At 71.9% G+C, this 57,462-nt stretch carries 46 protein-coding genes (1 of these 46 running past the window's edge); 20 read left to right on the forward strand and 26 right to left on the reverse strand.

Features of this window, described 5'->3' with window-relative positions; genetic code table 11:
• Positions 1-128: 128 nt before the first annotated feature.
• Positions 129-1,064, reverse strand: coding sequence for a helix-turn-helix domain-containing protein (locus ACFXAZ_RS03035; protein ID WP_384584181.1), 936 nt, complete (start codon positions 1,062-1,064; stop codon positions 129-131).
• A 183-nt stretch (positions 1,065-1,247) separates the two neighbouring features.
• On the opposite strand from ACFXAZ_RS03035, the gene ACFXAZ_RS03040 reads away from it, so the two are divergent.
• Positions 1,248-2,288, forward strand: coding sequence for an NAD(P)-dependent alcohol dehydrogenase (locus ACFXAZ_RS03040; protein ID WP_384584183.1), 1,041 nt, complete (start codon positions 1,248-1,250; stop codon positions 2,286-2,288).
• A 59-nt stretch (positions 2,289-2,347) separates the two neighbouring features.
• Here ACFXAZ_RS03040 and ACFXAZ_RS03045 read toward each other — a convergent pair whose 3' ends face one another.
• From ACFXAZ_RS03045 to ACFXAZ_RS03055, 3 genes are all read right to left on the reverse strand, one after another.
• Complete coding sequence (locus ACFXAZ_RS03045; RefSeq protein ID WP_384584186.1) at positions 2,348-3,490, reverse strand: FecCD family ABC transporter permease; 1,143 nt, start codon at positions 3,488-3,490, stop codon at positions 2,348-2,350.
• Positions 3,487-4,434 (reverse strand): FecCD family ABC transporter permease, encoded by a 948-nt coding sequence (locus tag ACFXAZ_RS03050; protein ID WP_384584189.1) that lies wholly within the window; start codon positions 4,432-4,434, stop codon positions 3,487-3,489. Before ACFXAZ_RS03050 ends, ACFXAZ_RS03045 begins: the two co-directional genes overlap by 4 nt.
• 233 nt (positions 4,435-4,667) lie before the next feature.
• Positions 4,668-5,717, reverse strand: a complete 1,050-nt coding sequence (locus ACFXAZ_RS03055; protein WP_384584192.1) for an ABC transporter substrate-binding protein — start codon at positions 5,715-5,717, stop codon at positions 4,668-4,670.
• Positions 5,718-5,970: 253 nt separating this feature from the next.
• On the opposite strand from ACFXAZ_RS03055, the gene ACFXAZ_RS03060 reads away from it, so the two are divergent.
• The gene (locus tag ACFXAZ_RS03060; protein WP_384584195.1) at positions 5,971-6,354 is read left to right on the forward strand and encodes a VOC family protein; all 384 of its coding nucleotides are present in this window, start codon (positions 5,971-5,973) and stop codon (positions 6,352-6,354) included.
• A 21-nt stretch (positions 6,355-6,375) separates the two neighbouring features.
• Here ACFXAZ_RS03060 and ACFXAZ_RS03065 read toward each other — a convergent pair whose 3' ends face one another.
• From ACFXAZ_RS03065 to ACFXAZ_RS03080, 4 genes are all read right to left on the reverse strand, one after another.
• Positions 6,376-8,286, reverse strand: coding sequence for a sigma-70 family RNA polymerase sigma factor (locus ACFXAZ_RS03065; RefSeq protein ID WP_384584198.1), 1,911 nt, complete (start codon positions 8,284-8,286; stop codon positions 6,376-6,378).
• A 230-nt stretch (positions 8,287-8,516) separates the two neighbouring features.
• The gene (locus ACFXAZ_RS03070; protein WP_384584201.1) at positions 8,517-10,601 is read right to left on the reverse strand and encodes a restriction endonuclease; all 2,085 of its coding nucleotides are present in this window, start codon (positions 10,599-10,601) and stop codon (positions 8,517-8,519) included.
• A 429-nt stretch (positions 10,602-11,030) separates the two neighbouring features.
• A complete protein-coding gene (gene msrA / locus ACFXAZ_RS03075; RefSeq protein WP_384584204.1) occupies positions 11,031-11,699 on the reverse strand; it encodes a peptide-methionine (S)-S-oxide reductase MsrA in 669 nt (222 codons plus the stop codon).
• 914 nt (positions 11,700-12,613) lie between these two features.
• Positions 12,614-13,732, reverse strand: a complete 1,119-nt coding sequence (locus ACFXAZ_RS03080; RefSeq protein WP_384584207.1) for a hypothetical protein — start codon at positions 13,730-13,732, stop codon at positions 12,614-12,616.
• Between the two features lie 121 nt (positions 13,733-13,853).
• Between ACFXAZ_RS03080 and ACFXAZ_RS03085 the strand changes: the two genes are divergently transcribed.
• Complete coding sequence (locus tag ACFXAZ_RS03085) at positions 13,854-15,014, forward strand: cystathionine gamma-synthase (protein WP_384584210.1); 1,161 nt, start codon at positions 13,854-13,856, stop codon at positions 15,012-15,014.
• Between the two features lie 48 nt (positions 15,015-15,062).
• Here ACFXAZ_RS03085 and ACFXAZ_RS03090 read toward each other — a convergent pair whose 3' ends face one another.
• From ACFXAZ_RS03090 to ACFXAZ_RS03100, 3 genes are all read right to left on the reverse strand, one after another.
• The gene (locus ACFXAZ_RS03090; RefSeq protein WP_384584213.1) at positions 15,063-15,302 is read right to left on the reverse strand and encodes a hypothetical protein; all 240 of its coding nucleotides are present in this window, start codon (positions 15,300-15,302) and stop codon (positions 15,063-15,065) included.
• A gap of 10 nt (positions 15,303-15,312) precedes the next feature.
• Positions 15,313-15,828 carry a sigma factor-like helix-turn-helix DNA-binding protein gene (locus tag ACFXAZ_RS03095; RefSeq protein WP_384584216.1) on the reverse strand — a complete coding sequence of 172 codons (516 nt, stop codon included), beginning with the start codon at positions 15,826-15,828 and terminating at the stop codon, positions 15,313-15,315.
• 234 nt (positions 15,829-16,062) lie between these two features.
• Positions 16,063-16,569, reverse strand: coding sequence for a MarR family winged helix-turn-helix transcriptional regulator (locus ACFXAZ_RS03100; protein WP_384584525.1), 507 nt, complete (start codon positions 16,567-16,569; stop codon positions 16,063-16,065).
• A 161-nt stretch (positions 16,570-16,730) separates the two neighbouring features.
• Here ACFXAZ_RS03100 and ilvA point away from each other — a divergent pair, with 161 nt between their 5' ends.
• The 3 genes from ilvA (at position 16,731) to ACFXAZ_RS03115 (ending at position 20,021) form a co-directional block, all read left to right on the forward strand.
• Complete coding sequence (gene ilvA / locus ACFXAZ_RS03105; RefSeq protein ID WP_384584219.1) at positions 16,731-17,960, forward strand: threonine ammonia-lyase; 1,230 nt, start codon at positions 16,731-16,733, stop codon at positions 17,958-17,960.
• A gap of 193 nt (positions 17,961-18,153) precedes the next feature.
• Positions 18,154-19,179 (forward strand): ATP-binding cassette domain-containing protein, encoded by a 1,026-nt coding sequence (locus tag ACFXAZ_RS03110; RefSeq protein WP_384584222.1) that lies wholly within the window; start codon positions 18,154-18,156, stop codon positions 19,177-19,179.
• Positions 19,176-20,021 carry an ABC transporter permease gene (locus ACFXAZ_RS03115; protein WP_384584225.1) on the forward strand — a complete coding sequence of 282 codons (846 nt, stop codon included), beginning with the start codon at positions 19,176-19,178 and terminating at the stop codon, positions 20,019-20,021. The genes ACFXAZ_RS03110 and ACFXAZ_RS03115 overlap by 4 nt, the downstream gene beginning before the upstream one ends.
• A gap of 329 nt (positions 20,022-20,350) precedes the next feature.
• On the opposite strand, the gene ACFXAZ_RS03120 is transcribed toward ACFXAZ_RS03115, so the two are convergent.
• Complete coding sequence (locus ACFXAZ_RS03120; protein WP_384584227.1) at positions 20,351-20,785, reverse strand: MerR family transcriptional regulator; 435 nt, start codon at positions 20,783-20,785, stop codon at positions 20,351-20,353.
• Between the two features lie 59 nt (positions 20,786-20,844).
• Here ACFXAZ_RS03120 and ACFXAZ_RS03125 point away from each other — a divergent pair, with 59 nt between their 5' ends.
• The gene (locus ACFXAZ_RS03125; protein WP_384584230.1) at positions 20,845-21,792 is read left to right on the forward strand and encodes an NAD(P)-dependent oxidoreductase; all 948 of its coding nucleotides are present in this window, start codon (positions 20,845-20,847) and stop codon (positions 21,790-21,792) included.
• Positions 21,793-21,910: 118 nt separating this feature from the next.
• Here the strand turns inward: ACFXAZ_RS03125 and greA are convergent, their stop codons facing one another.
• Both greA and ACFXAZ_RS03135 read right to left on the reverse strand, forming a co-directional pair.
• Entirely contained in the window at positions 21,911-22,411 is a 501-nt protein-coding gene (gene greA / locus ACFXAZ_RS03130) for a transcription elongation factor GreA (protein ID WP_384584233.1), read from the reverse strand.
• Between the two features lie 219 nt (positions 22,412-22,630).
• Positions 22,631-23,029: a DUF4307 domain-containing protein gene (locus ACFXAZ_RS03135; protein WP_384584236.1), complete on the reverse strand. Its 399-nt coding sequence runs from the start codon at positions 23,027-23,029 to the stop codon at positions 22,631-22,633.
• 242 nt (positions 23,030-23,271) lie between these two features.
• Between ACFXAZ_RS03135 and mca the strand changes: the two genes are divergently transcribed.
• Both mca and ACFXAZ_RS03145 read left to right on the forward strand, forming a co-directional pair.
• Positions 23,272-24,132, forward strand: a complete 861-nt coding sequence (mca, locus tag ACFXAZ_RS03140; RefSeq protein ID WP_384584528.1) for a mycothiol conjugate amidase Mca — start codon at positions 23,272-23,274, stop codon at positions 24,130-24,132.
• Positions 24,125-24,439, forward strand: a complete 315-nt coding sequence (locus tag ACFXAZ_RS03145; protein WP_384584239.1) for a hypothetical protein — start codon at positions 24,125-24,127, stop codon at positions 24,437-24,439. The genes mca and ACFXAZ_RS03145 overlap by 8 nt, the downstream gene beginning before the upstream one ends.
• A 111-nt stretch (positions 24,440-24,550) precedes the next feature.
• Here ACFXAZ_RS03145 and ACFXAZ_RS03150 read toward each other — a convergent pair whose 3' ends face one another.
• Positions 24,551-27,751, reverse strand: a complete 3,201-nt coding sequence (locus ACFXAZ_RS03150) for a tetratricopeptide repeat protein (RefSeq protein ID WP_384584242.1) — start codon at positions 27,749-27,751, stop codon at positions 24,551-24,553.
• 743 nt (positions 27,752-28,494) lie between these two features.
• On the opposite strand from ACFXAZ_RS03150, the gene ACFXAZ_RS03155 reads away from it, so the two are divergent.
• The 5 genes from ACFXAZ_RS03155 (at position 28,495) to ACFXAZ_RS03175 (ending at position 37,544) form a co-directional block, all read left to right on the forward strand.
• Positions 28,495-30,525, forward strand: coding sequence for a thioredoxin domain-containing protein (locus tag ACFXAZ_RS03155; protein WP_384584245.1), 2,031 nt, complete (start codon positions 28,495-28,497; stop codon positions 30,523-30,525).
• Positions 30,526-30,863: 338 nt separating this feature from the next.
• On the forward strand, positions 30,864-32,159 hold the full coding sequence (locus tag ACFXAZ_RS03160) for a glycosyltransferase (protein WP_384584247.1): 1,296 nt from the start codon (positions 30,864-30,866) through the stop codon (positions 32,157-32,159).
• The gene (locus ACFXAZ_RS03165) at positions 32,156-33,808 is read left to right on the forward strand and encodes an ArnT family glycosyltransferase (protein ID WP_384584250.1); all 1,653 of its coding nucleotides are present in this window, start codon (positions 32,156-32,158) and stop codon (positions 33,806-33,808) included. Before ACFXAZ_RS03160 ends, ACFXAZ_RS03165 begins: the two co-directional genes overlap by 4 nt.
• Positions 33,805-35,124, forward strand: a complete 1,320-nt coding sequence (locus tag ACFXAZ_RS03170) for a glycosyltransferase (RefSeq protein WP_384584253.1) — start codon at positions 33,805-33,807, stop codon at positions 35,122-35,124. Before ACFXAZ_RS03165 ends, ACFXAZ_RS03170 begins: the two co-directional genes overlap by 4 nt.
• Positions 35,121-37,544, forward strand: coding sequence for a galactose oxidase-like domain-containing protein (locus tag ACFXAZ_RS03175; RefSeq protein ID WP_384584256.1), 2,424 nt, complete (start codon positions 35,121-35,123; stop codon positions 37,542-37,544). Before ACFXAZ_RS03170 ends, ACFXAZ_RS03175 begins: the two co-directional genes overlap by 4 nt.
• Before the next feature lie 214 nt (positions 37,545-37,758).
• Here ACFXAZ_RS03175 and ACFXAZ_RS03180 read toward each other — a convergent pair whose 3' ends face one another.
• A complete protein-coding gene (locus ACFXAZ_RS03180) occupies positions 37,759-38,406 on the reverse strand; it encodes a TetR/AcrR family transcriptional regulator (protein WP_384584259.1) in 648 nt (215 codons plus the stop codon).
• Positions 38,407-38,479: 73 nt separating this feature from the next.
• Entirely contained in the window at positions 38,480-39,193 is a 714-nt protein-coding gene (locus ACFXAZ_RS03185; protein ID WP_384584262.1) for a hemolysin III family protein, read from the reverse strand.
• 336 nt (positions 39,194-39,529) lie between these two features.
• Here ACFXAZ_RS03185 and ACFXAZ_RS03190 point away from each other — a divergent pair, with 336 nt between their 5' ends.
• Positions 39,530-41,353 (forward strand): phosphoenolpyruvate carboxykinase (GTP), encoded by a 1,824-nt coding sequence (locus ACFXAZ_RS03190; protein ID WP_384584265.1) that lies wholly within the window; start codon positions 39,530-39,532, stop codon positions 41,351-41,353.
• A gap of 293 nt (positions 41,354-41,646) precedes the next feature.
• Here the strand turns inward: ACFXAZ_RS03190 and ACFXAZ_RS03195 are convergent, their stop codons facing one another.
• The 8 genes from ACFXAZ_RS03195 to ACFXAZ_RS03230 form a co-directional block, all read right to left on the reverse strand.
• Positions 41,647-42,261 (reverse strand): hypothetical protein, encoded by a 615-nt coding sequence (locus ACFXAZ_RS03195; protein ID WP_384584268.1) that lies wholly within the window; start codon positions 42,259-42,261, stop codon positions 41,647-41,649.
• Positions 42,248-43,825, reverse strand: coding sequence for a substrate-binding domain-containing protein (locus ACFXAZ_RS03200; RefSeq protein ID WP_384584271.1), 1,578 nt, complete (start codon positions 43,823-43,825; stop codon positions 42,248-42,250). The genes ACFXAZ_RS03195 and ACFXAZ_RS03200 overlap by 14 nt, the downstream gene beginning before the upstream one ends.
• A gap of 20 nt (positions 43,826-43,845) precedes the next feature.
• Positions 43,846-45,072: a toxic anion resistance protein gene (locus ACFXAZ_RS03205; protein WP_384584274.1), complete on the reverse strand. Its 1,227-nt coding sequence runs from the start codon at positions 45,070-45,072 to the stop codon at positions 43,846-43,848.
• A 14-nt stretch (positions 45,073-45,086) separates the two neighbouring features.
• The gene (locus ACFXAZ_RS03210; RefSeq protein ID WP_384584277.1) at positions 45,087-46,160 is read right to left on the reverse strand and encodes a hypothetical protein; all 1,074 of its coding nucleotides are present in this window, start codon (positions 46,158-46,160) and stop codon (positions 45,087-45,089) included.
• Positions 46,161-46,409: 249 nt separating this feature from the next.
• Positions 46,410-46,820: a hypothetical protein gene (locus ACFXAZ_RS03215; protein ID WP_384584279.1), complete on the reverse strand. Its 411-nt coding sequence runs from the start codon at positions 46,818-46,820 to the stop codon at positions 46,410-46,412.
• Between the two features lie 99 nt (positions 46,821-46,919).
• Complete coding sequence (locus tag ACFXAZ_RS03220; RefSeq protein WP_384584282.1) at positions 46,920-48,131, reverse strand: pyridoxal phosphate-dependent aminotransferase; 1,212 nt, start codon at positions 48,129-48,131, stop codon at positions 46,920-46,922.
• Positions 48,132-48,260: 129 nt separating this feature from the next.
• Positions 48,261-49,871 (reverse strand): amidohydrolase family protein, encoded by a 1,611-nt coding sequence (locus tag ACFXAZ_RS03225; RefSeq protein WP_384584285.1) that lies wholly within the window; start codon positions 49,869-49,871, stop codon positions 48,261-48,263.
• A 12-nt stretch (positions 49,872-49,883) separates the two neighbouring features.
• The gene (locus ACFXAZ_RS03230) at positions 49,884-51,182 is read right to left on the reverse strand and encodes an amino acid deaminase (RefSeq protein ID WP_384584287.1); all 1,299 of its coding nucleotides are present in this window, start codon (positions 51,180-51,182) and stop codon (positions 49,884-49,886) included.
• Positions 51,183-51,459: 277 nt separating this feature from the next.
• Between ACFXAZ_RS03230 and ACFXAZ_RS03235 the strand changes: the two genes are divergently transcribed.
• The 4 genes from ACFXAZ_RS03235 (at position 51,460) to ACFXAZ_RS03250 (ending at position 54,498) form a co-directional block, all read left to right on the forward strand.
• Positions 51,460-52,509, forward strand: coding sequence for a sugar kinase (locus ACFXAZ_RS03235; RefSeq protein WP_384584290.1), 1,050 nt, complete (start codon positions 51,460-51,462; stop codon positions 52,507-52,509).
• Positions 52,506-53,255, forward strand: a complete 750-nt coding sequence (locus ACFXAZ_RS03240) for an IclR family transcriptional regulator (protein WP_384584293.1) — start codon at positions 52,506-52,508, stop codon at positions 53,253-53,255. Before ACFXAZ_RS03235 ends, ACFXAZ_RS03240 begins: the two co-directional genes overlap by 4 nt.
• 45 nt (positions 53,256-53,300) lie before the next feature.
• The gene (locus ACFXAZ_RS03245; RefSeq protein WP_384584296.1) at positions 53,301-53,711 is read left to right on the forward strand and encodes a RidA family protein; all 411 of its coding nucleotides are present in this window, start codon (positions 53,301-53,303) and stop codon (positions 53,709-53,711) included.
• Between the two features lie 85 nt (positions 53,712-53,796).
• On the forward strand, positions 53,797-54,498 hold the full coding sequence (locus tag ACFXAZ_RS03250) for a hypothetical protein (RefSeq protein ID WP_384584299.1): 702 nt from the start codon (positions 53,797-53,799) through the stop codon (positions 54,496-54,498).
• Between the two features lie 45 nt (positions 54,499-54,543).
• On the opposite strand, the gene ACFXAZ_RS03255 is transcribed toward ACFXAZ_RS03250, so the two are convergent.
• Positions 54,544-55,911 (reverse strand): M14 family metallopeptidase, encoded by a 1,368-nt coding sequence (locus tag ACFXAZ_RS03255; protein WP_384584302.1) that lies wholly within the window; start codon positions 55,909-55,911, stop codon positions 54,544-54,546.
• A gap of 366 nt (positions 55,912-56,277) precedes the next feature.
• Between ACFXAZ_RS03255 and ACFXAZ_RS03260 the strand changes: the two genes are divergently transcribed.
• Positions 56,278-57,462: the 5' portion of an ATP-binding protein gene (locus tag ACFXAZ_RS03260; protein ID WP_384584305.1), read on the forward strand. It continues 1,350 nt past the right edge of the window; 1,185 of the gene's 2,535 nt are visible here — the first part of the coding sequence; the start codon lies at positions 56,278-56,280; the stop codon falls past the right edge of the window.

Below are 57,462 nucleotides of genomic sequence, written 5' to 3' on the forward strand. Positions count from 1 at the left end.
TGTACTCCCGTACGGACATGGCCACCGCACACGCCCCGGCCGACCCCCCGGCCCCGGGCGCGCCCCCCCCGCCCCGCGCGGGGGGGGGTCCCCCCCCCGCCGCCCCCGGTGGGGGTTGTACAGGGTGCTCAGACAGCCGCCCTGGTGGCGTCCGCGCCCCAGCTGGCCAGCAGGCGCAGGGCCTCCGCCGACGCGGTACCGGGCTCGGCGTGATACGTGCTCAGGCACTGCTCGCCGTCCCCGGCCGGGTGGAACGACTCGTAGCGCAGCTCCAGCTCGCCCACCAGCGGATGACGCAGCAGCTTGATCCCGTGGGTCTTCTCCCGCACGTCATGGGGGGCCCACAGCCGCCGGAAGTCCTCGCTCTTCACCGACAGCTCGCCCACCAGCGCCGACAGCCGCTGATCGTCGGGATAGCAGCCCGCGTCCATCCGCAGCAGACAGACGATGTCGATCGCCTTCTGCTCCCAGTCGACGAACAGCTCGCGGTACTCGGGGCGCAGAAAGACCAGCCGCGCCCAGTTGCGCTCCCGCTCCGGCAGCTTGCCCCAGTCACCGAACAGCGCCGCCGCCATCGGGTTCCACGCCAGGATGTCGGAGCGGCGCCCGGTGATGTACGCCGGGACGCTGTCGAACGTGTCGAGCAGTTGCCGCAGTGCCATCCGCACCTGCTGGGCGCCGCGCCCGGCCGGCTTCTTCTTGTGCCCCTTGGGCTTGGCCAGATGCGTCAGATGCGCCTGCTCGGCATCGCTCAGCCGCAGCGCCCGCGCGATGGCGTTCAGCACCTCCGCCGACACATTGCGGCCGTTGCCCTGTTCCAGCCGGGTGTAGTACGCCACCGAGACCCCGGCCAGCTGCGCCAGCTCCTCGCGGCGCAGCCCCGGCACCCTGCGGTGGCGCCCGAAGTCCGGCAGCCCCACGTCCTCCGGCTTGAGCCGGGCCCGCCGGGTGCGCAGGAACTCGCTCAGCTCGGCCCTCCGGTCCAGGCCCGCACCGGAGGCGGGCCGATCCCCGGCCGCTCCGCCCGGTCCCGCCCTTCCGCCCGATATGGCAGGTCTGTCCATGGAGTCCATCCCTCAAGTATTGCCGGTCGTACGCCCACCAGCCTGTCCCGGCCAGTAGTAGGCACAGCAAACGTACGCAAGGCTGTGGCCTGGGTAAACAGGAGAGCCGGGCGCAGTCTGGGGTGAGTGTCCGGCGGAAGTCGGCCGGACACGCTCCGTCTTTCCCCTGAGGAGAACCCGGGCATGACCACCGTTGCCGCATACGCCGTCCCCGCCGCGAAGGCTCCCCTGGAGCGCACCACGATCGAACGCCGGGCGGTCGGAGAACACGACATCCTGATCGACATCGCCTTCTCCGGAATCTGTCATTCCGACATCCACCAGGCCCATGAGGGCTGGGGTGAGGCCATCTTCCCGATGGTCCCCGGCCATGAGATCGCGGGCATCGTCGCCGAGGTCGGCCCCGGCGTCACCCGCTACGCCGTCGGCGACCGGGTGGGCGTCGGCTGCCTGGTCGACTCCTGCCGCACCTGCGAGAACTGCAAGGCCGGTCTGGAGCAGTACTGCACCAACGGAAATGTGGGGACGTACAACAGCATCGGCAAGGACGGCGAGCCGACGTACGGCGGCTACGCGCAGACGATCGTCGTCGACGAGAACTACGTCCTGCGGATTCCCGAGGGCATCGGCCTGGACGAGGCGGCGCCGCTGCTGTGCGCGGGCGTCACCACGTACTCCCCGCTGCGGCACTGGAACGCCGGCCCCGGCAAGAAGGTCGCCGTGGTCGGCCTGGGCGGTCTCGGGCACATGGCCGTCAAGCTCGCCCACGCGCTCGGCGCCGAGGTCACCGTGCTGTCGCAGTCCCTGCGCAAGCGGGAGGACGGGCTGAAGCTGGGCGCCGACCACTACCACGCCACCAGCGACCCCAAGACCTTCGAGGAGCTGGCGGGCACCTTCGATCTGATCCTCTCGACCGTCTCCGCGCCCCTCGACTTCGCCGCGTATCTGCGGCTGCTGCGCACCGATGGCGCGCTGGTCAACGTCGGCGCCCCCGAGGAGCCGATCTCGCTCAGCCTGTTCTCGGTGATGGACGGCCGCAAGACGCTGGCCGGGTCGGGCATCGGCGGTATCCCCGAGACCCAGGAGATGCTCGACTTCTGCGCCGCGCACGGGCTGGGCGCCGAGATCGAGGTGATCCGCGCGGACCAGATCAACGAGGCGTACGAGCGGGTGCTGGCCAGCGATGTCCGCTACCGGTTCGTGATCGACGTGTCGACGATCTGAGGGGTCCAGGGGTCCAGGGGTCCAGGGGTCCAGGGATCTGAGGGTGCCCGGGGCGCCGGTCATCTCGTGGTCCGGCGGCCCAGCAGCCACAGCAGGTACGGGCCGCCGACCAGTGAGGTGAGGGCGCCGACGGGGATCTCCAGCGGCGGCAGCAGCGTCCGGGCGGCGAGGTCGGCGGCCACCAGGACGACCGCGCCCGTCAGCGCCGAGCACAGCAGTGGCAGCTGGGGCGTGCGGGTGAGGCGGCGGGCCAGCTGGGGCGCGGTCAGGGCGACGAAGCCGATGGGTCCGGCCGCGCCGGTCGCGGTCGCGGCGAGGACCACACCGAGCACGGTCAGGGCGAGCCGGGTCCGGTTCACCCGTACGCCGATCGCGGCGGCCGTCTCCGGGTCCAGCCCCAGCGGGCGGGCGGCCCGGCTCGCCCACACCAGGGCGGGCAGGGCGGCGATCAGTACGGCGGCGAGGGGCCCCGCCTGTTCCCAGCCGCGCCCGTTCAGGCTCCCGGTCAGCCAGAGTTTGACCTGCTCGGCGGCCTCCAGCTCGCTGTCGGTCAGATACAGCTGCACGACCGCCGACAGCGCGACCCCGATCCCGACGCCGGTCAGCACGAACCGGCTCGGCTGCATCCCGCCCCGCCAGGCCAGCACATAGACCAGCGCGGCAGCCGCGAGCCCTCCGGCGACCGAAACCACCGGCAGCGCCCCCGGCGACGCGACCGCCCCGGTGGCCAGCGCCAGCACCGTCGCCGCCGCGGCCCCGTGCCCCACGCCGATCACATCGGGACTGGCGAGCGGATTGCGGGTCACGGTCTGGATCAGCGCCCCGGCCGCGCCGAGCGCCCCGCCGACCAGGGCGCCCAGCACGATCCGGGGGACACGCAGCTCCCCGACGACCAGTTCGTGTTCCGGCCGCTCGCCGCGCAGGGTCCCCCAGACGTCGAGGGGGGAGACGTACGACTGCCCCAGACACGCCGCCGCGACCATCACCAGGAACAGCACCACCAGCAGCGACAGCGCGATCAGCGCCGAGCGGCGGTGCAGGAGGAGGGAGACCCGGGGGTGGGGGCGCAGGGCGGTCCAGCCGGCCAGGAGAGGGCTCCTTCGTGTCGTACCGGCACGGGGTGGGGTCGTACGGTCGTCCCCGCCGTCCCGAGACGGGTCCCCGGCGCCGGGTGGGCGCCGTACGGTCGGCCGGGCGTTCATGACACGGCTCCCCGGCGTCGTACCAGCACCACCAGCACCGGCACTCCCACCAGCGCTGTCATCACCCCGGCCGGGACCTCCGCCGGGGCCCGGACCACCCGGCCGGCGACATCCGCCGCCACCAGCAGCCCCGCGCCCAGCAGCGCCGACAGGGGCAGTACGGCGCGGTGGCCGCCGCGCACGATCCGGCGGGCGAGATGCGGGACGGCGAGCCCGACGAACGCCACCGGCCCGGCGGCGGCCACCGCGGCGGCGGTCAGCAGGGTCGCGCCCAGCGCGGCGGTGGCCCGTACGACGGTCACCCGGTGTCCCAGGGCCGCCGCCGTCTCGTCGCCGAGCGCCAGCGCGTCCAGGCCCCGGGCGCAGGTCAGTACCAGCACCGCCCCGGTCAGCAGGAACGGCAGCATCGACACCACGGTCCCGGCGTCCCGGCCGCTGAGCGAGCCGACCTGCCAGAACCGGAACTGATCCAGCGTGGCCGAGCTGGAGGTGAGGACGACCGTGGTGCCACCCGCGGCCATCGCGGACAGCGCGGTCCCGGCCAGCGCCAGCTTCACCGGCGTCGCGCCCCCGCGTCCGCGCACCGCGATCCCGTACACCAGAGCGGCGGCGGCGACGGCCCCGGCGAAGGCGTACCAGACGTATCCGCCGAAGCCGCTCGCCAGGCCGAGGCCGAGGGCCAGGACGACCCCGGCGGCGGCGCCCTGCGACAGCCCGAGGATGCCGGGGTCGGCGAGCGGGTTGCGGGTGACCCCCTGGAGCGCGGCCCCGGCCAGCCCGAGCGCGGCCCCGGCGGTCAGCCCGACCTCGGTCCGCGGTACCCGCAGCGACCGTACGACCAGGGCGTCCGGCGAGTCACCGCCGTGCAGCAGCGCGTCCAGCACCGCGCCGGGCGGCACCGGCCGGGTGCCGACGGCGAGGCTGAGCACGGCTACGGCGGCCACGGCGAGGAGGGCCGCGGGCCAGACGAGCGCGCGTACGGCGGCCGGGGGCCGTTCGGGGCCGCCGGGCCCGCGGGTGAGGAGCGGGCGCCGCTTCGGGCGGACGGGGCTGTGCGCGGGGGACGGGCCCCGTGCCGGCCGACGGAGCCCGGGTGCGGGGGACGGGCTACGTCTCGGGCGGTGGAGCCCGGGTGCGGGGGACCGGCGTGCGGACGGCCGCCGGTGTGGCCCGTCCGTCACTTCCCGAGCTGCTCGGCGAGCTGTCCGATGACCAGCCGCGCGGCCGTGGGACCGGCGTTGAGGTACCAGGGGTCGTCGTCCACCTGGACCGCCTGCCCGGCCGCGACGGCGTTCATCGACTGCCACAGCGGCCCGGCGACGACGCTCGCCGCGTCGGTCTCCTCGGCGTCGCCCTGCACCGAGTAGAAGATCCAGTCCCCGTCGGCGACATCGATGGACTCGGCGCCGATGTCCTCCGAGATGGCGTTGAACCGCTGCGACTCGGGCCGGGTCAGCCCCATGTCCACGGCGATCGAGCCGGTGAAGGAGGAGACGCCGAACATCCGGGTGCGGTCGGGCGTGAACCGGACCATGGACACCGTCGGGTCGCCCTCGATCGCCGTGCCCCGCTCGGTGGCGTCCGCGACGATCCCGTCCAGCAGCTCCTGCGCCGCCTGTCCCTTGCCCACGGCCTCGCCGACCAGCAGCAGGTACCGCTTCCAGTTGATGCCCTGGCCCGCGGTGACCACGGTCGGGGCGATCTTCGACAGCTGGGGGTACAGCTCGCCGAGCGAGTCGTTGGCGAGGATCAGATCCGGCTCGGCGGCGGCCAGCGTCTCCAGGTTGGGCGCCGAGCGGGTGCCCGCGTCGGTCATGGCGTCGAGCCGCTCCTTGTACTGCGGGAAGGCGTCGGCGAGATAGTCGGGGACCAGTCCCGCGTTGTCGGCGCGGGTGGTCGCCGTCGGGACCAGGCCGAGGGTGAGCAGATCGTCGAGCTGGCCGGTGCTCAGCACGGCGATCCGGGTCGGCTCGGCGTCGATGGTCGTACTGCCCTGGAAGTGCTCGACCGTGCGCGGGAACTCCCCGTCCGTGCCGGTGTCGGCCCCCATCCCGTCGGCCAGCGCGCTCGGCGCGGCGGACGGGCCCTCGGAGGCCCCGGCGACGAGGTTGCGGTCGCTGTCGCCGCTTCCCGCGTCGGCCTCTTCACCGCTGGAGGAGGAACAACCGGCGAGCAATCCGCCGACCACGGCCGCCGCGAGGGCAGCCTTCAATCCAATAGCGCGCACGACAGGCTCCGGTCGGATGCTCCGACTCGAAACGTTCGAGTACTGAGCTGCGAGTACGGAGCTTCGAGTACCAAGTTTCGAGTATTTAGTAAGGGGAGCCTTACCTTAGCGTGGCTGTCTGTGAGGTGGTGCGGCCGTTGCCGCGGACGCGCCCCGGGGCGCGGGGGCGTGGGCCGGATGCGCCCTGGGCAGGGCGCACCGATCAGGGGGATCCTGGAACCAGGCTCGCGACCGCCCTGAGGAGGCTCACGGCATGACCGTCCAGCTCAACCACACCATCGTCGCCGCCCACGACAAACACGCCTCGGCCCGCTTCCTCGCCGACCTGCTCGGCCTCCAAGTGGGCCCGGAATTCGGCCCGTTCGTGCCCGTCGAGATCCCGGGCGGGGTGACCCTCGACTACGCGGACACCAGCGGCACCATCACCGCCCAGCACTACGCCTTCCTGGTCTCCGAGGACGACTTCGACACCATCTTCGGCCGCATCCGGCAGGCGGGGGTCACGTACTGGGCCGACCCCTACCACTCCCGCGAGGGTGAGATCAATCACCTGGACGGGGGCCGGGGCGCCTACTTCGACGATCCGAACGGCCACGTCCTGGAGATCCTCACGCGGCCCTATGGGAGCGGGGGCTGAGGTGCGGGTGGGCGGTCCGGCTCACAGCTGCGTACCGAACACCTGCGTCCACCACGGGCCGCCCGACCCCTCGTACACCCCCAGACCCGTCTCCTCCACCGAGCAGTTGAGGATGTTGGCGCGATGGCCGGGGCTGTCCATCCAGCCCTGCATCACCTGCGCCGGGGTCCGCTGCCCGAGCGCGATGTTCTCGGCGTAGGTGCTCCAGCGGTAGCCCGCCGCGGTGATGCGGTCGCCGGGGTCGGCGCCGTCCGGGTTGGTGTGGTCGAAGAAGTCCCGCGCGGCCATGTCGGCGGAGTGCCGCTGCGCGGCGGTGTCCAGGGCCGCGTTCTGCCGGACCGGCGAGCAACCGGCCTCGGCCCGCTCGGCGTTCACCAGCTCCAGCACCTGGCCCGCGAACGTCGTCGGCGGCTCCTGCGGGGGCGGCGGGGGAGGCGTGGGCCGTACGGATGTCCTGCTGGGTGCGGGTTCGGGGGCGGGCCGCGTGGTGCTCGCCGACGGGCTCGGCTTCCTGGTGGGGGACGGCGAGGCGGACGGCGAGGGGGAGCGGGACGCGGACGGGCTCGGTGACGGCGAGGCGGAGGCGGGCGCGGAGGAGCGGTCCGGGGTGGCGCGGCTCGCGGTGGCGTCGGCGTTCTCCCGGACGGCCGATGACGGTACGTCCGCCCCGTCGTCCGGCGTCAGCAGCGCGATGGTCCCGCCGCCCGCGATCAGCGCGGCGACCGCGGCCACGACGACCCGACGGCGACGCCTGCGGCGCAGGGTGTGGCGCTGCTGGAGACGGCCGGGGGACTGGCCGCCGTGGTTCGAGGCGAGGGTGAGGGGGGCTGTATCTGGCGGCCAGTTGGTGGTGGGGGCGAGCGGGTCCGGCGGTGCGTTCGTGAGGGCGCCGAGCGGGTCCGGGGGGCCGGTCGGGGTGGTGCCGAGGGGGTCTGGCGGCCAGTTGGTGTTGGCGCCGAGCGGGTCCGGCGGTGCGTTCGTGCCGGCGGTGAGGGGGTCCGGCGGCCAGGCGGTGTTGGCGGTGAGGGGGTCCGGCGGGCCGGTTGGGGTGGCGGTGAGCGCATCCGGCGGCCAACTCGTCGTCGCGGCGGTGGCCAGATCCGGCCCGCCGATCGCCGTGGCGGCCAGTCCGGTGCCGATCGGCACCAGCGCGAGCCCGACCAGCAGGCCCTCGGCGGGGGCCAGCCCCTGGCCCAGCCCGCCGCACACCGTGCAGTCCCGGGTGTGCCGTACCAGCCGCTTGCGCCACAGCGCCGACGGCACCCCGTCCCAGTGGGCGACCGCGTCGTCCAGCAGCACACAACGGGGCACGGTGGCCAGCGCCCGCACCACCACCCGCGACGACTCCAGCTGCGCCTTCATCCGCTGCACCCGTACCGCGGTGTGCCGCGGGGACAGTTCCAGCGCGGCGGCGACCTCCGCCCGGCTCAGCCGCCCGGCCGCCTCCAGCCACCACAGCGACAGCAGCGCCCGGTCGTCGTCGTCCAGCCAGCGGCTCGCCTCGGCGACCTCCCGCCGCTGCCCGGCGAGTCCGAGCCGCAGGATCGCCAGGTCCACGAAGTCGGCGCCGGGGTCCGGGACGTCGTACGCCTCGTACGTCTCGTGCAGCGAGTCCTGGACGACGGGCGCGGTCCGATGGGCGTGCACATGGCCACGTATTCGATTCATCGTGATGGCGACCAGCCAGGACCGGAAGCGGTCCGGCTCGCGCAGCGAACCGAGCGAGTTCAGCGCCCGGATCATCGTCTCCTGGACGACGTCATCGACATCGGCGTGGCCGTTCAGGGCCCGCCCCACGATGTTGTAGACGAGCGGCAGATACTGGGCGATCAGCTCCTGCCGGGCCCGCTGATCGCCCTGCTGCGCCGCCCTGACCAGCGCCGCGGCACCGGCTCCCGCCCCGTCTCCCGCCCTGCCCTCGTCCCTGCCCACGCTCTCTCCTCCGGTCGACTCCGTGCTCGGTGTGCTCGGCGTGCTCGGCTGTCCCTTTCGACACACGGGAGACCTGGCGCGGGCGGCGGCGATAACAGAAATCTGAGTACGGGAGCGTAGGGGTGTTCGAGCGAGGGCGCGGGACGAAACGGACGTGACGGTGCCCATGGCGGGCCGGGCCGGATGTCTGCTACGGGGGGAGCCACCGGGGCATCCGAGGGCGCAGGGGGCTACTCGACCTGGATGCCGTAGTCCCCGATGAGCTGCTCAAGCCCGCCCGCGTACCCCTTCCCGCCGACGACGAAGTCCCAGTCGCCGTTGGCCCGCCGCCGGAAGGAACCGAGCACCAGGGCGGTCTCCCCGGCCCGGCCGTCGGACACCTCCAGCACACCCAGCTCGCCCCCGGACGGGTCCAGCAGCCGGATCCGGGCATCGGTGAAACCGGACAGATCGGCCTCCGGATTCACCTCCGGATCCACGGCGGCCACCAGCACCAGCCGGTCGGAGCCCGTCGGCAGCGTGTCGAAGCCGACCCGGAGCGCGGCCTTGTCCGGCGGCGCGGCGGGGGTCGCGCGGACCGAGCCGTCGGGGGTGCGGGGGTTGTTGAAGAAGACGAAGTGATCGTCGCCGAGCACCCGTTCGCCGTGGCAGACGAGCGCGCACACGTCCAGCGCGACCGTGCCGGACCAGGACATGCCGAGCGTGTTGTGCCCGGTGCCGGGGTCGTCGGGGGGCGGGGGAGCCGCTGACGGGGCCGGGGCCGGGGCGGGGGTGCGGCCGTTGTCGCCGAGCCGCCCGCGCAGCCCGTGGCGGTGCAGCAGATCGACGAGCTGGGCGCCGCCGACCAGTTCCAGCGGCTTGCCGTGCGCGAAGGCGTACGAGCCGGGGCCGAAGCCCGACGTGGTCACCAGGACACCCTTGTTGGCACCGGCGTCCTGGACCGTGCCGTACAGATCGCGTACGGCGGTGGGCGGCACGGTGGCGCGGTAGCGCTTGACCTGGACGACGATCTTCCCGCCCCGGATCGGCGCCGGATCCACCGCGTCGACGTCCACACCCCCGTCGTTCGACCGCGCGGTGGTCACCGCCCGCATCCCCATCGCCCGGAACAACTCGGCCACCAGCCCCTCGAACGCCACCGGGTCCATGGCGTACAGATCGGGTTCGTCGCCCAGGTCGGGTGCCTGGTCGTCATGGGTGACGACCCCGCCGCCCACATCGTCGGGCCGCCGCCCCGGCCGTACCGCCGTCAACTGGTCCGGGCGGGCGGCGAGCTGGCCGCGCAGCGCCTCGGTCAGACAGCTCACCGGGTCGACCTGGTCCAGCCGCAGCCCGGCGAAGAGCGCGCGGGGCGCCATGACGGTCGCGAGCACGATCCGCGCCCGGCGCCCGGTGGCGGGGTCGATCTCATCGACGAAGCCGTTGAGGGCGACGGACTCCAGAGCGCCGTACGCGTCGGCGCGGTACAGCTCACGCAGCGTCAGCAGCACGCACTGCGCCAGCACTTCCCGGTACAGCGTGCGCCGGCGGGTCACCGGGAGAGCCGTCTCCCTGTCCCGGTCCTCACCGACGACGTACCGCACGGACTTCGCCTCGGGCACCACGGCGTACGGCGGCAGCTCCCACTCCAGGACCAGTTGGCGCACGGCCGGGTCGTAGGCGGCGGAGATCTGCCGGGGGAAGTCGACGGGCCAGGCGGTGGAGGCGTACAGCGCGCCGGTGAAGTACTCCACGACCGCCTCCGGCTCCCGGCGCCGGACCCCCTCGGTCACCTCACCCACCCCGTCGTTGTGCCGCCGCACCTCGGCCCGCCGGTCCTCGGCCCAGCGCTCGTACTCGCGCTGCCGTTCCCCGAGTTGCCGCTGGCGCTGCGCCTCGGCGGCCTGGGCCGTGTGCCAGTCGTGCTCGAACCGCGCCCGCGCCTCGGCCTGCGCCCGCTCCCGCTGGTGCGCGGTCCAGCCGCCCTGTGCCGGATAGTGCGCCGGGTCCGGCATGGGTATCGGCCAGGCGAGCGCCCCGGGGTCGAACGGCGGCACGTCCAGCCCCCGCAGCATCGCGGACACCTCGAACGCGGGCGCCTGACAGCCGGTCACCAGCACCTGCCGCAGGGCCTCGACGCGCGCCTCCAGCTCTTCGGTACGCCGCCGCGCCTCGGCATGCCGCTGCTCCTTGTACTCCCGGACCGCTTGGTTGTGCCGCCGCTGCGCCAACTGCACCTCGGCCCGCTGCCGTTGTGCCTCGGCCGCCGCCAGCCGCTGCTGCTGCCGCTGCATCTCCGCCCACACCCCGACCAGCCCGGCAGACCGCCGACTCATCCGCTCCCGCCCTCCCACCCCACCGATGAACTCTCTCCCCCTGATCTTGGCGCAGTGTGCCGTCCTTTGGGGCGGGGGCGGGGCGCATCGTTGCCCTTGGGGGAGCTGACCGGCTGGGAGGGCCGGACTGCGGGTGGTGCCGGGTGGTGCCGGGTGGTCTACGAGGAGGCGGACGCGGTTCTGTTCGCGGGTGCCCGGTCGCCGGATCCGCGACCACTCTGCCCAACTCGGCGGCGTCCTACGAGGGGCCCGGCGGACTCGACCGAGTACCAAGTGTCCTGGTACCGCCGCCCGGCGGCGACGTGAAGGCGTCGCGCGCCCGGGGGTGCCCCCGCCCGTCCACGCCTTCGCGTCCACGCGCCTTCTCGTCCGGCTTGTCCGGTTCTCGTTTGGGGCCCGTTCCGCTCGGCGGCCGTTGGCGCTGTGCGGTCACCCACCGGCCTTGGCCACGCCGATCGGGCAGGACACCCCGGTGCCGCCGATGCCGCAGTATCCGGCCGGGTTCTTGTCCAGGTACTGCTGGTGGTACCCCTCCGCCGGATAGAACGTGCGGTCCTGCGCCGGGAGGATCTCCGTGGTGATCGTGCCGTAGCCGGAGGCGGTGAGGACCTTCTGGTAGGCCGCGCGGGAGGAATCGGCGGTGGCGGCCTGCGCGGGGGAGTGGGTGTAGATCGCGGAGCGGTACTGGGTCCCGACGTCGTTGCCCTGGCGGAAGCCCTGGGTGGGGTCGTGGGACTCCCAGAACGTCTTCAGGAGCGACTCGTACGAGATCACCTTCGGGTCGAAGACGACGCGGACCGCCTCCGTGTGACCGGTCAGGCCCGAGCAGACCTCCTCATAGGTCGGGTTCTCGGTGGACCCGCCCTGGTAGCCGACCAGGGTCGTGTACACGCCCGCCGGGAGCTGCCAGAACTTGCGCTCGGCGCCCCAGAAACAACCCAGGCCGAAGTCGGCGACCTCCAGGCCATCGGGGTAGGGGCCGCTGAGCGGGGTGCCGAGGACGGTGTGGCGGTCGGGAACGCTGAAGGCCGGCTCCGGGCGTCCCCGCAGCGCCTGCTCGGGGGAGGGCAGCTGGGGCGTACGGCTGTGCAGGAACATCGCGGTCTCCAATCAGTGGTCAGTGGCGTCAACGTATGGCGGACCCCCGGAATTCCGGTCCGGACGGCGGTCGATGCCGCGCGGCCGGGCGTCGGGAGCGGGGCTGGGCGGCCGGACCGGGGTCGGCCGGGCGGAGCAGGGCTGGGCGGCCGGGGCGGGGCTGCGAGGCCGGCGGTGCGGAACGGTCACGGGGGACGGGGACGCGGGGCCGCCGGGAACAGGGCCGCAGGCGTCAGCGGCGCAAGTGGCGCACGGCGCCCGGCCTCAGCGCCGCCGGGGGCGGTGATGCGAGGCTGCCAGGCGCAGGGGTAGCGGGGCCACCGGGGCCAGTGACGCAGGACCGCACGGAACAGGGCCGGAGACGTCAGTGGTGCACGGCGCTCGGCCTCTGGCGCCGCCGGGGTCAACGGCGCAGGCACCTCCGCCGCAGGGGCCGCCCGGAGGCTGCGGCACAGCCCCTGGGCCTCGGTGCCGCAGTGTCGCCGGGCCGCCCGGGGTCGTGGCGTGGGGCACCGGGGAGAGGGCCGCCGGGCCGCTGGGGTCAACGGCCCACGCTCCCCGGCCGCAGGGCCATCCGGGGCGGCGGCACAGCCCCCGGCCTCGGTGCCGCAACCTCCCCGGGCTGCCCGGGGTCGTAGCGCCGGGGCCCCAGGGACAGAGCCGCCGGGCCACCAGGGTCAGCGGCGCGCAGGCACCTCCGCCGCAGGGCCGCCCGGGGCAGCGGGTACAGCCCCCGGTCTCGGTGCCCCAGTGCCGCCGGGCCGCCCGGGGTCGTGGCGTAGGGCCACCAGGGAGAGGGCCGCCGAGGTCAGCGGCGTGCAGGCCCCTGCGCCACAGGGCCGCCGAGGTCAGTGGCGTACAGGCCCCCTCCGCCACAGGGGCCGCCCGGGGCGGCGGCGCAGCCACCCCGGCTCTCAGTGCCGCAGCGTCGCCGGGCTGCCCCCGTTCGCCTCGTAGCCCGCCACCGCCAGGGCGCGGTACACCGCGAACTCCGCCGCCGGGTCCGGGGACAGGGTCCAGGGGAGGGCGCCCACATGGCCGTCGGCGTGCGTCAGCTGGCCCATGGCCTCCGCCCAGCGCTCGGAGCGGACCAGGAAGAAGATCAGGAGGTGGCGTACATGCGCGAGCATCGGGTCGTCCGCGCGGGCCGAGTGCACCGCGTGCAGGGCGCCGTGCACCGCCTTGGTGACCACCTGGCTCTGGTAGAAGCCCGCCACCAGATTGACCTCGGGCAGATGCTCGAACACCGCGAACAGGGGCATCGCCGCCAGCAGCGAGCCTCTCGGCGCCCGCGCCGCCGCCGCTTCCGCGAACGAGTACGCCAGCTCCCGCGAGCCGTGCCACTTCTCGCACCAGTAGTGCAGCGCCGCCAGATGCGCCCCCATGTGGTTCGGCGCCCGGTCCAGGATCTTCAGCCAGAGCTGCTCGAACTCCGCACGCGGATAGCCGAGGCCCCGCGCGACCGACAACTCCACGATGTACGGGACCGGATCCCCCGGGGCGAGCAACGCGGCCTCGCCGCACGCCGCCCTGGCCTCCTCCATGATGATCCGGAAGTCGTCCGTGCCCGGCGTCGCCGTCCGCCACGCCTGCTGCACCAGGAACTCCGCGTGCACGGCAGCGCCGCCCGCGTCCTTCGGCTGCTCGGCGCGCCACACCCGCAGCCACTGCCCGCCGGGCGTCTCGCCCACACCCCCCGGCCGCTGCTGAAGCTCCAGCGACGCCGCGCCCGCGAACGCCTGCACCCGCTGCCAGCGCAGCTCACCCCCCGCGCCCGTGCCCGCGAGCAACTGCGCCGCCGCGCGGTGGTCCTGCGTGCGCTGCACCAGGTCCAGGACGTCCAGCAGATCCTGGTCCGGGCCGGGCATCCGGATGTCCAGCTCCTCCTGCCGTACGAAGCCGTAGTTCGCGGGGTCGGCCGCGTCCGGGTGGCCGGGCGGGACCTGCTCGATGCCGCGCCGCCTGCGCAGGACGAGCGGACCCAGCACGAAGCCCAGCATGAGCAGCGCCATCAGGACCCAGAGAATCTCCATGCCTCAAGCGAACCAGACCGCGCCGACAATTGGCCAACCTGGTCCCCCGCCTGTGGATAACTCTCCGTTCACCGGCCGTCACGCCGACACCCGCCCTGCGGGCGGACTACGCTCGGGGCCCATGAGCGACAGGCACATCAGTCAGCACTTCGAGACGCTCGCGATCCACGCGGGCAACACCGCCGATCCCCTGACCGGGGCGGTCGTCCCGCCGATCTACCAGGTGTCCACCTACAAGCAGGACGGCGTCGGCGGCCTGCGCGGCGGCTACGAGTACAGCCGCAGCGCCAACCCCACCAGGACCGCCCTGGAGGAGAACCTCGCGGCCCTGGAGGGCGGTCGCCGGGGCCTCGCCTTCGCGTCCGGACTGGCGGCCGAGGACTGCCTGCTGCGTACGCTGCTCAGCCCCGGTGACCACGTGGTCATCCCGAACGACGCCTACGGCGGCACGTTCCGCCTGTTCGCCAAGGTCGTCGCCCGCTGGGGCGTGGAATGGTCGGTCGCCGACACCAGCGACCCCGCCGCCGTGCGCGCCGCGATCACCCCGAAGACCAAGGCCGTCTGGGTGGAGACCCCCTCCAACCCGCTGCTCGGCATCACCGACATCGCGGCCGTCGCCCAGATCGCCCGCGACGCCGGTGCCCGCCTGGTCGTGGACAACACCTTCGCCACGCCCTATCTCCAGCAGCCGCTGTCGCTCGGCGCCGATGTCGTCGTGCACTCCCTGACCAAGTACATGGGCGGCCACTCGGACGTCGTCGGCGGCGCCCTGGTCGTCGGCGACGAGACACTCGGCGACGAACTGGCCTTCCACCAGAACGCCATGGGCGCGGTCGCCGGGCCGTTCGACTCCTGGCTGGTGCTGCGCGGCGCCAAGACGCTGCCCGTGCGCATGGACCGGCACAGCGAGAACGCCGTGAAGATCGCCGACATGCTCACCCGGCACGCGCGCGTGACGCGCGTGCTGTACCCGGGCCTGCCCGACCACCCCGGTCACGAGACCGCCGCCAAGCAGATGCGGTCCTTCGGCGGCATGGTCTCCTTCCAGGTCGAGGGCGGCGAGGAGGCGGCCGTGCGGGTCTGCGACCGGGCCAAGGTCTTCACGCTGGGCGAGTCCCTCGGCGGTGTCGAGTCCCTGATCGAGCACCCGGGCCGGATGACCCACGCCTCCGTCGCGGGCTCGGCCCTGGAGGTTCCCGCCGACCTGGTCCGGCTCTCCGTAGGCATCGAGAACGTGGACGATCTGCTGGGGGACCTCCAGCAGGCCCTCGCCCGACCCTGACCGATCCCGGCCGCGCGGGCACGTGTTACCTGCGGTGAAGTTCCCGTCTCACCAGGGTGGAGTCGTCTGCGACGGTGGCTCCACCCACGGGCGGGCGGTCAGCGCCCATACGGCGAGGGCCACGGACGCGCCCAGGATCAGCAGCCACATCAGGCGCAGCGCGATCCGCCGGCGGTGCCGTATGCGGCTGCCCCGGCGGACGGCCTCCCGGTGCAGCTCCGGCGGCACCGGGGGCGGGCTCCGTCGCAGGATCCGGCGGGCGGCGGCCTCGCGGTCGGCCCGGCTCATCGCGTGCCCCTCATGAGGCCGCCGCCTTGGGCACCCGCGGCGCGGTGACCGGCTGTGCGGGCCGCCGGGGCGGGTGCAGCAGGGTCGCCGTGGCCCGGTCGCAGAGGGCGCGGACCCGTTCGACGGGCAGACCCAGCAGGGCGGCGGTCTGCTGCTCGGGAACCCCCTCGTAGAGCCGCAGGACAAGAATCAGCCGCTCTCGCGGGGCGAGCCCGGCCAGGGTGCTGTGCGGATGCGGACGGGCCCTGCCGAACGCCCCGTACCGATGCCAGGCGGCGTGCGCGAAGCGGCCCGCGAGGTACTCGCGGGCCCGGCTGTAGGGATCCTCGCCGTGCAGGCGGTCCCAGGACGCGTACGTATGGGCGAGGGCGAGGGTGAGCAGGTGCCGCGCGCGTGGGTTGTCGCGGGGGAGTTCCGCGGTGAGCAGGGTGGCGGTGTGCAGCAGCCGGCCGGAGGCGCCCGCCACGAACGCCTCGAACTCCCGGTCCCGGCGCCCGCCGTGCACCGCCGTACGCCGTTCTCGCACCGCGCCTCCCCCTGAGGCCGATCGGCGGGACGGCCCAGGAAGCCGTCTGCCTTTCGCACTCATCTGAGGCCCGCCACGCCCCGCCGGTCAAGAACCGTGCACGGTCCGGTGCGGCCGAGTGCGCCGGAGTACGGCGGTGCGGCGAGGGCGCGTACCGCGCGCGGGTGGGCCGCCGGGCTCGACGGGAGGCCGGACGGGGAAGGGACCGCCCGGCCGGAGCGGGCGGCGGGTCGCTCAGGTGCCGTTCGGCGATTCGGCCACCGGTTCGCCCTGGGCCGACATCCGGGAGGACAGCGCGCGGTTGAAACGGGTGAGGAGTGTGCAGAACGCCTCGCGCTCTTCCGGCGCCCAGTCCTCGGTCAGCTCGGCCATGAGCCGGCGCCGCGAGGAGCGCACCTCCTCCAGCCGGGAGAGCCCGCGCGGGGAGAGCTGGAGCACCACCGCGCGGCCGTCCTCGGGGTGCGAGGTCCGCTTGACCAGCCCGGTGTCGACCAGCGGGGCCACCTGCCGGGTGACCGTGGAGGAGTCGATGCCCATGCTGGAGGCGAGCGCCTTGACGCCCATCGGGCCCTCGTTGTCGAGGCGGTTGAGCAGCAGATACGCGGCGCGGTCCATGGAGTTGCGCACCTGACCGACTCCGCCGAGCCGGGTCTGTTCGGCCCGGCGTGCGAACACCGCGACCTCGTGCTGCAACGTGTCGAGGAGACCGGTGTCACCGACGGTCGTCATGTCCATCGACATGTCAGGTGTTGTGGGCATGGCCGGAGGCTCACTTCATGCTGGGTGCAAGGTTGGGGGACAGGGTACGCGGCTGGAGGGTGGGCCGTACCGACGCTGCAAAAACCGGTCTCGGTGCTTGGTCACACCCGCGCGCGCCGCCTGTGAACTGCGAGACTTGAGCCATGAACCACCGCAGGACCACCCCTCTCGCACCGGTCACGCTCGACGATGTACGCGGCGCGCAGAAGATGCTGACGGGTGTGGCGCGGATGACCGCCATGGAGGGCAGCCGCTATCTGACCCAGCTGATCGGCTCCCCGGTGCACCTCAAGTGCGAGAACCTCCAGCGGACCGGTTCGTTCAAGCTGCGCGGCGCCTATGTGCGGATCGCCGGGCTGCTGCCGGAGGAGCGGGCGGCCGGGGTGGTCGCGGCGAGCGCCGGCAATCACGCGCAGGGCGTGGCCCTGGCGTCCTCCTTGCTCGGGGTGCGGGCGACGGTCTTCATGCCGCAGGGCGCCCCGCTGCCCAAGATCAGCGCGACCCGGGAGTACGGCGCCGAGGTGCGGCTGCACGGTCAGGTCGTCGACGAGACACTGGCCGGCGCGCAGGAGTACGCCCGGACGACGGGCGCGGTGTTCATCCACCCCTTCGACCACCCCGACATCATCGCCGGACAGGGCACGGTCGGGCTGGAGATCCTGGAGCAGTGCCCGGAGGTCCGCACGATCGTCGTCGGGATGGGCGGCGGCGGGCTCGCGGCGGGGATCGCGGTCGCGGTCAAGGCGCTGCGGCCGGACGTACGGATCATCGGGGTGCAGGCGGAGGGCGCGGCGGCGTATCCGCCGTCGCTGGCGGCCGGGCGTCCGGTCGCGATCGGGCAGCCGGCGACGATGGCCGACGGCATCAAGGTCGGGCGGCCGGGCGATGTGCCGTTCGCGATCTGCGCGGAACTGGTGGACGAGGTCCGTACGGTCTCCGAGGACGCGCTGTCGGCCGCGCTGCTGCTGTGCCTGGAGCGGGCGAAGCTGGTCGTGGAGCCGGCCGGGGCGAGCCCGGTCGCCGCGCTGCTGAGCGACACCGGCGGGATCGGCGGGCCGGTGGTCGCGGTGCTGTCCGGCGGCAACGTCGATCCGCTGCTGATGCAGCGGGTGCTGCGGCACGGGATGGCCGCGCAGGGCCGCTACCTGGCCGTTCGGCTCCGGCTGACCGACCGTCCCGGCGCCCTCGCCTCGCTCCTCGGGGCGTTGTCAGTGGTGGACGCTAACGTCCTCGATGTGAGTCACGTACGGACCGACCCGCGGCTCGGGCTCACGGAGGCGGAGGTGGAGCTGCACCTGGAGACCAAGGGACCGGCGCACTGCGCCGAGGTCGGCAGGACCCTGCGCGAAGCGGGGTACACGGTCATCGACTGAGCCGCTCGGGCGGAGAAAGCCCAGGTCAGCGCCGTCTCATCACCCGTCCAGGGGAATCGCGGAAAACTCCGTTGTGAGACGCGATACATCGCGTTATGGTGTGTCGCGTGGCACCGATCTCGCCATCTGCCGGGCGGACAGGACCGCCCGTATTGACGTTTCTCGAATCAACCATGACCCTGTGGAGACTCATATGCCAGGCGCCATCTATGCCGAAGGTCTGGTCAAGACCTTCGGCGACGTAAAGGCACTGGACGGCGTCGACCTCGATGTCCCGGAAGGCACCGTCCTGGGCCTGCTCGGGCCGAACGGCGCGGGAAAGACCACCACCGTACGCTGTCTGACCACCCTGCTGCGTCCCGACAGCGGCCGGGCCGTCGTCGCCGGGATCGACGTCCTCAAGCGGCCCAATGACGTCCGGCGCTCCATCGGCCTGTCCGGCCAGTTCGCGGCGGTCGACGAATATCTGACCGGCCGGGAGAACCTCCAGATGGTCGGCCAGCTCTATCAGATGAAGGCCAAGGCCGCGAAGGTCCGTGCCGCCGAGCTGCTCGACCAGTTCAATCTCTCGGACGCGGCCGACCGGCCCGCCAAGACCTACTCCGGCGGTATGCGCCGCCGGCTCGACCTGGCGGCGGCCCTCGTGGTCCGCCCCCCGGTGATGTTCATGGACGAGCCGACCACCGGCCTCGACCCCCGCAACCGCCAGCAACTGTGGGAGGTCATCAAGCAGTTGGTCTCCGGCGGTACGACACTCCTGCTCACCACCCAGTATCTGGAGGAGGCCGACCACCTCGCCCATGACATCGCGGTGGTCGACCACGGCCGGGTGATCGCCCGGGGCACCTCCGACCAGCTCAAGGCCCGCACCGGCGGCGAGCGCGTCGAGGTCGTCGTGCACGAGCGGGACGACATCACCACCGCCTCCGAGGTGCTGCGCGGCTTCGGCAAGGGCGAGACCACGGTCGAGCAGCACACCCGCAAGCTCACGGTCCCCGTCACGGGCGGCGCCAAGCTGCTCGCCGAGATCATCCGCGATCTCGACACCCGGGGCATCGAGATCGACGACATCGGCCTGCGCCGCCCGACTCTGGACGACGTCTTCCTCTCCCTGACCGGCCACGTGGCCGAGGAGAACGACCCGGGCAACGGCGCTGCGGACGCGGAGCAGGGCGACGGCAAGGCACGCAAGCAGAAGAAAGAGGAGGCCGCGAAGTGAGCGCCGTCAAGGACGCGGTGGCCATCGCACCGCCCACGAACCCGGTGGTCCAGTCCGTGCGGGACTCACTGGTCGTCGCCAGGCGGAACCTGATCAGAATGTCCCGTATTCCGGAAATGATAATTTTCGGACTCTTTCAGCCCATTATGTTTGTGGTGCTGTTCAGTTATGTCTTCGGCGGCTCCATGGACATCGGGGGCACCACCGACCCCGCCGTCTACCGGGAGTTCCTGATGGCGGGCATCTTCGCGCAGACCGTCACCTTCGCGACGGCGGGCGCGGGCGCGGGCATCGCCGACGACATGCACAAGGGCCTGATCGACCGCTTCCGCTCGCTGCCGATGGCCCGTGGCGCGGTCCTCACCGGGCGGACCCTGGCCGACCTGGTGCAGACGGCGCTCACGCTGTTCGTGCTCGCGATCGTCGCCCTGCTGGTCGGCTGGCGCACCCACACCAGCCTCGGCGAGGTGCTCGGCGCGTTCGGCCTGCTGCTCCTGCTGGGTTACGCGTTCACCTGGGTCGGCGCGCTGATCGGCCTGTCCGTGCGCACCCCCGAGGCGGCCACCTCCGGCGGCCTGGTCTGGCTGTTCCCGGTCACCTTCGTGTCCAACGCGTTCGTGGACAGCAGCCGGATGACCCCCTGGCTCCAGCACGTGGCCGACTGGAACCCCTTCAGCGCGACGGTCCAGGCCTGCCGGGAGCTCTTCGGCAACCCCGGGGTCTCCCCGTCGGACGCCTGGCCCATGCAGCACCCGGTCTGGGCGTCGCTGATCTGGTCCGTCCTGATCATCGTGGTGTTCCGGACCCTGGCGGTGCGCAAGTACCGCAGCGCGGGCGGTTGACCGGACCGCGCAGGCGAGGTGGGGCACCCTGCGGAAGGGCCAGGACCGGATCGCCGGGTCCTGGCCCTTCGCGCGTGTCCGCGCCGCATCTCCATTCGCCCCGGCCTGCCGCCTGTCGGCCGCCGCCGGTCTGGTCACGGACCTACGGACCCGCGACATCGGCGTAGTGATGAGGCACCACGGACCCGACCGCGTGCGGCTCCGCCCTCTTCACGGAGGGGGGCGGGAGACGGAGGGGCGGGAGATACCGGGAGATACAGGGGGCGGCAGGTCGCAACGCCCACCCCGACGCTCAGGGTCCGCCCGCCCTTCAGGACTTGCCCCGCATCTCAGAGCCCGCCCCGCCCCCCGGCGCCCGATCCGGCGCCGACCGTCTCACACGCGTCCGGGACGTCCTCGCCCCCGCCCGTTTCCGTCGCCGTCGCCGCGATGACGGCGTCCAGGGTGTCCCGTGCGGTCAGCAGGTCGGCGACGGCCTCGTTGATGCGGTCGCGTTCCCGGTGCAGGTCGGGCAGCATGCCGGAACAGACCGGCGCCAGGATCTTCCCGTCGTCGACCATGCACGGCATCAGTTCGGCGATCGTGGCGGTGCCCAGACCGGCAGCGAGCAGCATCCGGATGCCCCGGACGGTGGCCACGTCCTCTTCCGCGAACTCGCGATATCCGCTGGGCCGCCGCGTCGGCCTGAGCAGCCCCTGCTCCTCGTAGTAGCGCAGCAGACGCTGGCTGACCCCGGTCCTCCGGGAGAACTCCCCCATACGCATGTGATGACCACCACGTTCAGTTGACTCTCACATCGATGTGAGACCGCAGTCTATTCGGCATGACGAACCAGCGATCAGCAAGCCCGCAGCACGCATCCGCATCCGCATCCGCATCCGCATCCGCACCCGTCACCGTCATCGGCCTAGGTCCCATGGGCCTCGCCCTCGCCGAGACGCTTCTGGAACACGGCCACCCCACGACCGTCTGGAACCGCACCCCGCAGAAGGCCGACACCCTCGTCTCCCGGGGCGCCCACCGCGCGGCGACCGTCGCCGAAGCCGTGTCCGCGAGCCCCGTCACGATCCTGTGTCTCAAGGACTACGAGACCATGTACCCCCTTCTCGACCCCGTCGGTGACGCCCTGAGGGGCCGCGCACTGGTCAACCTCAACTCCGGCACCCCGACCGAGGCACACGCCGCCGTCGCCTGGGCGGCCGACCGGGGCGTCGGCTATCTGGACGGCGCGATCATGGTGCCGCCGCCGCTCGTCGGACACCCCGGGTCCGTCTTCCTCTACAGCGGCCCGCAGGACGTCTTCGACCAGCACCGGGTGACGCTGGCGAGCATGGGCGACCCCCGCTACCTCGGCGCCGACCCCGGCCTGGCGGTCCTGTACAACGCGGCCCTGCTCGGCATGATGTACGCGACGATGAACGGCTTTCTGCACGCCACGGCCCTGGTCGGGTCGGCGGGCGTACCGGCGGTCACGTTCGCCGATCTCGCGCTCAAGTGGTTCATGCCCTCGGTGGTGGACCCCATCCTCACCGGGCGGGCCCCCGACCTGGACCAGGGCACCTACCCCGGCGACGCGGGCACCATGGAGATGAACCTCAACGCGCTCACGCACATCACCCGCACCAGCGTGGAACAGGGCGTCCACTCCGACCAGCCGAGGCTGATGCAGGCGATCGCCGAGCAGGCGATCACCGACGGCCACAGCGGCGAGAACTACCTGGCCGTGTTCGAGGTCTTCAAGAAGGCGGCACAGGTGGCACAGGTGCCGTGACGGCGGGCCCGGACCGCCCCGGCCACGACAAGGCCCCCCGGCCACGACGAGGCCCCCCGGCTACGACAAGGCCCCCGGCGTCCCGCAGGATGCCGAGGGCCCAGGGCGATGCGTTACGTCAGGCGCTGTACGGGACCGCCTTCAGGATGCGTACGGACGCCTTCCTGCCGTTGGGCAGCTCGTACTCCGCGTCCTCGCCGACCTTGTGGCCGATCACGCCGCTGCCCAGCGGCGACTGCGGCGAGTAGGTCTCGATCTCGGAACTGGCGTATTCGCGGGACGCGAGCAGGAAGCTCAGGGTGTCGTCCTCGTCGCCGTCGAAGGCGATGGTGACGACCATCCCGGGTGCCACGGTGCCGTCCGTCGAGGCCGGTGCCTCGCCGACCTGGGCGTTCTCCAGCAGCTGAGTCAGCTGGCGCACGCGCAGCTCCTGCTTGCCCTGCTCCTCCTTGGCCGCGTGGTACCCGCCGTTCTCGCGCAGGTCGCCCTCCTCACGCGCGGCGGCGATCTTGGCGGCGATCTCCGTGCGCGCACGACCAGTAAGGTAGTCAAGCTCTTCCCTGAGCTTGTTGTACGCCTCCTGGGTCAGCCAGGTGACGTTCTCGCTGGTCTGGGTCACAGGGTGCTCCTCGTCGGTACTGGGAATACAAAGCATCGCCCTACCCAGAAGGATGTTCCTTCATGAGTGGGCGAAACCACGAGCCTAACAATTCAAGAGCGGGAGGGGGAGGACATAAGTCACCAATATCCCGTCAACGCAGGTCAGCGAAGAGGTATTGCTCGCGGCGCCGGTCGGCGCCGGTCGGAGTCCGCCCGAGCCAGTCGGAGACAGCCCGCGTCAGTCGGCGTGACAGCCGAGCAGCTCGGCCGACGTGGCGGCGGCCGTCGTCCGCAGCGTGACCACCTCGTCGAGGCTGGTGGCGTCGCCGTCGAAGCGGAAGTCGGCGCGGCCGACCTCGGCGCCGTCCTCCGACTGGGAGCGGACCGTGCAGTAACCGGTGGCGCCCGCGTCCTTCTCCACCTTCAGCCGGACCTGCACCGCGTCCTCGCCCAGCTCGAAGCTGATCATCTCGCCACTGATCTTGTTCTGGCCGACGTAGTAGTAGGCGAAGTAGCCGAGCACGGCGAGCAGCACGGCGCCGAGGGAGGCGCCGACGATCTTCAGGGTGCGGTCCGCGCGCTCGTCCGAGGCCCGGCCGTAGCGGCCCTTGGGCGGTCGCGTGCTCACCGTACTCATGATCGTCCTCTCGCCCACGGGCGGGACCGGCCCGAAGTCGAGTCCGGACGCTGTCCCAAAAGGGGCCCCGGAGTCGGACTCCGGAATTATTGGCCCTCCGATTCGGTCACTATAGAAGCCGCCCGCCCGACACCGGACCCCCGCCCCCGCCCGACGTGACGGGCCGGCAACCGTCCGTCGCGCCCGGTCCCCCCGGGCGCCTGTTGACTGAGGAATGAGTCTTGACTGACCAGCTGCGACTGATGGCCGTGCACGCGCATCCCGACGACGAGTCGAGCAAGGGCGCGGCGACCATGGCGAAGTACGTGTCCGAGGGGGTGGACGTGCTGGTCGTGACCTGCACGGGCGGTGAGCGCGGCTCCATCCTCAACCCCAAGCTCCAGGGCGACACCTATATCGAGGAGCACATCCACGAGGTGCGCAAGCGGGAGATGGACGAGGCCCGCGAGATCCTCGGGGTGAAGCAGGAATGGCTGGGGTTCGTGGACTCAGGGCTCCCCGAGGGCGACCCGCTGCCGCCGCTCCCCGACGGCTGCTTCGCGCTGGAGGACGTCGAACACGCGGCCGGTGAGCTGGTGCGCAAGATCCGCTCCTTCCGGCCGCAGGTGATCACCACGTACGACGAGAACGGCGGGTATCCGCACCCCGACCACATCATGACCCACAAGATCTCGATGGTGGCGTTCGAGGCGGCGGCGGACACCGAGCGCTTCCCGGAGGCGGAGTACGGACCGGCGTACCGGCCGCGCAAGCTGTACTACAACCAGGGCTTCAACCGGCCGCGCACCGAGGCGCTGCACAAGGCGCTGCTGGACCGGGGCATGGAGTCACCGTACGGGGACTGGCTGAAGCGGTGGGACGAGTTCGGGCAGAAGGAGCGCACGCTCACCACGCATGTGCCGTGCGCCGACTTCTTCGAGATCCGCGACAAGGCGCTGATCGCGCACGCCACGCAGATCGACCCCGACGGGGGCTGGTTCCGGGTGCCGCTGGAGCTTCAGAAGGAGGTCTGGCCGACGGAGGAGTACGAGCTGGCGAAGTCCCTCGTCGAGACCTCCCTCCCCGAGGACGACCTCTTCGCGGGCATCCGGGACAATGCCTGACATGAGCGCAAGCGCAAGCCTGGCAATGACGCACTTCGTCACCTTCGCGGCCAACGAGGTCGACGAGGACAAGGTGACCCCCGGCGTCCTCGGCTTCATCGTCTTCGCGGTGATGGCCGTGGCCATCTGGGGCCTGATGAAGTCGATGAACCGCCGATTGGGCAAGGTCGACTTCGAGGAACCGGCGCAGGACCCGGCGGAGGACCCGTCGGGCGCCCCGGCCGACGGCGACGGTTCCCCCGCGAAGACGGCGAAGAAGGCGAAGACGGCCGGTGCCACGCAGGCGGGCGGCGACGGCAGAGCGTAGACACCGGGCCCCGGGAACACCGGGGACACTGGGGAACCGGCGCGGCGGATACGCACCCCCGCCGCCCACCCCCACCCCCACCCCCACCCCCACCCCCACCCCCGCCCACCTTCAGGACTCCACGGCCACCCCCACCCCCATGACCTCCCGCGCATGGCGGCTCGGGACCATGCCCAGGCGCCAGGCCTGCCAGCCGGTCTCCAGGGTGATGCCGCGTTCCAGGAGGAGCTGGTAGGTGTCGAGGTAGGAGTCGAGCTTCGGGTCGCGGGCGGCATGGTGGGTGCGGGAGAGCTGGGTCAGTTCCTCCTGCGCGACGGCGGTGCCGACCTCCACGCCGCCCGGGGCCGCGTAGGGCAGCAGGGTGCAGCGCAGGAAGCGGGCCCAGTCCTCGCCGCGCCGGTCGCCGTACGAGGCGAACAGACCGACCGCCTCCTCGCACAGGGCCAGGGCCTGGGGGGTACGGGCATTGCCGGCGTCGACCACGGCCAGTTCCAGGCAGGTCCACGCCTCCCCGTGGGCGACGCCGATGCGCTGGAAGTCGGCGCGGGCGTCGACCAGGAGCTGGCGGGCGAAGCCGGAGTTGCGCAGGGAACCGGTCTGGGCGGCCCGCTGGTCACGGGTGACCCGGGCCGAGTGGTGGCGGGCGCAGGCGAGCCCGTAGACGTCCCGCATCCGGGAGAACATCGTCCGGGAGCGTTCGAGATCGCGGACCGCCTGATCGCGGTCGCCGTTCTCCTCCAAGGCCTGGCCCAGGTAGTACAGGGTCCACGCCTCACCGCGGGCGTCCTCGTTCTCGCGGTGCCGGGCGGCAGCCGCCCGTAGTTCGTCGACGGCCGGGGACGCGTCACCGGCGACCAGCCGGGCGCGGGCCAGCTGGGTCAGGGCCCAGGCCGTGCCGCGTGCGTCGCGGGTACGTTCGTACAGCTCCAGGGCGGATTGCAGGGCGGTCTCGGCGCGGGGTACGTCGCCGAGCCGGACGTACAGCTGGCCGAGCTGGTAGTGCGCCCAGGCCTCGCCGTGCACGGACTCGCCCGCGCGGTGCAGGGCCAGGGAGCGGGTGAGCAGGTCGAGGGCCTCGGCGAGATGGGCGCGGTCGCGTTCGACGGCGGCCAGCGCGTGCATGGTCCAGGCGCGGTCGGTGGCCAGTTGCGGGGCCGCCTGGAGGTCGAGCGCCTCGCGCAGCTTGGCCGCCGCCTCCACCAGATTGCCCTGGTGGTGCAGGGTGATGCCGAGCGAGCACAGGGCGCGGGCCGCCCCCGCGTCGTGATGCGCCTCCATGTAGAGGTCCACGACCGAGGTGAGGGTGGTGCGGGCCTTGTCCAGTTCGCCGAGCTGGCGGGCCGCGATGCCGGTGCGCCACTGCACCGAGCGGATCAGCAGGCCCTGGTCCACGGCCTGCGCCAGCTCGTTGATCTCGCCGAGCCGGTACAGGTCGCCGCGCAGCAGGCAGTAGTCGCACAGCGCGCCCAGCAGATTGAGCACCGCGCCCTGGTCGACGCCCTCGGCGTGCCGCAGCGCGGCCGTGATGAAGCTGGACTCGTCGTCCAGCCAGCGCAGCGCCTCGTCCAGCGAGGTGAAGCCGTGCGGGCCGAAGCGGTCCGAGCGGGTGGACATGTTGCCGTCGACCAGGCGCAGTACGGAGTCGGCGAGTTCGGCGTAGTTGACGATCAGCCGTTCCTGCGCGGCCGTGCGCTCCACCGCCTCCTCCTCGTCCAGGAGGCGGGCCTGGGCGAAGGCACGGACCACGTCGTGCAGCCGGTAGCGGTCGCCGCGCACCTGGTCGATGAGGCCCGCGCGGGCCAGCGCCGTCAGCCGGCGGCCCGCCTCCGCCTGGTCGGTGGCCAGCAGGGAGGCCGCCGCGGCGGCGCCCAGTGAGGCCCGCCCGGCCAGCGCGAGTCGGCGCAGCAGCCGCCGGGCCGGTTCGGGCTGGTCGGTGTAGCGCAGCCACAGGGCGCGTTCGACCGGGTCGACGGGTCCGTACGCCTCCAGGTCGGCGGCGAGCCGGCGGGGGGTGCGCGGGCCGAGCGAGGAACCGGCGACGCGCAGCGCGAGCGGCAGCCCGCCGCACAGCTCGGTGATCCGGTCGCCGGACTCGGCGTCGTAGGGCCCCGAGCTGTCCTGCGCCGCGGCGCCGAGCAGTTCCTCCGCCCCGGCCGCCTCCAGGGGCCGTACGGGCACGTGGTGCACGGACGCCTGGAGGCCGGGTGGCAGGGTGAGCGGCTCGCGCGCGGTGACCAGGACCAGGCTGTCGGAGCGCTCGGGGACCAGGGTGCGGATCTGCTCGGGGTCGACGGCGTCGTCGAGGACGATCGCGACCGGGACGCCGGTCAGATGCTGGTGGTACAGCTCGCTGAGCCGTCTGACCTGCTGGTCGGCCGACGAGCGTTCCCGGAAGAGCAGTTGCTCGCGCGGGGCGCCGAGCCGGTTGAGCAGATGCAGCAGGGCGTCGCGGGTGGACAGCGGCGGCTCGTCCGCGGTGTCGCCGCGCAGGTCGACCACGCAGGCGCCGCGGAACTGGTCCCTGAGGTCCTGCGCGGCCCGTACCGCGAGGGTCGTACGACCGCTGCCGGGCGGTCCGTGCAGCACGACCACCGTCGGGCGGGTCTGGGTGCTGGCCCGGCCCGCCTGGACCCACTGCCGGATCCGCCCCATCTCCTGGCGCCGCCCCGCGAACGGCCCGGTGGCCTCGGGAAGTTGACCGAAGGACTGTTCGAGCACGCTCCGCCCGCGCGCCGCCCCGCTCTTGTCGGCGCCGCGCAGCTGGGGTCCGCTCTTCTTGGGCCCGGTGGAGGCGGCCAGCACCCGCTGCTGGTCCAGGAACGGGCGGATGCCGCGCACCTCCAGCGCGGTCAGCCACTGGAGCCGCAGCTGTTCGGCGCCGCCGGGCTGCCCCTCGGCGCCGGCCCGGTGGTGCGCGGCCGGCAGATGCGCGCCGGCCACCTTCACCACCGTCGCGGCGGCGCCGACGACCCCGACGGCCACCCCCGCGCCGACGGCCGTGCCCGTCGTCGTGCCCAGCACCAGGTCGGCCACCACGGCGGCGACCGCGCCGACGCCCGCCACCAGCAGCGGGGTGCCGCCGCCGTCGCGGGCGTAGCGCTGGCCGAACGTCAGCCGCGCGGCGGCCGACTCGTCCAGCGCCCGGGTGTACGCCGCGTACTCCTCGGCGGCGTTCTGCGCCATCGCGTCGAGCGCGCCGCGTGCCCGTGACATCAGCACTTTCGGGTCCGTACGGCCCCCGGAGCGCCGTACCTCTTCCTCCACAGCCCGAGCCAACAGCCTCTCGGCGTCGGCCCGCTGACTGTCCCGCATGTCCCGTCCCCCTCCGACAGCACCACCTATGGGTGGTCAAGTGTGCTGCCCCGGGCGGGCCGGGGCGAGGGGGCGGACGGGGTCCGCACGGGTGTGGAGGGGGTGTGAAGTCGGTGGGGTGGGGGATGGGCGGTGCGCGGCGGTCGCCTGGAGGTCCGGGAGGCCGCCCGATGCGTGACGCGGGTCGGCCGGTGCGGCTGAGTGTCGGGCGCGCCGGGGCTCGGGCCGCCGACCGGCCGTCGGGCTCGCGCGCGCGGGTGGGCGGTACGGAAGCCCTGCGCGGGGTCAGGCTCTTGCGCGTGGGCGTGCGGGCGGTACCCGCCGGCCCGGCGGGGAGTCGGCTTCCGTCCTCCGCGAGGTGGTTGACCGGCGGAGCGGCGGCGACTTGGGCCGGGTGCGTCCCCTGCGGCCGTCGAGGAGCGTTCCCGGCGGCGGGGCGTCGGCGCGGGCCGGTCGCGGGCACCGGACGGCTGACCTGCCGGACGGCTGACCCGCGGGTCGGCCGCCTCGGCGCGCTGTCGACCCGTCGTGCTGCGGGTCGGCGGATTCGCTGGTCGGCCGGTTCGCCGCGCTGTCGAACTGTCGTGCCGCGGGTCGGCCGACTCGCCGCAGCGCCGACCCGCCATGCTGCCGGACGGCCGACTCGCCGGTGTGCCGACCGTCGGATGCCGGAACTCCCCGAGCGAGGCAGCACCCGTGCCGGTCCCCCCGGTGGCGACGGGCATTGTGAGAGGCTGAGTCGTATGAATCGGCTGGCCGGTGTGACCTCGCCTTATCTGCTTCAGCACGCTGACAATCCGGTCGACTGGTGGCCCTGGGAACCGGATGCCTTCGAGGAAGCACGGCGTCGCGACGTACCCGTTCTCCTGTCGGTCGGGTACTCGGCGTGCCACTGGTGTCATGTGATGGCCCACGAGTCCTTCGAGGATCAGGCCACCGCCGATTTCCTCAACGCGCACTTCGTCAGTGTGAAAGTGGACCGTGAGGAACGGCCCGATGTGGACGCCGTCTATATGGAGGCCGTGCAGGCGGCCACCGGGCAGGGTGGCTGGCCGATGACGGTGTTTCTGACGCCGGACGCCGAGCCGTTCTACTTCGGTACGTACTTCCCGCCCGCTCCGCGGCACGGCATGCCCGGCTTCCGGCAGGTCCTCGAAGGGGTGCGGCAGGCGTGGGAGCAGCGGCGGGAGGAGGTCGGCGAGGTCGCCGGGAAGATCGTCCGGGATCTCGCCGGACGGGAGATCTCCTACGGGGACGGCCAGGCGCCCGGCGAGCAGGAGCTGGCGCAGGCGCTGCTCGGGCTGACCCGGGAGTACGACCCGCAACGCGGCGGGTTCGGCGGGGCGCCGAAGTTCCCGCCGTCCATGGTGATCGAGTTCCTGCTGCGCCACCACGCCCGCACCGGCGCCGAGGGTGCCTTGCAGATGGCCGCCGACACCTGTGAGCGGATGGCCCGGGGCGGGATCTACGACCAGCTCGGGGGCGGGTTCGCCCGGTACTCCGTCGACCGCGACTGGATCGTGCCGCACTTCGAGAAGATGCTGTACGACAACGCGCTGCTGTGCCGGGTGTACGCGCATCTGTGGCGGGCCACCGGCTCCGAACTGGCCCGGCGGGTCGCCCTGGAGACCGCCGATTTCCTGGTCGGCGAGCTGCGCACCGCCGAGGGCGGCTTCGCCTCCGCCCTGGACGCCGACAGCGACGACGGCACCGGACGGCACACCGAGGGCGCGTACTACGTGTGGACGCCTCAGCAGTTGCGCGAGGCGCTGGGTGAGGAGGACGCGGCGCTGGCGGCGCAGTACTTCGGGGTGACCGAGGAGGGCACCTTCGAGGAGGGCGCCTCGGTGCTCCAGCTTCCGCAGCAGGAGGGCGTGTTCGACGCCGGGCGGATCGCCGGGATCCGGGAACGGCTGCTCGCGGTGCGCGGCGCGCGGCCCGCGCCCGGCCGGGACGACAAGGTGGTCGCCGCCTGGAACGGCCTCGCCGTCGCCGCGCTCGCCGAGACCGGCGCCTACTTCGACCGCCCCGACCTGGTGGACGCGGCCGTCGCCGCCGCAGACCTCCTGGTCCGGGTGCATCTGGACGACCAGGCCCGGCTGGTCCGGACCAGCCGGGACGGGCGGGCCGGGGCCAACGCCGGGGTGCTGGAGGACTACGCCGATGTCGCCGAGGGGTTCCTGGCGCTGGCGTCGGTCACCGGGGAGGGCGTCTGGCTGGAGTTCGCCGGGTTCCTCCTCGACCATGTCCTCGCCCGGTTCACCGACCCCGCGAGCGGCGCCCTGTACGACACCGCCGCCGACGCCGAGCGGCTGATCCGGCGCCCGCAGGACCCCACCGACAACGCCACCCCGGCCGGCTGGACCGCCGCCGCGGGCGCGCTGCTCGGCTACGCCGCGCAGACCGGCGCCGAGCCGCATCGCACGGCCGCCGAACGGGCGCTGGGCGTGGTCAAGGCACTGGGGCCGCGGGTGCCGCGGTTCATCGGCTGGGGGCTGGCCGTCGCCGAGGCGCTGCTGGACGGGCCGCGTGAGGTGGCGATCGTGGGGGCGGGGGACGCCGATCCGGACGGGCGCGTCCTGCATCGCACGGCGCTGCTGGGGACCGCGCCGGGGGCGGTGGTCGCGTACGGGGTGCCGGGGGGTGAGGAGTTTCCGCTGCTTGCCGGGCGGACGCTGGTCGGGGGGCGGGCGGCGGCGTATGTCTGCCGGCATTTCACCTGTGACGCGCCTACGTCCGATGCGGATGCCTTGCGGGCGGCGCTGGGCGGCTGAGGGTCCCCGCCGGGGGTTTCGGGGGCTTCTGCGGTTCGTCGGGTGCGGGCGGTCGGTGGCTGGTCGCGCAGTTCCCCGCGCCCCTTGGCGGCGTTGTCCGGCCGTTCCCCGTGCCCCTGTACGGCGTTGCCCCCACGGCGTCGACGGCTCGCTCGGATGGTCCGAATGTAAGGACCTGTCGGATTACGCCCCGCTACCTCATGGCGAGATCCGAAACACACTATTTATCGGAACAGCCCCCACATTTCACAGATCCCCCCTAGTCTCTCCACAGCTATGCGATGCCTGGGACCAGGTGTCGCACCCGGGGGACTTTTGGGGATCTGGGGGGATCTTTCTTGCTGACGTCTGTCTTCGTCGCCGCCGTGTCGCTGGCCCTGTTCTGGATGGCGGCGTTCACCCTGTGGTGGCAGATGCACGCGTGGCGTACGCCCGAGGTGCTCGCCTCGACCCGGTTCGGCAGACCCGACGGGGCCGAACACGTGTCGTTCTCGCTGCTGCTGCCCGCCCGCCATGAACAGGCCGTGCTCGACCACACCATCCAGCGGCTGCTGGAGTCCTCGCACACCGACTACGAGATCATCGTGATCGTCGGCCACGACGACCCGGAGACCACCGAGGTGGCCAGAGCGGCCGAGGAGCGCGACCCGCGTGTACGGGTGGTCGTCGACAACCACGAGAAGAAGAACAAGCCGAAGGCCATGAACACGGCCCTGCCGTACTGCCGCGGCGATGTCGTCGGAGTCTTCGACGCCGAGGACCAGGTCCACCCGGAACTGCTCGCCCACGTCGACCACGCCTTCCGCACCACCGGCGCCGACGTCGTCCAGGGCGGCGTCCAGCTGATCAACTTCCACTCCAGCTGGTACAGCCTGCGCAACTGCCTGGAGTACTTCTTCTGGTTCCGCTCCCGGCTGCATCTGCACGCGCAGAAAGGGTTCATCCCGCTCGGCGGCAACACCGTCTTCGTCCGGACCGAGGTGCTCCGGGAAGCCGACGGCTGGGACCCGAACTGCCTCGCCGAGGACTGTGACCTGGGCGTACGGCTGTCCAGCGTCGGCAAGAAGGTCGTCGTCGCCTACGACTCCGAGATGGTCACCCGCGAGGAGACCCCCGGCTCGCTGATGTCGCTGCTCAAGCAGCGCACCCGCTGGAACCAGGGCTTCCTCCAGGTGTACCGGAAGAAGGACTGGAAGCAGCTGCCCACCCTCGGCCAGCGGCTGCTCGCCCGCTACACCCTGATGACCCCGTTCATGCAGGCGTTCACCGGCCTCGTCATCCCGCTCAACGTGGCCATAGCGCTCTTCCTCGACGTGCCCGTGGGCATCGCCTTCATCACCTTCCTGCCGCTCGTCACCGCCCTGGTCACCTTCGTCTTCGAACTGGTGGGGCTGCACGACTTCGGCAAGCAGTACGGACTGCGCGTCCGCCTCGTCCACTACCTCAAGCTCGTCGCGGGCGGCCCCTTCTACCAGGTGCTCCTCGCCGGTGCCGCGGTCCGTGCCGTCTGGCGCGAGCAGCGCGGCCGTAACGACTGGGAACTGACCACCCACGTCGGCGCCCATCTCAGCTCGGCCCAAGCCACCCGGGACACCAAAGACGCCCGAGACATCCGAGAGGACGTCCACGCGTGACCTCCACCCTCGACGCGGTGACCACGACGGTTCCCGCGCAGCGCCAGCCTGTCCCCGAAACACCCCCGACCGGCCGGACCACGCCGCCCCGGCGGCGCCGCGTGTCCCGGCCCGACCTGCTGCTGTGCGGACTCCTGCTGATCGCGATCCTGCTCGTGCAGGGCTGGAACATCGCCGACTACCCCACTCTCAGCGACGACGAGGGCACCTACCTCGCCCAGGCGTGGGCCGTCCAGGAGGGCCGGGGCCTGGCCCACTACACCTACTGGTACGACCACCCCCCGCTCGGCTGGATACAACTCGCCGTCCTGACCTGGATACCCGCCTGGCTCAGCCCCGAGTCGATGACCGTCGGCACCATGCGCGCCGCGATGCTGCTCATCAGCGCGGTATCCGCCGTCCTGCTCTACGTCCTGGCCCGCCGCCTCGCCCTGCCCCGCTGGGCCGCCGGCCTGGCCATGGCCCTGTTCGGGCTCGCGCCGCTGTCCGTCATCCTCCAGCGCGAGATCTTCCTCGACAACATCGCCGTGATGTGGATGCTCCTGGCGTTCTGCCTCGCCGCCTCGCCCAACCGCCATCTCTGGCACCACTTCGGCGCCGGGATCGCCGCCGCGACGGCCGTGCTCACCAAGGAGACGATGCTCGTCATCCTCCCGGCACTGCTGCTCACCATGTGGCGCCACAGCCACCGCGACACCCGTAAGTTCGCGGTCACCGGAGCCATCACCGCCTGCGCCCTGATCGGCTTCTCCTACCCCCTGTTCGCCCTGCTCAAGGGCGAACTGCTGCCGGGCGAGGGCCATGTCTCCCTCTGGGACGGCATCACCTACCAGATGACGCGCCCCGGCTCCGGCTTCATCCTCGACGAGGGCACCGGCTCCTGGGGCGTCCTCCAGTCCTGGCTCTACTACGACCGGGTCCTGATCGCCGGCGGCCTCGCGGGCGCGATCCTGCTGCTGCTCACCTGGCGCTGGTCGGTCACCGCCCGCGCCCTCGCCGGACCGTCCCTGGTCGTCGCCATCCTCGCCCTGGTCGCCCTGCGCCCCAGTGGCTACCTCCCCGCGATGTACATCATCCAGGCGCTGCCCTTCCTCGCCCTGGTGCTCGCCGGGGGCACCGCCTCCGTCGCCCACGGCGTACTGCGCCGATGGCGCCGCCCCGGCGAGCGGCGGGCCGTCACCGGCGGCCGGTACGCCCTCGCCGCGGTCCTCGCACTCGCCGCGGGCGCCTACGTCGTACCGCGCTGGTACGAGGGTGACCGCACCGCCATGACCACCGACGCCAACGCGCCCTACCAGGCCGCCGCCGCCTGGATGGCCGACGAGGTGGCCGACCCCGAGGACACCCGCGTCCTGGTGGACGACGCCCTCTGGCTGGACCTGGTGCACGCCGGGTACGAACCCGGGCTCGGCGTCATCTGGTTCTACAAGGCCGACCTCGACCCCGCCGTCACCAAGACCATGCCCAACGGCTGGCGGGACCTGGACTACGTCGTCGCCTCGCCGACCGTACGCCGGGACGCCGTCGACCTGCCGAACGTACAGGCCGCGATCGAGCACTCGACGCCCGTGGCCGTCTTCGGGACGGGCGAGGACCGCGTGGAGATCCGCCGGATCACCGCCGAGGCCGGCACCGGAGGCGACCGATGACCCAGGACCACATCCTCGGCGCCGCCGCCCGGCTCAGTGCCGAGGTCCCCGAACCGGCCGCCGTCACCATCGTCGTACCGACCTTCAACGAATCCGCCAACGTACGGCAGCTGCTGGCGCAGATCACCGCATCGGTGCCCGCGCGCCTGCCCTGCGAGGTCGTCTTCGTCGACGACTCCACCGACGACACCCCCGACGTCATCCGGGACGCGGCGCGCGCCTGCCCCTACCCGGTGACCGTCCTGCACCGCGAGGAACCCGTGGGCGGCCTCGGCGGTGCCGTCGTGGAAGGCATCAAGAGCGCCGGGTCGGACTGGGTCGTCGTCATGGACGGCGACTGCCAGCACCCGCCCTCCCTGGTCCCGGAACTCGTCGCCACCGGGGAACGCGCGGGCGCCGGACTGGTCGTCGCCTCCCGGTACATCAAGGGCGGCAGCCGCGCCGGACTCGCCGGCAACTACCGCGTCGCCGTGTCCCGCGCGGCGACCTGGCTCACCAAGTCCCTCTTCCCGCGCCGGCTGCACGGCATCAGCGACCCCATGAGCGGCTTCTTCGCCGTCCGCCGCAGCGCCGTCACCGCCGAGATCCTCAAACCCCTCGGCTACAAGATCCTCCTCGAACTCGCCGTCCGCAGCCGCCCGCGCGGCGTCAGCGAGGTGCCGTTCGTCTTCCAGGACCGGTTCGCCGGCGAGTCCAAGTCCACCGCCCGCGAGGGCCTGCGCTTCCTGCGCCATCTCGCCGGGCTGCGCACCGCCTCGCCGGTCGCCCGGATGGTCGTCTTCGGGCTGATCGGCGCCACCGGCTTCCTGCCCAATCTGCTCGGGCTGTGGGGGCTGACGGCCGCCGGAATGCACTACGTGCCCGCCGAGGTGGTCGCCAACCAGTTCGGGGTCGCCTGGAACTTCCTGCTCATCGAACGGCTGCTGTTCCGCGACCGGCGCCGCTTCCGGGCCTGGTGGGACCGGCTCGGCCGGTTCGCGCTGCTCGCCAACGCCGATCTGCTGCTGCGCATCCCGCTGATCGCGCTGCTCGTCGGCAAGTTCGGCATGGAGGCACTGCCCGCCACCGCGCTCGCGCTGGTGACGACATTCGTCCTGCGCTTCGTCGGGACCGAGGCGCTGGTCTATCTGCCCCGCACAGGGAAGCGGGACAGCCGCACGGAAAGCGGTACCGCAAGGGAGAGCCGAGTGAACGACACCACCGCGCGCAGTACAGAAGTGAACACAGAAGTGAACGCAGAAGTGAGCGACACCGCCGCCGGCAGCGCGGGAGCGAACGGCACCGCCGCCGGCAGTGCGGAGGGGAGAGCCGCATGAGACGGAGCCGAAGCACCGGACGCCGGTCCGCCACCGCGCTCCTCGCCGTCGCCGGACTGACCGGCGGGCTGCTGCTCACCGCACCGCAGGCCGCGTCCGCCGCCAACCTGATCACCAACCCCGGCTTCGAGACGCCCGGCAGCGGTGACATGCCCGCCTGCTGGTCCAAGTCCGGGTGGGGCGACAACGACTTCACCTTCGAGACGACCTCCGACGCCCACTCCGGGAACAGCGCCATGAAGGTCTCGCTGACCCGCCGGGCGGACGGCGACCGCAAGGCGCTGATCACCGAGTCCGCCGCGTGCGCCCCGGTCGTCACGGCGGGCAAGCAGTACGACCTGTCGCTCTGGTACAAGACGACGACCCCGGACGCCAACCTCACCCTGTTCCGGCACGACGCCACCGCGGGCTGGCAGTACTGGACCGACCTCAAGACCCTGGACATGGCCGGGACCTGGACCGAGGCGAGCGTCCGCACCCCCGAGATCCCGGCCGGCACCGACCGCATCACGTGGGGCGTCTCGGTGTACGGCACCGGCTCCGCCACCACCGACGACTATCGCATGGAGCAGGTCGCCGACCCGATCCCGGACCCCGAGTGCACGGGCACCGCAGAGGAGTGCGCGAACGGCCGCTGGGATGTGCTGCCGGTGCAGAACCCGGTGCGCTCCATGCACTCGGTGGTCCTGCACAACGGCAAGGTGCTGCTGATCGCCGGGTCCGGCAACGACCCGGAGATGTTCGAGGCCGGCACCTTCACCTCCGCCGTCTACGACCCGTCCGACGGCACCTACGAGGTGATCCCCACCCCCGACGACATGTTCTGCGCCGGACACGTCCAGCTCCAGGACGGCCGGGTGCTGGTGATGAGCGGCAACAAGGGCTATCCGTCGGCCGACGGCACCGTCGGCTACCAGGGGTACAAGGACTCGTACATCTTCGACCCCGAGACCGAGACGTACATCAAGACGAACGACATGAACGACGGGCACTGGTATCCGTCGGCGACCATCCTCGGCAACGGTGACGTGATCTCCTTCGGCGGGCTGAAGGAGGACTCCACCGGGTCGGTCACCGCCGAGCTGTGGTCCGAGGCCGAGCAGAAGTGGCTGCCGATCTGGCAGGTCAACCAGACCTGGTCCTACTGGGGCCTGTACCCGTCGATGATCCTGATGCAGGACGGGCGGCTCTTCTACTCCGGCAGCCATGTCTTCGGCAACAACATCCCCGGCACCGGCTCCGCGATCTACGACTACGACGCCAACACCATCACCCAGGTGCCCGGCCTCCAGGACAAGGACGAACGCGACCAGTCGGCGAGCGTGCTGCTGCCGCCCGCGCAGGACCAGAAGGTCCTCACCATCGGCGGCGGCAACATCGACTCGAACCCGGAGGCGAACCGGCTCACGGACGTCATCGACCTCAAGGAGCCGAACCCGGCCTACGTCGCCGGGCCGCCGCTGCCGCAGGGCACCGTCGATCTCGGCGGGGGTCCCGTGCCGCAGACCGGTGACCAGGGCAAGATGTATCTCTCCGCGGTGCTGCTGCCCGACGGAAAGGTCCTGGAGACCGGCGGGGCGCTGCACAACCGGGCCAACCCGGTCTTCGAGTCCTCCCTCTACGACCCGCAGACGGGCACCTTCGATCCGGTGGCCGCCGATCCCGAGGCGCGGGGCTACCACTCGTCCGCCTTCCTGTTGCCGGACGGCCGGGTGATGACCACCGGCGACAACCCGGGCAACGGTTCCTGGAACCACAATGTCTCGATCTACACCCCGCCGTATCTCCTCAAGGGCGACCGGCCCGCGATCACCTCGCTGATCGACACCGAGTGGACGTACGGCGACACCCAGCGGATCACGGTGGACCGTCCGATCGCCAAGGCGGAGCTGATCCGGCCGGCGGCGGTGACCCACTCCTCCGACCCGAACCAGCGCTTCGTGGACCTCCCGCTGACCGTCGACGGCAACAACATCGACCTGAACGTCACGAGCAACCCCAACCTCGCACCGCCGGGCTGGTACATGCTCTTCGCGGTCGACGCCAACGGGGTGCCGTCGGTGGCCGAGTGGGTCCACCTCGGGGGACCGCAGGCCCTCGCGGCGACCGACGCGTCCGCCCATGTCCATGACTTCGCGGACGACCTGTCCGGCAAGGTCACCAAGCCCGGCAAGAAGCGGGCCTCCCAGCCGGTGTCCCCGACGGTCTCCGGCTGCGACCGGCACTACGGCTCCGCCAACGTCTGTGTGCCGACCGCCTTCCCGGCGGAGGTGAAGGCGACGACGGCGTCGCGCTGCGCGTGGCTGGCCGCCAACGATTACGGCCGCCTGAAGGTGAACGGCAAGGACGACCCCTTGAAGCTCGACCCCAACAGGGACGGAACGGCGTGCGGAAAGGGGGACATCAAGAAGCGCCGCTAGCCGAGGCAGGGGCACGGGGCGCGGCGCTCACCCGCGCAAGAGGGGTACCTCCCCCGGAGGGGGTACCCCCAGCCCACCCGTGCCGCCCCCCAGGGGCGCGGGGAACCGCGCACGGTGGTGGAGCCGAGGCGGCGCCTTGGACGCAGGCGAGCCGCAACCCCACAGGGGCGCGGGGAACTGCGCGACCAGCCACGGACGGCCCGCAGATGGCCGACTACCGAGGACGCCCGGCCGCCGCAGGCACCCCGCCAAGGACATCCACCGCCCGATCGACCAGATCCGTCAGATCATCGCGATGGCCACGCTCGGCCCAGTACAGCGTCGCCTCCATCAACCCCCCGACCAGCGACATCGCCCACACCCGCACCTCCAGCGAAGCGGCATCCCGCCCGGTGCGCTCCGCGATGGCCCGGCACAGCACCCCACCGGTCACCGACATGCTCTCCATCACCCGTGACCGCACCGCCGGCACCTCGACCATCAGCCGGGTCCGCAGCCGCACCACCTCGGAACCCTCCTGGAAGCCGAGAACCAGCGCCCGGTGCAGCACGAACCGCAGGGATTCGAGCAGCGGCTCGTCCGCCGGACGCCGTCGCAGCTCCTCCTCCATCAGCGGGTCGTACTCGTCGGTGATGACGATGTCCTCCTTCGCCGGGAAGTACCGGAAGACGGTCGACGGCGACACCTCCGCCCGGTCGGCGATCTGCTCGACCGTGGTGGCGTCGTACCCCTGCTCCGCGATCAGCTCGTACGTCGCCGTACGGATCGCCGTCCGGGTCTTGATCTTCTTCCGCTCACGAAGTCCCAGCCGAGGGCGGTCGGCGGCGGAGCCGGTCGGGGAGGAGGTCTGTGCGGCCGTCATACGATCATTGTCGGGCATCGCCGCTGGCGGCGGCCATGCCGATGACGCCCCCTGTCCCGGGCGCCCGGTACGCCTACACCTGCTGGTACGCCACCAGCGAGATGCCCACGTAGTGCACGACGAACGCCGCCAGGGTGAAGGAGTGGAACACCTCGTGGAAGCCGAACCAGCGCGGTGACGGGTTGGGCCGCTTGATGCCGTAGATCACCCCGCCCGCGCTGTAGAGCAGACCGCCGACGACCACCAGGATCAGGACCGCGATGCCGCCCGTCTTGAGAAAGTCCGGGAGGAAGAACACGGCCGCCCAGCCCATCGCGATGTAGCACGGGGTGTAGAGCCAGCGCGGGGCGCCGACCCAGAAGACCCGGAACGCGATCCCGGCGAGCGCCGCCGCCCAGATGCCCCACAGCAGCCACTGACCCTTGGCCTCGGGGAGCAGCAGCATGGTCAGCGGGGTGTACGTACCCGCGATGATCAAAAAGATGTTCGAATGGTCCAGGCGGCGCAGGATGCCGTCCATCCGTGGGCTCCAGGTGCCCCGGTGGTACAGCGCGCTCACCCCGAACAGCAGGCAGGCCGTGAGCGCGTAGATCGCGCAGGCGAGCCGGGCGCGGGGTGTCTCGGCGAGGGCGGTGAGCGCCAGACCGGCGACGACCACCGCGGGGAACATGCCCAGATGCAGCCAGCCGCGCAGCTTGGGCTTGACCGGATCCGGCAGGGTGAGAGCGGCGGAGACGCGATCGGCGACCGTTGTGTCCTTCGGCGCGTCGGAGGCGGGCGCAGTCATTGTCCGATGGTACCCACGCCACGTTAAGCCGTGGATCAGCCCCCCGAACGGAGTGGCCGGACTCTCACGGCAGTTGGCGCCGGACCTCCCAAAAGACGGTCACACGAACTCAATGTGCACGCAAAGAGACGAGAAGAAACACAGAGTTACGTGGCATTCCTCACGCCGCTCAGGTGGGCGGCCTTCTGGACAAATGCGCGGCCACCTCGGATGATCAGATGAGTGCGGTCGGCACCGGATGAGCGCCTTGTGCAGCAGGAGTGCGGAAGCTGCGAAGCGTCCGGGTCGTGGCCCCCACGGGGCAGTCAGTGACAAAACCCTCAACAAGGAGCGATCGTGGCGCGCGATATCGCGGCTCCCCCCGTCATCCCGACCCGACACCAGGAACTGATCTCGTGGGTCAACGAGATCGCGGAACTGACCGAACCGGACAGTGTGGTCTGGTGTGACGGATCCGAGGCAGAGTACGAGCGCCTGTGCGGGGAGCTCGTCGAGAAGGGCACCTTCCGCAGGCTCGACCCGGTCAAGCGCCCCAACTCCTACTACGCGGCCTCCGACCCCACCGATGTCGCCCGCGTCGAGGACCGCACCTTCATCTGCTCCGAGCAGGAGGAGGACGCCGGTCCCACCAACCACTGGAAGGCTCCCGCCGAGATGCGGGAGATCTTTTCGGGGGAGAAGGGGCTGTTCCGCGGCTCGATGCGCGGGCGGACCATGTACGTCGTGCCCTTCTGCATGGGCCCGCTGGGCTCGCCGCTGTCCGCGATCGGCGTCGAGATCACCGACTCGGCGTATGTCGCCGTGTCCATGCGCACCATGACCCGGATGGGGCAGCCGGTCCTGGAGGAGCTGGGCACCGAGGGCTTCTTCGTGAAGGCCGTCCACACCCTGGGCGCCCCCCTCGCGCCGGGCGAGCAGGACGTCCCCTGGCCCTGCAACCAGACCAAGTACATCTCCCACTTCCCCGAGGACCGCGAGATCTGGTCCTACGGCTCCGGGTACGGCGGCAACGCCCTGCTCGGCAAGAAGTGCTACGCCCTGCGGATCGCCTCCGTCATGGCCCGCGACGAGGGCTGGCTGGCCGAGCACATGCTGATCCTCAAGCTCACCCCGCCGACCGGCGAGGCCAAGTACGTCGCCGCCGCCTTCCCGTCCGCCTGCGGCAAGACCAACCTCGCCATGCTGGAGCCCACGGTCTCCGGCTGGACGGTCGAGACCATCGGCGACGACATCGCCTGGATGCGGTTCGGTGAGGACGGGCGGCTGTACGCCATCAACCCCGAGGCCGGTTTCTTCGGCGTCGCGCCCGGCACCGGCGAGCACACCAACGCCAACGCCATGAAGACCCTGTGGGGCAACTCCGTCTTCACCAATGTCGCCCTCACCGACGACAACGACATCTGGTGGGAGGGCATGACGGAGGAGACCCCGGCCCACCTCACCGACTGGAAGGGCAACGACTGGACGCCCTCCGCCGAGGTCCCGGCCGCCCACCCCAACGCCCGCTTCACCGTGCCGGCCGCCCAGTGCCCGATCATCGCGCCCGAGTGGGAGGACCCCAAGGGCGTGCCGATCTCCGCGATCCTGTTCGGCGGGCGGCGCGCCACCGCCGTACCGCTGGTGACCGAGTCCTTCGACTGGAACCACGGCGTCTTCCTCGGCGCCAACGTGGCCTCCGAGAAGACCGCCGCCGCCGAGGGCAAGGTCGGTGAGCTGCGCCGCGACCCGTTCGCCATGCTGCCGTTCTGCGGCTACAACATGGGCGACTACATGGGCCACTGGGTCGAGGTCGCCAAGGGCCGGGACGCCGCGAAGCTGCCGAAGATCTACTACGTCAACTGGTTCCGCAAGAACGACGAGGGCGCGTTCGTGTGGCCCGGCTTCGGTGAGAACTCCCGCGTCCTGAAGTGGATCGTGGAGCGGCTGGACGGCAGGGCCGAAGGGGTCGAGACGCCGATCGGTGTGCTGCCGACCCGGGCCGCGCTCGACACGGACGGGCTGGACCTCTCCGAGAGCGACCTGGAGTTTCTGCTCACGGTCGACAAGGAGATCTGGCGGGAGGAGGCGGCGCTGGTGCCCGACCACCTCAACACCTTCGGTGATCACACGCCCAAGGAACTGTGGGACGAGTACCGGGCGCTGGTGGCGCGGCTGGGCTGAGGCCCTCTCTGTGCTCCGCGGTCGGCCGGAACCGACAGTGCCCTGACCAGCAGTATCGTCACGGCCGGCCGCGGGTTGTGCGCGCACAACGGCGTGCGTGGATTGTGGGCCTGCCCCGGTTGTTCCCGTCCGCCCCGACGGGGGTGGGGCGGGCCCTCGCCGTTTGTTGTCGGTTGTTCGCCGGGTGCGGGACGGTGGTCGCTTCTCGCGCCCACGCGGCGGAGCCGCATATCGATACAGCCCCGCGCCCCTGAAAGACGCGCCGGTCCGCGCGCCCCCAAGAGACAGGTCCGTCAGCCCTGGCGGTCTTCCAGATAGCGGGTGTGGGACTCCTGGCGTCTTGCCTCTGTTTCTCTCAGGGTGGTGGCCAGGTGGTGGGCCTCCTCGGTGAGGACGGCCAACTGGCGTTCCAGGTGTTGTTCGGGGGGGTCCTGGCCCGGGGTCATGCGGTGCCACCAGCGGGTGCGTACGAAGGCGTGCACCGCCTCCGGGATGTCCTGGCGGACCGTGCGGGAGACCGTGTGGACGGCCTCCGGGTCCTGGGCGAGGATCTCGGCGACCCAGCCGGGGTCCAGGAGGGCGTCCAGGAGGTCGGTCAGGACGCGCAGGCGGGTGGCGGTGGCCGGGGGGAGGTCCACGTCGGCGAGATAGTCGCCGAGCTTGGTGAAGTCGGCGCGGATCTCGTCCAGTTGGGCGGACGGGTCGGGGAAGTCGGGGAGCGCGGGGCGCTCCGGTGGGGCGATCAGCGCGCCCGCGCCGTACAGGCCGAGGACGACGACCGGCCAGTACGGGCCCGCCACCCCCGTGAAGGTGAGGACGAGACCGAGCAGGCCGCAGACGCTGCCGGTGATGTTCTTGCGGGACTCCAGATAGCCGGCGAACCGGCCGACGAGCCTATTGGTAGCCACGGATCTCCTCGAAGGCGCCGTCGAGCGAGCCCTCCTGGGCGTCGAAGAGCCGGCCGCCGGTCAGTTCGGCGATGTGTTCCAGTTCCGCGCGGTCGGAGTCGCCGAAGAGGATGGTGAAGACGGGGGTCTGCCGGCCGGTGGCGTCCAGAGCGGCGTAGAAGCCGTCGAAGTCGTCGGGGCCGGTGCCCGCGGTGTTCTCGCCGTCCGTCATCAGCACGATCGAGGTGAAGGTGTCCCGGTCGGTGCTGAGATGGTCGTACGCCTGCTCCAGCGAGGTGTAGATCGCGGTGTCCCCCTCGGCGCGCAGCGCGTCGGCGTCCCGGCGGATGGCCTCGCGCCCGGCCTCGGGGTCCTTCGGGTCGAGGACATGGGTGCGCACGCTCTTCACGTCCGAGCCGAACGGCATCAGGGTGACCTCCTCGCGCTCGCGGAACTCGCCGGTGAGATCGGTGAGCGCGCTCTTGAGCCGGTCCAGGCGGTCGCCCTGCATGGAGCCGGAGGTGTCGAGGACGTAGACCGTCCGCGAGGGGCGGCGCAGTTCGTTCTCGTACGAGTCGAGGAGGCCGTCCGCCACCGACTGGCTGCCGGGGAAGGGGAGTTCGCGGCGGCGTGCCGTGTCCAGGCCGGGGGCCGGGGCGACCGACGGGACCACCGGACGGCGGTGGGTGCGGTCGGTGATCTCGCGCTGGACATCGGGCGAGCGCAGTGCCTCGGTGAGCCGGCGGACGTCCTCGCGGGCCGACTTGGGGGAGGCGGCCAGGGTGGAGACCGGGTAGTCGGCGGTGATCACGCCGTCGGTGGGGCGGATGACGGTGAGGTCGGGCAGGCCGGTCAGCACGGACTCGTAGTTGAGGAGCGCGTCGACGGTGCCGCGCCGGTCGTACGCCTCGGCCAGCCAGCCCGAGGACCCCGAGGTCAGCTGCTGCCCCTGGAAGAACTCCTTCAGCCGGGGCGTGGCCTTCTCGACGTCGGCGTCGGTGAGCGCGGACTGGGCGCCGGAGAGCGCGGACGCCACCGAGACCAGGGTGGAGAAACCGGAGTTGGAGCGGGCCGGGTCGGTCATCCCGTATGTCAGTTCGCCGTCCCGGACGGCCTCCTCGACCTGTGCCCAGGTGACGTCCTCGGGGTCCCAGCCCAGGGCCTGCACGGTGGCGGGCTTGACGCCGATGGCGACCGGGCTGGCCATCACCGAGGTCTCGGAGATGATCTTCCCGGCGGCCTCGGGGCGCAGCCGCAGATAGTCGTTGGACGCCAGCCAGACCGCGTCGTAGGACGTGTCGGCCTCGCCCGCCGCGATCAGGTCCACGGCGTCGAGGGTGCCCATGTAGGTGGGCTTGACGGTGATACCGGTCTCCCGGCGGACCAGGTCCAGGACCGGCGTCATGTCGCTCAGCTCGCTGGAGGCGAGGACCCGCAGGGTCCCCTCCTCGTAGGTCTGCTGGGGGGCCGGGTCGGAGTCGTCGAGGGCAGAGCACCCGGTGAGCAGGGCGAGCGTGGCGAGTGCGACGGCGACACGGCCGCGTCTGATGGTGGGTCTCATGGTGCGTCTGATGCTGCGTCTCATGGGGTTTTTCATGGTGTTCTTCATGCGGGGCCGCCCCCTTCGAGCGCGCCCTGTGAGCGGCTGCGCTCCAGATAGGCGCCGGCGTGCTGGAGTTCGGTGGTGAGCGAGGCGACGGTGTTCGCCATGACCTCGGTGGCCTGCACCTTGTAGGAGTCGATGGCGTCGAGCGTGCGGTAGATCTGCTGGAAAGCGGCGCGCAGCGTCTCGGCGCCGACCGCCGGGTCGGCCGCGATCCGCTGGATCTCGCCGCTCTGTGTGGACAGCATCTCGGCGTTGGCCCGGATCAGGTCCTCGGTGGTCCCGCGCAGGGCGTTGACCTGCTCGATGACCTTCTTCTGGTGGTCGAGCGCGGACGCCAGCATCACCGAGATCCGCAGCGCGGAGACGGTGGTCGTGGCGGCCCGGTCGACGCCCTTGATCAGCTCGTCGTTGTTGCGGCGTACGACGTCCATGGCGAGGTAGCCCTGGGCGCACACCGCGAGCTGGGTGAGCAGGTCCTGGTGCTTCTGCCGGACGGGGAAGAGCACATCGGCGCGCAGCGAGTCGGCGGACTGCGGATCGGTGGTGTCGACCCGGGCGATGTGCGACTCGACGGCCGTGTCCAGGGCCTGGGTCAGGACCACGTACTCCTGGAGCTTGCCCATGGCCTCCCACAGACGGACCCGCTCGGTCTGCAACGCGGCGTTGTCGCGGCGCAGTTCGTCCTGTCCGCCGCGCAGCGAACCCACGATCCGGTTGAGGGTGCCCTGGGCGGACGCGTACTTGGCGAGATGGTCGCGCAGCTTGTTGCCGCCGGGCAGCCGGGAGAGGAACCTGCGCCCCTTGGCGGCGGGCAGCTCGCGCGGGTCGAGATCCTCCACGACCCGCCGCAGCTCGACCAGCGAGCCCGCCACCTGCGACTGGGCGTCCCCGCCCTTGCCGGGCAGACTGCGTACGGTCCGCTCCAGCATCCGGTTGGACTGGGCGGTGGCGGCCCGCATCTCGCCCGCGCCCAGCGCGGTGATCTCGCCGACCTTGCCGGCGAACTCGGGGGAGCGGGCGTCCAGGGCGGCGAGAGCGGCCACATAGTCGGCGGCCTTGCGCGCCATGTCGGCCCGGACCTGGTCGTCCACCGGGACGAGCCCGCCCGCCTTCTCGCGCGGCACGGCGGCCACCGGTTCGGGCGGGGTCAGGGTGAAGGTCTCGTCACTGCTGCGGCTGGTGTTCTGACTGGTGCTGGAGCCCAGGAACCCATCGAAGTCGGTCATGCTCGTGCTTCCCCCTATCCGCCCGCCCGGCGGGCCATGTCGCGCAGCACCTGGGAGGTGGGCACGGGCGCCTGCCGGACGCCGGTCAGCTGCTGGTTCAGATAGTCGGTGAGGTCCGCGGTGGCCTCGATGAACTCGGGCGCTGCGCCCTGCGGCCGGAAGCCGTACTCGACGGCCAGCTCCCGCAGCGTCGGGTCGGTGCTGAGGAGTTCACCGACCGCGCGGCCGTCGTCGGTGAGCGGTACGACGGTGTGGTCGCTGTTGACGGTGGTGTCCGGGTAGAGCACCACCAGGTCGTCGATGCCCTGGCCGGCCGTGAGCAGCGCGGCGATCTGCGACTCGTACACCCACACCAGCGGGTTGCCGACGCCGCTGATGAAGTCCCGGAAGGCCGCGTCGGAGCTGGCGGGCTGCGAGCCCTGCACGCTGACCAGCTTGCGCAGCAGCGGTGCGGTGCGCTCGATGTCGGCGTCGGCGGCGACGACCTGGCCGCCGCCCGCGACGTAGGAGGTGGCGGCGAGGTAGAGGGCGCCGGAGTTGGAGGTCTCGGGGTCCGTGGTCGCGATGTAGAGGGTCCCGGTCAGCTCCCCGTACTTCGGTGCCCCCTTGAGGTCCTGCCAGCGCTGGTCGTCGCGGGCGGCGTCCAGCAGGGCGGACATCTTCAGCGTGCCGCGATGGGCGTCGACGGTGGCCAGTCCGTTCTGCTCCAGCACGTCGGCGGCGTTGCTGTGGGCGACGACGACGAGCGGCGAGTAGAAGGGGCGCGGCAGGGGCTGCCGTACGTCCAGCTTCTCGGCGAGTTCGTCGGCGGGCGCCTGGCTGGAGGGGAAGGCGAAGTCGTAGCCCTTGAGGTCGAGTCCTTCCATGGCCCAGGACCCGGAGGTCTCGGCGTCGACGGCGTAGCCCTTGGCGGCGAGGGCGTCCACCACCTTTTGGTCGGCGAAGAACTCAGCCTTCTCCGACCCGATGACAGCGGTCACGGTCTTCGTTGCCGGACCTGTGTCCTCGTTGTCCGGGCCGGCGAGAACGGCTGCCACCACGCCGCCGATCAGCACTGCCGCGAGGACTGTCCCAGTGATTCGTCTCACCTGACGCAGCGTGCTCCCGGAACCCAACGTTCCCCGACTGACAGAGTGAACGAGAGGTGACGTACCGGTCCCGGATCGCCACGGAGATCAAAACGGGCGGGACTGTAGGTCCTGCGGCTCCGCCGCGTGGGCGCGAGAAGCGGCCACGGCCCGCACCCGCCCGACAACAATGTGTGGCACCCGGTCCGCGCGTCTCTGCGGGTGCACGCGGACCGGGGCCGTTCGAGAACCCCCTGGGGGGTGCGGGGGTCAGCTGGCAGCGGTGAGCGACGGCAGCGCATCCGCGTGCGCGTCCATCCGCTCAGCCACCAAAATCGCCACCACCGTGTCCGCCCGAGAAGCGGCGACAACCAACGCCCGCCCGGCAAGGGCATGCGCCCGGGCGTGCAGCACCGGTACCGAGGCATCGGCAAGCCCCCCGGAGGGGACCGGCGACACCCCGCCCCGCAACCGCGCCACCTGCTCCGCGAGCCGCACGGAAGCGGCGTCCAGGTCGGCCGAGGGGACCGACTCCCGCAACTCCTCGGTAACGGCGAGCAGCGCGGCGAGATGGCCCGCGAGCTGGATGTCCAGCTCCTCCTCACGGGACCGGTGGGGGAAGTCGGAGCGGGCGCCGGCCACCGTGCTGTGGACCGACTTGGTACGGATCGGTTCGTACATGGATGGCCTCCTGTGCTCGACAGAAACCATCCTAGCTTGGATTAAGTCTAAAGTAGACCGGAACACGGAACCGGCCCGGACAACCGCACGGAGTGAGCGTCAGGGCTGCCCGTAGCCGTCGAGGAAGGTCCCGATCCGGGTGACCGCGTCCTTCAGGTCCCCGGCGGTGGGCAGGGTCACGATCCGGAAGTGATCGGGTTCGGGCCAGTTGAAGCCGGTGCCCTGGACGACCATGATCTTCTCGCGCCGCAGCAGGTCCAGCACCATCTGCCGGTCGTCCTTGATCTTGAAGACCTTCGGGTCGAGCCGGGGGAAGAGATACAGCGCCCCCTTGGGCCGTACGCAGGTCACGCCCGGGATCTGGGTGAGCGCCTCGTAGGCGACGTCCCGCTGCTCCTTGAGCCGCCCGCCCGGCAGCACCAGGTCCCTGATGGACTGGCGCCCGCTGAGCGCGGCGACGACCCCGTGCTGGCCCGGCATATTGGCGCACAGCCGCATGTTGGCGAGGACGGTGAGGCCCTCGATGTAGGACTCGGCGTGCGAGCGCGGCCCGGAGATCGACATCCAGCCGACCCGGTAGCCGGCCACCCGGTACGCCTTGGACATCCCGTTGAAGGTGAGCGTCAGCAGATCGGGGGCGACGGCCGCGGTGGGGGTGTGGGTGGCACCGTCGTAGAGGATCTTGTCGTAGATCTCGTCGGAGCAGACGAGGAGGTTGTGGCGGCGGGCGATGTCGGTGAGCCCGCGCAGCATCTCCTCGTCGTAGACCGCGCCGGTCGGATTGTTGGGGTTGATGATGACCAGGGCCTTGGTGCGGTCGGTGACCTTGCGCTCGATGTCGGCGAGATCGGGCATCCAGTCGGACTGCTCGTCGCAGCGGTAGTGCACGGCGGTGCCGCCGGAGAGCGCGACGGAGGCGGTCCACAGCGGGTAGTCGGGCGCGGGGACGAGCACCTCGTCGCCGTCGTCCAGCAGGCCCTGCATCGCCATGGTGATCAGCTCGGAGACCCCGTTGCCGATGAAGACATGTTCGACGTCGGTCTCTATGCCGAGCGTCTGGTTGTGCATCACGACCGCGCGCCGGGCGGCGAGCAGTCCCTTGGCGTCGCCGTACCCATGGGCCGTGGAGATGTTGCGGAGGACGTCCTCCAGGATCTCCGGGGGGCATTCGAAGCCGAACGCGGCGGGGTTTCCGGTGTTCAGCTTGAGGATGCGGTGCCCGGCCGCCTCCAGCCGCATCGCCTCCTCAAGAACCGGGCCCCGGATCTCGTAACAGACGTTGGCGAGCTTCGTCGACTGGATCACCTGCATGGCATGGAGCTTACGGCCGGGGGGCGGGGGCCGCGTGGTGCTTTCCGCCACATGAGACCCATGTATGACCCACACGGGACACGGGCAGGGCGGGGAGCGGGGAAGGGGGCCGGGGGGCGTTACCCCGGGTCACCCCTGTGTCCTGCGCACCGCCCGTCCGGCCAGTACGTCCGTCCGGTGGCCGTCCTCGATCACGGAACGGCCGTCGATCAGGACGTGCGGGATGCCCACCGGCAGGGTGCGCGGCGCCTCGAAGGTCGAGCCCGCCGCCACCGTCGCCGCGTCGAACAGGACGAGGTCGGCCCGGTAACCCTCCTTCACCGCGCCCCGGTCCGGCAGCCGCAGCCGGGCCGCCGGGCGGGACGTCAGCCGGGCCACGCACTCCTCCAGCGACAGCACCCCCAACTCCCTTACATAGCGGCCGAGATAGTGCGGGAAGGTGCCGTACGCCCGGGGGTGGGGCCGCGCGCCCTGGAGGATGCCGTCCGAGCCGCCCGTGTGGACGCGGTGCCGCATGATCAGACGGACGCTGTCCTCGTGGCCCACGTGCTGGAGGATCGTCGGGCCCAGCCGGTCCTCCATCAGCAGCCGGCGGGCCGTGGTCCAGGGGGACTCGGCGCGGGCGGCCGACGACTCGGCGACCGTACGGCCCACGTACCCCGCCAGCGCGGGGCTGGTCACGCCCGAGATCTCGACGGTCCCCCACTCCACCGGAACCCCGTGGCAGCCGTCCGAGCCGAGCACCTCCAGCTGGTGGCGGATCCGCTCGGCCGTCTCCGGATCGGCCAGCCGCCGCAGCACCGCCGCCGGGCCGCCCTCGCTCGCCCAGCCCGGCAGCAGCGCCGCCAGGGTGGTACTGCCGGGGGTGTACGGGTACGTGTCCAGGGTGATGTCGGCCCCGGCCGCCAGCGCCTCGTCCAGCAGGGCCAGCAGTTCGGGCGCGCGGCCCTTGTTCACGCCGAAGTTCATCGTGGCGTGGGCGAGGTGCAGGGCGCAGCCGGCCTCCCGGGCGAGGGTGACCATCTCCCGGTAGGCCTCCAGCGCCCCGGCGCCGTAGGAGCGGTGGTGCGGGCAGTAGTAGCCGCCGTAGGCGGCCACCACCCGGCACAGCTCGGTCAGTTCCGCGTCCGCGGCGTACATCCCGGGGGTGTAGGTCAGTCCCGAGGACAGGCCCACCGCGCCCTGCTCCAGGCCCTCCGCGACCAGCCGCCGCATCCGGCCCAGCTCGGCCGGCGTCGGCTCCCGGTCGTCCCAGCCGACCACCAGCGCCCGGACCGTGCCCTGCGGGATCAGATAGGCCGCGTTGACCGCGATGCCCCGGTCGAGGCGGTCCAGGTACTCGCCGACCGACCGCCAGTCGAAGTCGATGTCGTCGCCGTGCCCGTTCCAGCCGGTGATCGCCGAGCGCACCTCGGCGAGCGTACGGTCGTCCACCGGCGCGTACGACAGCCCGTCCTGGCCGATGACCTCCAGGGTCACGCCCTGCGCGGCCTTCGCGCTGTGATCGGGGTCGCGCAGCAGCGCCAGATCGCTGTGGGCGTGCATGTCGATGAAGCCGGGGGCGAGGGTCAGGCCCGCCGCGTCCAGCTCCCGGGTCGCCGTCGGTCGCCGGCAGCCCGCCGCCGCGGCCTCCTTGACGATCGAGACGATCCGGCCGCCGTCCACCACCACGTCCGCGCGGTAGGCGGGCGCTCCCGTGCCGTCGACGACATCCGCGTCCCTGATGACCAGCTCTGCCATGCTGCCGTGCTCCTAGAAGAACGTCCGTACGTATTCCACGACCGTGCCGTCCGCCTCGGCGACCGGGATCAGCTGCCACTTGTCGAACGAGGTGCACGGATGTGACAGGCCCATGCCGAGCCAGTCCCCGACCTCCAGGTCCGCCTCCGGTGCCGTGCGCAGCCAGCCGTGCTGGTCGGACAGGCCGGTCACCTCGACGCCGGTCGCCGCCCGCTCGGCGCCGCCGTCCCGGCGCACCACCTGGGCGAACGGCAGATGCAGATCGTAGGCCGCGTCCCGCTTGCCCGCGTTCACGAACGCCTGCTCGGGGGAGGGGCGGGAGACCACCTGGGCCCAGAGGCGGAACGCGGGCTCCAGGGCACCCTCCTGCGGGACCCGGTTGAACGGGGTCAGCTCCCGGTAGTGGCCGTCGTCGTGCGACACATAGGCGCCCGAGCGCAGCAGCTTCAGTACCGGCGCGGACAGCTCCGGGATCTGTGCGAAGACCTCCGCGACCGCGTCGAACCAGGCGCTGCCGCCCGCGCTCACCACGATCTCGTCCAGCCCGGCGAACCGGCCCGCCGCGTCGAGGTCCACCGCCAGCGCCACCAGCCGGCGCAGCCAGGCGTGCACCCGCTCCGGGTCGGCCCGTGGCACCTCGCCCTCGTAGCCCGCGACCCCGGCCAGCCGCAGCGTCGCCGTGGCGGCCACCGCGTCGGCGACCGCGGCGCACTCGGCCTCCGTGCGGACGCCGGTCCGCGCACCCGCGCCGGCGGCCAGTTCCACCACCACGTCCACCGGCCGGGGCGTTCCGGTCAGCGCCGCGTCCATCAGTTCCACGCCGCGCACGGAATCGACGTAGCAGACGAACCGGAAGCCGGGGTCCGCGGCCAGTTCGGCGGCGATCCAGCGCAGGGCCGCCGTGTCCACCAGTTCATTGGCGAGGAACACCCGCTGGACGCCGAACTCCCGGGCCACCCGCACCTGGTGGGGGACCGCGAGGGTGATGCCCCAGGCGCCGCGCTCGATCTGACGCTGGAAGAGCCGCGGGGCCATGGACGTCTTGCCGTGCGGCGCGAAGGCCAGGCCGTGGCGTTCGGCGTACGTCTCCATCAGCGCGAGATTGTGCTCCAGGCGCTCGGCGGACAGGGCGAGCACGGGCGTGGTGAAGCCGCCGGTGAACAGATTGCGGCGCTGGGCGGCCAGCTCGCCGACCGTCAGTCCGTCCGCGTCCGGGGGGAGGCCCTTGAAGCGGGGGCCGACCCGCTCCCCGGCGAGGGCGGCGAGACGGGCGAGTGCTTCGGAGCCGGTGACGTCCTTGTCGAGGGCCATGCAGCCTCCCTGGTCCGGTGATCTGGTGCGGTGGTGATCTGGTGCGGTGGTGCGGAGGTTCAGTGGTTCGGCGGATCAGTGGTTCGGTGATCCGTTGTGGTGATTCGGTGATCGGTCGTGGTGATTCGGTGATCTGATGCGAATGTGCCGACGCATTGAACCGTTGCGTTGCGCTGTGTGCAACGTTCATTGCGTATGTCGCTCACTGCTGTCTAACATCTCGGCCAACGCGAGGTCAACGCAGCCGCCTCGCCCAGGCCGAGGGAGCCACACCATCGTGACGGTCACCGGACCCACCCCCGACGTCGTGGACGTCGTAGCGCTCGGCGAGTCCATGGTCACGTTCCTTCCCTCCACGCCGGGCCGCCTCGCCGACGTGACCGCCTTCGAACGGGGCATCGGCGGCGCCGAGTCCAACGTGGTGTGTGTCCTGGCCGCCGCCGGGCACACCACCCGCTGGGTCAGCCGGGTCGGCGCCGATCCCTTCGGCGACCACCTGATCACCGCCATCGGCGGCTACGGCGTGGACACGACGGCGGTCCGCCGGGACGCCGGGCGGCCCACCGGCATCTACTTCCGCACCGCCGGGGACCGCGCCACCGACGCCCACGAGGTGGCGTACTACCGGGCGGGCTCGGCGGCCTCCGCGATGTCCGTGACCGACGTGGACCTGGCCGCCGTACGGGCCGCGAGGGTGCTGCATCTGTCCGGGATCACGGCCGCGCTGTCGGCGAGCTGTCAGGACCTGCTGCGCGAGCTGCTGGCCCCCCGCGCCGGGCGCCCCCTCGTCTCCTTCGACGTCAACCACCGCTCCCGGCTCTGGCCCTCCGGCGGCGACGGCCCCGCCGTACTCCTGGAACTGGCCCGCGGCGCCGATGTCGTCTTCGTCGGACAGGACGAGGCCGAGGAGGCGTGGGGAGTGACCGGCGGGCCGGAGCGCATCCGGGAGGCGCTGCCCGAGCCCGGCGTGCTGGTGGTCAAGGACGGCGGACGCGGGGCGACCGCCTTCGGCCCCGAGGCCACGCCCCCCGCCTTCGTCCCCGCCCCCCGGGTCGCCGTCACGGCCGCCGTCGGCGCCGGGGACGCCTTCGCCGCCGGGTTCCTCTCCGCCACCCTGCGCGCACTGCCCGTCCCCGACCGGCTGCGGCACGGCCACCTCATGGCCGCCGCCGCCCTGACCGCCCCCGGCGATCTCGCCGCCCCGCCCGCCCGCGACCGCGCCGACCGGCTTGCCGCCCTGGACGACGAGGCGTGGGGGAGACTGCGACTCGGCCCCGGCTGGACCCACGCCGCCGACCGGGCCGAGGAGGAGGTACCCACCCCATGAGCCAGACCGTCGACCGCGCGCTGAGCATCCTTCCGCTGCTCGCCGAGGGCCCCGCCGACCTCGGGCAGGTCGCCGAGCGGCTCGGCGTCCACAAGTCCACCGCCCTGCGCCTGCTGCGCACCCTGCACGAGCACGGCCTCGTCTACCGCCAGTCCGACCAGCGCTACCGCCTGGGCGCCCGGCTCTTCTCGCTCGCCCAGGAAGCCATGGAGAACCTGGACATCCGCGAGATCGCCCATCCGCACCTGATCCGGCTGAACGAAGCCTGCGGCCACACCGTCCACCTCGCCGTCCACGAGGAGAACGAGGTCCTCTACATCGACAAGGTGGAGAGCCGCTACCCGGTGCGGATGTACTCACGGATCGGCAAGCCCGTGGCCATCACGGTCGCCGCCGTCGCCAAACTGCTCCTCGCCGATCTGCCCGAGCACGAGCGCCGCGCTCTCGCGGAGAAGCTCGACTACCCCATGTTCACGGCCCGTTCGACCCCGAATGCCGACGCGTTCCTCAGGGAACTGGCCCGGGTGCGCGAACAGGGCTGGGCCACCGACCTCGGCGGCCACGAGGAGTCCATCAACTGCGTCGCCGCCCCCATCCGCGGCGCCGACGGCCGGGTCGTCGCCGCGATGTCGGTGTCCGCGCCCAATGTCGTCGTCACCGCCGACGAACTCCTCACCCTGCTCCCGCTCGTCCGCCGCACCGCGGACGCGATCAGCGGCGAGTACTCCGGCAGAACCCCCGCGTAACCCGTGTATCCCGTGCAACGACCCTCAAGGACCCAGGTACCAGACATGACAGAGAAGACCGCGCTCACCCCCAGCACCCACACCACCCCGCCCGCGAAGTTCTCCCACGGCGTGCGCAAGGGCAACATCCTCCAGGTCGCCGGGCAGGTCGGCTTCCTGCCCGCCGTCGAGGGACAGCCCCCGACGCCGGCCGGCCCGGCCCTGCGTGAGCAGACCCTCCAGACCCTCGCCAACGTCAAGGCGATCCTTCAGGAGGGCGGCGCGAGCTGGGACGACGTGATCATGATCCGTGTCTACCTCACCGACGTGGACCACTTCGCCGAGCTGAACGAGATCTACAACGCCTACTTCGAGGAGCAGGGCCTCACCGCCCCGCCCGCCGCCCGCACCACGGTGTACGTCGGCCTCCCCGCGGGCCTGCTCATCGAGATCGACGCCCTGGCCGTCCTGGGCTGACCACCGGGGCCCTTGGGCATCGTCGCCATAACGAAGTAGGGGCCGACTGTCCCGGACACAGGTTTGTCGACCATACTGCGGGGCTGTGGAGCAGCGCATAGGTACGAGCAGTCAGCCCCTGGACGCCGGGGTCAACCCGGCGCACATCCCCGGGCTCACACAGCCCGCGCCGGCAAAGCCGGAGGACGTGGTCGAGGAGGCGGAGCAGACCGCCGCCGACTCCCCCGCGGCCGAGGGCGCGGCCCCCGAGCCTCCGGAGCCGGACGCGGAATCGGAGGCCGACGCCGACCCGGCATCGGACGCCGACACGGACGCGGAAGAGGACGAGGACGCGGCGGCCGACGGTCCCGTGTTCGAGGCCGCCGACCGCCGGGCCCGTATCGTCGCCGACGCCAAGGGCGTACGTCTGAGCCTCGACGAGGAGCGGTGCGAGTTCAGCTGGGACGAGATCGGCGCGATCGAGAGCGTGGCACCGAGGTTCGGGAAGCGGTACACCGTGACCGTGCACACCCCGGACCGCCGCTGGTACCCGATCGAGATCGAGGCCAAGTCCAAGGCGGACCACAAGGAGTGGGACGAGCGGCTGGACGCGGTCCTGGACGCCTACTTCGAGGACGGCACCGCGGAGGCGGATGAACCGGACGAACCGGAAGAGGCGATAGAGCCGGACGCGGAATCGGCCGCCGACGCGGAGTCGGACGAGCCGAAGGCGGCGGACGAGCCGAAGGAAGCGAAGGCAGCGAAGGTGGCCAAGGCGGAGGCCGGGGCGGCCGACGCCGACAAGTGAGGTGCGCGGGGCGAACCCGCGCACCGCACCGCCGGGCACCGCGCGCTACGCGCAGTACTGGGCTTCCTTGCCGATGGACCGGTACATGCAGTCGGCGTTCTCCAGCAGTTGGAGGACGGCGTCCCGGTTACGGGAGGTCTCCCGCTCGATGACCTCGTCGGGCGGGTAGAACCCGCCACCGCTCGCGGATCCCGGGTACATCTCGAAGGTGTACCCGAAGATCTTCTGGCTGCCCCACAGCCAGTCGTCGATCGACCCGTCCGTGATGTAGAGGTCGCTGGCCTGCTCCGGCGAGAAGCCGTTGCTCGCGGCCATCTTCTGCCCGACCGTGGCGAAGGCGTTGCGGTCGTCGGCGGTCATCCCGGGGGCGGTGTCGGAGTATGTGTACCCGAACGGCCACAGCACCAGCTCGCCGTAGGTGTGGAAGTCCACCCCGGCCGTGATCTGCTGCTCGCCGCCGACCACCCGGCTGCGCACGAAGTCGGCGACCACCTTCACCTCGGGCGCCGACTCCGCGGCGGACCCCCGGTAGGTGTCGGAGGACGTGGTGCCGGAGGAGCCGCCGCAGCAGCCCCAGTTGTAGTTCCAGTTGCGGTTCAGGTCGGTGCCGATGTACGACGAACCCGTGTTGGGCTGGCGGTTCTTGCGCCAGGAGCGGTAGGTGCCGGTGGCGATGTCGTACTCGCCGCCGTCCGGGTTGACGTCCGGCACGATCCAGATCTCCCGGCCGTTGACCATGTTGGTGACCCGGGAGTCGGTGCCGTAGTCGGAGGTCAGCTCCCGCAGCAGATACAGCGCCATCTCGACGGTGAGGTGCTCGCGGGCGTGCTGGTGGTGGGTGAACAGCACCTCGGGCTCGGCCTCGTCGGTGCCCACGTTGTCGCTGATCTTGATGGCGACGATGTTGCGGCCCTGGTAGGAGGTGCCGATCACGCGCTGGCTGGCGATGGACGGATTGGCCGAGACGAGCGAGTTGATCTCGGCCGTCATCTCCGTGTAGTTGTGATAGCGCGAGTCGGCGGACGGGAAGTCCAGCAGGCGTACGTCGTCCTCCCCGGCGGACCGGTCGGGGACGGCGCCGAGCGCGGTGACCTCGTAGCCCAGCGAGCGCAGCTTCTTGATCTGGTCGGCGCGGCCGGAGATGACGACCCCGTGCTCATCGGCGTCGTCGACGGTGACGCCGGTCTGCTGAAGTGCCGTACGGTCCGCGGCGGTCGAGCGCATATGGACTTCGTACTGGCGGATGTCGTCCGAGGCGGCGGCGGGCTTGCTCGCGCTGTCCGCGCTGGCGTCGGAGGTGGCCGCCGAGATCGGGGCGGCGAGTGCCAGGGCGAGCAGGGCGGCGAGCACGGCGGTGCGTCCGCGGCTGCCGCGTCTGGGCACGGCACCTGAGCCGCGGGGGTGGAGTCGCATGAAATCTCCTTGTTTCTCCGGGTCTCCGGGGTCTCCGGGGTCTCCGGAAGTGGGGGAGTGGAGCGGGGGGTGGTTCTTCCGTGCGACGTACGGGTGGCGCTCATGCTCCGGGTATGGCATGCGCAGGTCAAGGGTGAAGCTGAGAGTGGCCTGTGCGAGGCGTGTGCTATCGGCCTGACCCTCCGTGAAAAGCCGCGCAGTGTACGCGCCTTGGTCTCCAGCCCACCCGTCTAACCCGGAAGTGCACTCACGAGCGTGACCCTGGCGTGCATATATGTGAGGTACGGAGGAGAGTGGCAGTCCGCGTAAGGGAGCCCCGCACTCCACTCCGGCTCCCGCACCCCACCCCCAGAGGACAGGCTGATCATGGGCGGATCAGCACCACGACGGGACGGCCGGCTGCCGGTCGAGACGACCAGCTTCGTCGACCGGCGCGGTGAACAGACCGAGGGCCGTGAGCTGCTCGCGAAGGCGCGCCTGGTCACCCTGACCGGGCCGGGCGGCGTCGGCAAGACCCGGCTGGCGGCCCGGATCGCGGCCCGCGTGGAGCGGGCGTTCCCCGACGGGGTGCGCTTCGTGCAGCTGTCCGGACTGCACGACCCCGAACTCGTCCCGCTCGCCGCCGCCGACGCGCTGGACCTGCACGACCACTCCGCCCAGCCGGTCCTCGACGCGCTGGTGGAGCAACTGCGCGACCGGCGCCTGCTGCTGGTCGTCGACAACTGCGAGCACCTGGTCGACGCCTGCGCCGAACTCGCCGCCGCCCTGCTGCACGGCACCACCGGCGTCCGTATCCTCGCCACCAGCCGTCACCGCCTCGGCCTGACCGAGGAACACCTCCTGGAGATACGGCCGCTGCCGGTGCCCGGCCCCGACGACGACCTCGCCGCCCATCCGGGCCCCGCACTCACCCTGTTCGCCGACCGGGCCGCCGCCGTGGTCCCCGGCTTCCGGCTCACCGCCGCCAACCGGTCCGCCGTGGCCCGCCTCTGCCGCCGCCTCGACGGGCTGCCGCTGGCCATCGAACTCGCCGCCGTCCGGATGCGGGTCCTGGGCGTCGAACAGCTCATCGCCCGCCTCGACGACCGCTACCGCCTGCTGTCCACCGCCAGCCCCGCCGTCCTGCCCCGCCACCAGACCCTGGGCGCCGCGATCGACTGGAGCCATGAGCTGTGCACCCAACGCGAACAACTCGTCTGGGCCCGCGCGGGTGTCCTCGCCGGTTCCTTCGACCTGGAAGCCGCCGAGGCCGTCTGCGCCGACGGCGAGACCGTCCGCTCCTACGACGTCCTCGACGCCATCGCGGGCCTGGTGGACAAGTCCGTACTGTGCCGGGAACCGGGGGAGGGGGAGGGGGAGGAGCGCTCGGGCGGGGGCTACGAAGACTGCGCGGACTTCGCGGCCTCCGCGAGCTTCGGGGACTCCGCGGACATCGCGGACTCCGGGGATTTCGGGGACCCCGTGGACTCCGGGGACTCCGGGGACTCCGGGGACTCCGGGAAGCTCCCTACCCGCCTCCCCGCCCCCACCCCCACTCCTACCCCCTGGAAC

This window comes from Streptomyces sp. NPDC059477, from assembly GCF_042749375.1.
GTDB lineage: Bacteria > Actinomycetota > Actinomycetes > Streptomycetales > Streptomycetaceae > Streptomyces.

Excerpts from the sequence above, each read along its gene's own strand:
- ACFXAZ_RS03255 (WP_384584302.1), bottom strand. The coding sequence starts at position 55,911 with ATGCGACTCCACCCCCGCGGCTCAGGTGCCGTGCCCAGACGCGGCAGC.
- mca (WP_384584528.1), top strand. The coding sequence starts at position 23,272 with ATGGCCGTGCACGCGCATCCCGACGACGAGTCGAGCAAGGGCGCGGCG.
- msrA (WP_384584204.1), bottom strand. The coding sequence starts at position 11,699 with ATGTTCCTGCACAGCCGTACGCCCCAGCTGCCCTCCCCCGAGCAGGCG.
- ACFXAZ_RS03080 (WP_384584207.1), bottom strand. The coding sequence starts at position 13,732 with ATGGAGATTCTCTGGGTCCTGATGGCGCTGCTCATGCTGGGCTTCGTG.
- ACFXAZ_RS03220 (WP_384584282.1), bottom strand. The coding sequence starts at position 48,131 with ATGCAGGTGATCCAGTCGACGAAGCTCGCCAACGTCTGTTACGAGATC.
- ACFXAZ_RS03155 (WP_384584245.1), top strand. The coding sequence starts at position 28,495 with ATGAATCGGCTGGCCGGTGTGACCTCGCCTTATCTGCTTCAGCACGCT.
- ACFXAZ_RS03175 (WP_384584256.1), top strand. The coding sequence starts at position 35,121 with ATGAGACGGAGCCGAAGCACCGGACGCCGGTCCGCCACCGCGCTCCTC.
- ACFXAZ_RS03205 (WP_384584274.1), bottom strand. The coding sequence starts at position 45,072 with ATGACCGACTTCGATGGGTTCCTGGGCTCCAGCACCAGTCAGAACACC.
- ACFXAZ_RS03185 (WP_384584262.1), bottom strand. The coding sequence starts at position 39,193 with ATGACTGCGCCCGCCTCCGACGCGCCGAAGGACACAACGGTCGCCGAT.
- ACFXAZ_RS03180 (WP_384584259.1), bottom strand. The coding sequence starts at position 38,406 with ATGACGGCCGCACAGACCTCCTCCCCGACCGGCTCCGCCGCCGACCGC.
- ACFXAZ_RS03125 (WP_384584230.1), top strand. The coding sequence starts at position 20,845 with ATGACGAACCAGCGATCAGCAAGCCCGCAGCACGCATCCGCATCCGCA.
- ACFXAZ_RS03215 (WP_384584279.1), bottom strand. The coding sequence starts at position 46,820 with ATGTACGAACCGATCCGTACCAAGTCGGTCCACAGCACGGTGGCCGGC.
- ACFXAZ_RS03035 (WP_384584181.1), bottom strand. The coding sequence starts at position 1,064 with ATGGACAGACCTGCCATATCGGGCGGAAGGGCGGGACCGGGCGGAGCG.
- ACFXAZ_RS03085 (WP_384584210.1), top strand. The coding sequence starts at position 13,854 with ATGAGCGACAGGCACATCAGTCAGCACTTCGAGACGCTCGCGATCCAC.
- ACFXAZ_RS03135 (WP_384584236.1), bottom strand. The coding sequence starts at position 23,029 with ATGAGTACGGTGAGCACGCGACCGCCCAAGGGCCGCTACGGCCGGGCC.
- ilvA (WP_384584219.1), top strand. The coding sequence starts at position 16,731 with ATGAACCACCGCAGGACCACCCCTCTCGCACCGGTCACGCTCGACGAT.
- ACFXAZ_RS03170 (WP_384584253.1), top strand. The coding sequence starts at position 33,805 with ATGACCCAGGACCACATCCTCGGCGCCGCCGCCCGGCTCAGTGCCGAG.
- ACFXAZ_RS03090 (WP_384584213.1), bottom strand. The coding sequence starts at position 15,302 with ATGAGCCGGGCCGACCGCGAGGCCGCCGCCCGCCGGATCCTGCGACGG.
- ACFXAZ_RS03200 (WP_384584271.1), bottom strand. The coding sequence starts at position 43,825 with ATGAGACGCAGCATCAGACGCACCATGAGACCCACCATCAGACGCGGC.
- ACFXAZ_RS03225 (WP_384584285.1), bottom strand. The coding sequence starts at position 49,871 with ATGGCAGAGCTGGTCATCAGGGACGCGGATGTCGTCGACGGCACGGGA.
- ACFXAZ_RS03245 (WP_384584296.1), top strand. The coding sequence starts at position 53,301 with ATGACAGAGAAGACCGCGCTCACCCCCAGCACCCACACCACCCCGCCC.
- ACFXAZ_RS03100 (WP_384584525.1), bottom strand. The coding sequence starts at position 16,569 with ATGTCGATGGACATGACGACCGTCGGTGACACCGGTCTCCTCGACACG.
- ACFXAZ_RS03045 (WP_384584186.1), bottom strand. The coding sequence starts at position 3,490 with ATGAACGCCCGGCCGACCGTACGGCGCCCACCCGGCGCCGGGGACCCG.
- ACFXAZ_RS03150 (WP_384584242.1), bottom strand. The coding sequence starts at position 27,751 with ATGCGGGACAGTCAGCGGGCCGACGCCGAGAGGCTGTTGGCTCGGGCT.
- ACFXAZ_RS03040 (WP_384584183.1), top strand. The coding sequence starts at position 1,248 with ATGACCACCGTTGCCGCATACGCCGTCCCCGCCGCGAAGGCTCCCCTG.
- ACFXAZ_RS03145 (WP_384584239.1), top strand. The coding sequence starts at position 24,125 with ATGCCTGACATGAGCGCAAGCGCAAGCCTGGCAATGACGCACTTCGTC.
- ACFXAZ_RS03120 (WP_384584227.1), bottom strand. The coding sequence starts at position 20,785 with ATGCGTATGGGGGAGTTCTCCCGGAGGACCGGGGTCAGCCAGCGTCTG.
- ACFXAZ_RS03070 (WP_384584201.1), bottom strand. The coding sequence starts at position 10,601 with ATGAGTCGGCGGTCTGCCGGGCTGGTCGGGGTGTGGGCGGAGATGCAG.
- ACFXAZ_RS03240 (WP_384584293.1), top strand. The coding sequence starts at position 52,506 with ATGAGCCAGACCGTCGACCGCGCGCTGAGCATCCTTCCGCTGCTCGCC.
- ACFXAZ_RS03060 (WP_384584195.1), top strand. The coding sequence starts at position 5,971 with ATGACCGTCCAGCTCAACCACACCATCGTCGCCGCCCACGACAAACAC.
- ACFXAZ_RS03230 (WP_384584287.1), bottom strand. The coding sequence starts at position 51,182 with ATGGCCCTCGACAAGGACGTCACCGGCTCCGAAGCACTCGCCCGTCTC.
- ACFXAZ_RS03110 (WP_384584222.1), top strand. The coding sequence starts at position 18,154 with ATGCCAGGCGCCATCTATGCCGAAGGTCTGGTCAAGACCTTCGGCGAC.